Raw genomic sequence first — 55,881 nt, 5'->3', positions numbered from 1 at the left:
TGAGCCCGGTGCCGGATGCGGCCTCGCGGATGGACGGCGTTCATGCGGATTTGCAGCGTGCGGTGGAGCTCAACCAAATCACGGCTGAGCAAGCAGAAAAGTTTGAAGCGAAACTGGCTGGCCGGATCCTCGGAGAAGCCTGAAATACAGGCCATTCCGGCGTGTCAGCCCTCGATTAGATTCTTGGCCGGAAGTTCTGTAAGGTTGTCTCTGCCTTCGGTTACCGGATCGAAAAGAAACGGTCTCCGGAAGTGATCTTCTTTTGAAGTTCGGCAGATTACCCGAGCGGCCAAAGGGGGCTGACTGTAAATCAGCTGGCAACGCCTACGGGGGTTCGAATCCCTCATCTGCCACCCAAGGGAAATCCCCGGAACCATCAGGTTCCGGGGATTTTTTTTGCGCTACAGCTCTGTGCTCTTCCGAAGTTCTGCGCTCTTCCGAAGCTCCGCGATCTCACTCCTTAGCGCTGCAATTTCAGTGACAAGGTCTGCCAATTCAGCGCGGACCGGTTCTTCGGCGGCTGCCGCTTTGGTTTCCGCGGCCGCCGCGACATCCTCCGCGTTTTCCTCGATTCGTTGCACCAGCCACGAGGCAATGGAGGCCGTCACGATGCCCAGGACGGCAATCCCGCTCATCATGAGCGCTGCCGCCACGACCCTGCCGATGGGGGTGACAGGGTAGAGGTCTCCGTAGCCAACTGTGGTGATGGTGGTGATGGCCCACCATGCAGCGTCGCCGAACGTCAGGATCTTGGCGTCCGGGGCATTCTGCTCCACATCAAGCACTGCCAGGGCACCGATGAGCACCAACATGGCGGCCGAGCCGGCAACGTATGTGGCCACGCGTCCGCGCAGGGTTTCCCCTACTGTGCGTTGCAGTACGGATAGGAGCGTGACCAGCCGAAGGAGCCGGAGCGGCCGAAAGAAGGGGAGCACCACGATGAGGAGTTCATGCAGGTTCCAGATGAACCATCGCCTTCGATCCTCGGCCAGCCAAAGGTTGGCGAAGTAGTCCAGCGCGAAGATCCCCCAGGTAATCCAGAGGATTATTTCGAAGGGAAGGCCGGCCGCGCCGTCCACGCGTCCTATGACCTGCCAGGCATATGCGGCGAGGAAAATCAGTGCCGTCGCCATGAGGGGCCATTCGACGAGGTCCCGGTATCGCGCTTGAGTCATACGGGAATCCTAGCCACAGCACCAATGCGCGCCACTGGGAAACGGGTCAGACGGTGGGAGTCTCCAGCCAGTATCCGTCCATGTGGTGAACCAGTTGCCGGCCCAAACCGCCCTTGAGCTGCACCCAGAGTGTGCTGCGGTCATCGGTCATGCCGTCGATGGTTCCTTCGATGCGGTTGCCCCGGGCGTCCCGGAGTACCACGTCCTGGTGCCGTGCGAGGTCGGGCCAGACGTCCGCGTGCGGCTTGGTAGTCAGAGTGCTCAAAGGGATCTCCCTGGTGGGTTGGTGTTTCCGGGTTTCAGATATTGTGCACGGGATGGATGAACTGGCGGTAAACGTTTGTGCAATCGTTGGACATAAAGCGTTGGATGTACTAAAGCTTCATTGGGACTGTGTCCACCATGCGGCCGGCCTTCCCCCAGAAGTTACTCACGGGTAACATTGCTTGCATGCATTTGCTTCTTCGCACCCTCATGCTGCTGTTCACTTCATCCAGGCGTTCGCCCTTGGGTGCTTGGGAAACGTCCTCATTGCCTCTGCGTGTTTTGCCGACGGACATCGACATCGCGATGCACGTGAACAACGGTATGTATTTCTCCTTGATGGACCTTGGCCGTTTCGACCTCATGGTTCGGAGCGGTATTTGGAGAAAGATGCGCAGGCGCGGCTGGAGTCCCGTTGCAGCGGGAGAGACCATCGCTTTCCGCAAGTCATTGCAACTGTGGCAGCGCTACTCCATCGAAACGCGCATCATTGGACTGGACACCAAGGCCATCTACTTTGAGCAGCGCATGGTGGTGGACGGAGAGATCTACGCCCGCGCCCACATCGCAACCCGCCTGGTGAATAAAGGGAAGCCGGTGACGCAGGAAGAGATCATTGCTGAGTTCGGTGCGCCACCGGCTGATCTGGAATTGCCGGATTGGATCCATGAGTGGCGGGAAAACAATGCGCTCCCAGGGGCGCGCCGGCCAGCTCCGCATGTGTGGGCCTAGGGGAACTCAAACACCGACGTCCCGCCGCTGGAGTGCAACCGCGCCCAGGACGATAAGCGCCGCAGAGATGCCAAGCAAGCCTGCTGCGGCTCCCCAATCAGCGCCGTTCGTCACGGGTGAATTGCCGTACGCCCAGTGGTACGGCGAAAGGTTCAGCAGCCAGTCGACGTCGGGGCTTTGCCTGCCAACCGCGTTGAAGACATAACCGAGGACGGCGACGGCGGCACCCGCGGCAATCGCATAAACCTTCCGTCCCGTCAGCGCACCTACGCACAGCGCCGCTGTTCCGCTCAGCAATGCCAAAGCGGCAAACAGCACTACCGCGCCGAAGAGATGCCCGACGTCGATATCCAGTTTCGAGGGCCCGTTCAGGACCAGCACCAACAGGAAGACCACGGCCGAAAGTATCGCGACGCGCACCACGAGGGCCAGGGCGCGTTCAAGGACCACCTGGATCCGGGTCACGCTATGGGCCAAGGTCAATTCCAGCAGCCCCGACTCCTCGTCCGCGCCCACCGCAGCCGCGCCCCAGCCAACGGATGCCATGGACATCAGCAGGAAACCGATCAGACCGAACAGGGTGGCCTGTGTGTAGCCAGGTCCAGTGGCTATCTGGTCATAGTTCAGGGCCTTGGTCATCTCCTGGGGGAGTGCGTCGATCATTTGCTGCATTTGCGCGCTGCCCCCGATGGACGGATAGAGGGGCAGGTACAGCATGATCGCAGCCGTCAGTCCCAGGGCCCATGCGAGAGTGGACCGCCACGAATCAGTGAGGGCCTTGGTGAAGAGAGGGAGGAACTTAGGCATGGTGTGCTCCTTCCGTGTGGCTCACGGATTTGTGTCCGTTTCCGTTGCCGACGTAATGCCCCGTCCCCGCATAGTTCCCCGTGTAGAGAGTCAGCACGGCTTCCTCCAAATCCGGCTCCTCCAAAACGAGGTCTGTGAGGTTCAGCCGGGCCAGTTCCTGCACCAGTGGCTGGACCTGACCCGAAAGTGTCGCCGTTGCTTCGATCGCGGCTTCCGCTGCGCCGTCACCAGCAAGCTCCCGCAGCACAACATTGGCGACGCCCGGCACCCGCGCCAGCAGCGCGCCGACGTCGTTCTTTTCTGCGCCGGCCGCGTTGAACCGCAACTGCCGTACGGCCGCGTTCCTCAACGCCTCAACAGTGGAGATCGTCACGATCCCACCGTCACGGAGGATAGCTACGGCGTCGGCGGCCTGCTGGACCTCGCTCAGTACGTGTGAGCTGAGGAAGACCGTTGCGCCGTCGTCAACCACTTCGCGGACGAGTGCATGGAACTCCTGTTGGACCAGGGGATCCAGGCCGCTGGTTGGTTCATCGAGCACCAGGAGTTCGGGGCGGTGCATGAACGCCTGCAGGAGGCCGAGCTTCTGCTTGTTCCCTTTGGAGAGCTTTCGGGTTTGCCGGTCCAAATCCAGATCCAGCCGCTCTGCCAACTCGTTGACATATTTTGGCTCTACCGGGCCGCTGATGGCCGCGAAGTGTTCAAGCATGCGCCGGCCCGTGGTTCGGTTCTCCAAGTGGAGTTCCCCGGGGAGGTAACCGATCCTGCGGCGCAGCCCGGTTCCGGCGCGACGTGGATCCTGCCCCAACACTGAAATGGTTCCCGCGCTTGGCCGGATGATATCCAGAAGGCAGCGCATGGTGGTGGTCTTGCCCGCTCCATTCGGTCCAATAACGCCGAAGACCGTTCCCGGTTCAACGGCGAAATCGAGTCCGTGGAGGACCTCGCGCTGGCCGAATTTCTTGCGCAACCCTTCGACGACGATTGCCTGGGTCACGGGGCATGCTCCCTTCCTTGGTTGTTGGCGTCTTGCTGCAGGGCGTCGCGGGCCGCTTCCAGGAACCGCGAATCCGCATAGAAGCCGTTGGTGTAGATGTCCAGCGCCGGGATGGTCAGTTGCCGCAGCAGTTCCGGTCCTATGCCGTGCGGTTCTGTTACGTCCGCTCCCAGCGCCCGTGAGAGGTGCCTGCCGAGCATGAGCATCGCGAGGCTGTTGGATGCAATAACGACGGCGGTGGACCGGACGTCGTCGAATTCGCGGATGGTGCCGGCAGCGATGCCGGCCTCGATAATGTCCTGCGTCTGGCGCACCACGGCGTCGAAGAATGCGTCGCCGGCCTCGGATTCGTCGCCCAGGGAGCGCCGAATGTAGGCGATCTCATCCGCGTACTGGTCCGGGTGGTTGAGGTAGTCCTGGATCAATTGACGTGCCGTGGCAGGGTCGGTTTTCTCCTTGCCCTGGCTGGCGGTCTGCGCGAGGACGTGCTGGTCGCAGGCTTCGCGCAGGCCGGCCTTGCTGCCGAAGTGGTGGATCACCAAGCCGGGGCTGACACCCGCCGCAGAGGCCACCGCCCGGACGGTGGCAGGACCGAAACCATCGCGGCCGAACAGACCAATGGCGGCATCGCGAATGCGTGCCCGGGTGGTCACATCTTCTGCGGTTAAACGCATGTTTAATACACTAAACACCTGTTCAATCCGTATCAAGAGGCTGGGATTGAAAGGCTCGCGGCTGCCTGGAACATAACGATGTGACACCAAACGCTGCGTCGCCGCTGCCTCAACTGCCGCCGTCGAACATACTGGCTTGACTGTCTTCGTGGGGGAGCAGTGACGGCGCCTGGGCGCCCGAAGATGCAGGGGTAGAGAAGTGGGTTGTACAGGGTCGGCTTCATCGTCGAAGAGAAGCAAAATTGCCGGGTCATGTGCGGCGCTGCTGGTGACCCTGGGCCTGCTCGGAACCGCTCTACCCGTGCAAGCCGCGCCATCGGGGAGCATACAGGTTCAGGCCACCACGCCTCCCGTCACAGGCGCCATCGGCCAGCTTTACAGCACCAGCACCTGGGCCCGCAGCGTGCTGATCCGCCCCACGGCAGCGGAGGAATGCTCAAGCACAGGCTGCGTGCAACGGTTTGTCGGCGGCGATATCGCGTGGTCGCCCCGCACGGGGGCGCGCGTAGTGGTCGATGGACCAGTGCGCACCGCATGGTGGGAGGCCAACGGTCCTGCCGGCTATCACGGCTATCCCACAACAGACACTGCAAGCGGCTTGCGCAATGGAGGTTCCAAGCAAATCTTCGAACGCGGAGCGATCAGTTTCTCGCCGGCAACGGGCGCCCAACGCACAACGGGATCCATCCACTTGGCATGGGGGAGAGCGGGTTTTGAGGCTGGTTTCCTTGGGTACCCGGCCGGAAACGAACGCACCGGACTACCCGACGGCGGTGCCTACCAGGTCTTCGAACACGGCTTTGTTGTATGGTCGCCAGCGACGGGGGCACATCCCTCCATGGGTGCCATCCGTGAACGCTGGCGCCAATCCGGGCTGGAAAGCGGCGAGTTTGGCTACCCCATCACGGATGAAGCGACGGGACTGCGCAATGGTGGCTCGTCACAGCAGTACCAGCACGGAACCATCATCTGGTCGCCTTCGACCGGCGCGAGGGCCCTGACGGGAGCCATCAGGAGCTACTGGTCCGCGACTGGCGGCCAGAACGGTGCCCTGGGATATCCGGTCGGCGAGGAAAACCGGCAAAACGACTTCGTCTACCAACTCTTCCAGGGCGGCACGGTCTATTGGTCGGCGGCAACGGGTGCGCATTCCACCACGCACGGCGATGTCCACAACCGCTATGTGGCCCTGGGCGGAGCTGCCGGTCAATTAGGTTTGCCGCTCACGGACAAACTTCCGCGGGCCGGGGGCCTGGTGCAGCAGTTCGTCAACGGCTGGCTCGTCTGGGGGCCGGCCACTGGAGCGCGGATTGTGGGGCACTCCACATACAAAGTGTGGTCCATCAACCCGGGTGAGTTCGGTTGGCCGTTGCGTGACACCTGGACAGATGCAAGGGGCTCGCACGTCGCCTTCCAAAAGCTGGAAACCATCTGGAACGATTCCACGCAGGAGCTGTATTCAGCCGAAGCAGTCGATGCCTCCACTGTGGTGTTCCTTGGCGACTCGCAGTTGGACCTGGATTCATGGGGCGAACAGGGTGCCCGGGCCGCTGGCTATACCCGCCAGGTGGTCCGGAGCATCGGTGGGATGGGATACGTTTCGGGGAGCCCGGCGGTTGGTGGCAACTCAGCGACGGATGCCTTGGTCCTGGACCGGATCCTTTTGCCCCAAGGGAATCCAGGCCTGGTGGTGGTGACACTTGGCGGAAACGACGCCCGGATTCTTGCCACCGATGCCGCGATCCTGTCCCAGGCCAACCGGTTGTGGGATGAACTGCGCCGCAAATATCCCCGCAGTACGATCCTTGTCACCGGTGTGCTCTCCCGCTATGACGCCAGCCATTTCCAACGTCGATGGGTGGACGGGCTCTTGACCCGCGAAGCCGCTCTCCGGGGCTGGCCCCGCATCTCGATGTCCGGCACAGCAACTATCGCCGGGGCTACCTGGAACTACCTGGATGATGTGCACATGAACCAGACCGGGCACAACAAGGTGGCCCCGTTCTACGCGTCCGCGCTCAAATACGTCTTGGGCAAGTAGCCGTTTATTCCCGTTGACGCGGGAAGCGAACAACGCCCCTCTCCACGGGACTTAGCGGGCGGGGTCGCGTACCGTGGAAACATGGCTACAGTTGACATCACTGGAGAACAGTTCGCATCGACCATCGAAGGCAATGACATTGTCCTGGTGGATTTCTGGGCTGCCTGGTGCGGCCCGTGCCGCCAGTTTGCGCCCACTTACGGGGCAGCCTCGGAGAAACACCCCGATGTGTTCTTCGCGAAGGTGGACACCGAGGCTGAGCAGCAGCTCGCCGCCGAAGCCGGAATTACGTCGATCCCGACGCTCATGGCCTTCCGCGAGAAAGTGCTTGTCTTCTCCCAGCCGGGTGCCCTCAACGGCCAGCAGCTGGAGCAGGTCATCGAGGCCGTGAAGGGCCTGGACATGGAAGAAGTCCACGCGCACGTGGCCAAGGCACGTGCCGAGGCCCAGGAAAGCTAGACCAAACGCGGCGAAATCGCCGGAAACGCATCGAGGTCGCCGGGTAAATTCCGGCGACCTCGATGCGTTCGGGCGTTTCCGCGTTCTTCCAGCGGTTTCGCGACGTGTAGAGCCTAGAGCCGTTCGAGCTGGACCGGCTCGGCAAGCAGCGCACTGAGGGATTCGTTCAAGTCCTGGACGGCAATGCCCTTGGAGTGCTTCTCCAAGGCCTCCTCAGACTCCCAGCGCTCTGTGAGCACCAGCTTCTCCTCGGTGGCTTCGGTCAGTTCATAACGGATGCAGCCGGGCTCGTTGACGACCTCGTCGATCGCGATTTCCAAGGCGAGCTTCACGCGGAAGAACTCGCCGTCGTTGGGGATGAACGTGGCCTGCAGGTCGATGGGTGCACTCATGGATCCAACCCTACCGGGAGGACACGGAAGCGATTGTCCACTTTACGGTTCTGTTGCGCGGACTGTCTTGGTAGCGTTCGGTCATGTTGTCCTACACCGCCGGAGACACTGACGTCCCGCTGCTTGAAGAGACCATCGGTGCCAATTTTGAACGCATCGCAGCACAGTTCCCGCTCAGGGACGCCCTGATCGAAGCAGCTGCCACACCCGGCGGGGACGCCCGTCGCTGGAGCTACGAAAAGCTTAACGACGACGTCGATCACCTCGCCCGCGCGCTCCTCGCCCTGGGCCTTGAGAAGGGTGAGCGCATTGGCATCTGGAGTCCGAACTGTGCCGAGTGGACCATCATGCAGTACGCCACGGCAAAGATCGGGGCCGTGCTCGTCAACGTCAACCCGGCTTACCGCAGGCACGAGCTGGAGTTCGTGGTCAAGCAGAACGGCATGCGGATGCTCGTGGCTGCGCCCTCCGACAAGAACAGCGATTATGTGGGCATGGCCAGGGAGACCGCGGGTACGTGCCCTGAACTCAGGGAGATCGTTTTCCTCCCCGGAGACCCGGTTGTTGGCCTCTCAGCCGGTGTCCCGGAGGCCGGCCACGAACTGACGTACGCTCAACTCCTGACCCGGGCGGACGGCGTCGGGCCTTCTGCTCTACGGGACCGCATGGCCGAACTGGATCCGCACGATCCCATCAACCTTCAATACACATCGGGCACCACGGGCTTCCCGAAAGGTGCCACCCTAACGCACCACAACATCCTCAACAACGGCCACTCGATCGGCCGCCTCCTGGGATATACGGAACATGACCGCGTGGTGATTCCGGTCCCGTTCTACCACTGCTTCGGAATGGTGATCGGGAACCTGAATGCCCTGAGCTTCGGGGCGGCAACCATCATCCCAAGCAGGGGATTCAACCCATCCGCGGCGTTGGAAGCCGTGCAGGACTTTGGTGGCACGTCGCTTTATGGCGTTCCCACTATGTTCATTGCCGAACTTGCGCTGCCCGACTTCGCCACGTTCGATCTCTCCACGCTCAGGACGGGCGTCATGGCGGGGTCGCTGTGTCCCATCGAGGTGATGCGCCGGGTCATCGATGAAATGCACATGGTGGACGTGGCCATTTGCTACGGCATGACTGAGACTTCGCCGGTATCCACCATGACCCGGGCGGGGGACACTTTGGAGCATCGGACCAGCACAGTGGGCACGACCATGCCGCACCTTGAGAGCCGGATCGTGGATCCGGGTACGGGTGAAGTGGTGGAGCGCGGCGTCATCGGAGAGCTCTGCACCCGTGGATACGCGGTGATGCAGGGCTACTGGGGCCAGCCGGACAAGACGGCCGAAGCCATTGACGCTGAGGGCTGGATGCACACGGGCGACCTCGCTCGAATGGACGAGGACGGGTATCTGGTGATTGAAGGCCGGATCAAGGACATGGTGATCCGTGGTGGCGAGAACATCTATCCCCGGGAGATCGAGGAATTCCTGTATCTGCATCCGTCCATCCAGGATGTGCAGGTAATCGGTGTTCCGGACGCAAAATACGGGGAGGAGCTGATGGCTTGCATCATCCTCAAGCCCGGAGTCTCGACGCTCACGGAAGAGGACATCGCCGAGTACTGCCGTGGCAAACTGGCGCATTACAAGATCCCCCGGTATGTGGATGTCCGCGAGAGCTTCCCGATGACCGTCTCGGGCAAGGTCCGGAAGGTAGATATGCGCCAGGAAGCCGTGTCCCGCCTGCACCTCTAGATGCAACGCGGGGTCACTTACAGCCCATGTTGACGACCTTCATGGGCCGTAAGTGACCCCGCGTTGCTGTCATCGGTATCCGGGCTGTGGATAACTCCGTGCGGGCAGGGCCAAACCGACACACTGGAATGCATGGTCCGTATCAACCCTCTGCCCGACGAACTCCAGTACCGTGCTTTCACGACGTACGAGTCCCGCGAGCTCGGTATCCCAGCTAAAAGGCTCAGGGCAAAGGACATTTCCGACGGCGGACGGCTGATTCATCTGCCAACGGGACGTGAGATGGAACTGCTGGAACGGGCGCGGGTTCTGGCCGCCGCAACACCCGGGGCCTGGGTATCCCACGAAACTGCCGCACTTCTCACGGGTTTGGGGCTTCCCCCTTGGATGGGCGGGGGAGACGCCATCCACCTGAGCAAACCGCACATCCTCCCGAGGGTCCGCCGTGGCGGGGTGACGGGCCACAGAGTGCGCGTCCACCCCGGTGAAGTCATGGATTTCGAGGGAGTACCGGTTTCAGTTCGTCCTCGCACCTGGCTGGACTTGGCCAAGGACCTGCCGCTGAACTACGTGATCGCGATGGGCGATCAGCTGATCCGTCGCCCTCGACCAGCCTTCGAATCACGGTCCGAACCCTATGCTTACCCCTCTGGTCTGCGGCTGTTAATTCGACAACACCCCAACCTCCAAGGCGTGGAGAAAGCCCGCCTTGCGCTGGACGAAATGAGGGTGGGTGCGGACTCGTATCCAGAAACATTCCTTCGTTTGGCCATGCGGGATGCCGGCCTTCCGGAACCTGAACTCCAGCTGCAGTTGGACCTGCTGGATCCGATGTCACCGAGGGCCGACCTCGGGTACCGGCGGTTTCGAATCGCAGTGCAGTACGACGGCGCCCATCACCTGACACGTGAACAGCAGTCCCGGGACAACCGGCGCGACGAGGCATTTCTCAGAGCGGGGTGGTCCTACTTCAAAGTCAATGCAGACGACCTTGCCGAAGGCTTCGCCGGGGTGATCTCCAGGATCAAGAGGGTATGACCCAACGCGGGGTCATTTACGGCCCTTTGGAGGAGCAAACATGGGCCCTAAGTGACCCCGCGTTGCTTTAAAAGGTCAGTGGCTGCGGTGGTCCTGGACGGTCATCCGCGGGCCGAAGGTGGGCTTCCGGAAGCCGCTCAAGTACAGCATGCGGACCAGCCGCTGCCTTTGTCCGCGCCAAGGTTCCAGTAGCTCCAGCATGCCGGCGTCGTCGATCTTCCGTCCCAGCAACGCATAGCCCACGAACGACGCAAGATGGTAGTCGCCCACGGAGATAGAATCCGGGCAGCCGTGGGTCCGCTGGACCACTTCCGCGGCAGTCCAAACACCGATTCCGGGAATGGTCTGCAGTTTGGCTCCGGCACGGGCTGGGTCCAGGCCAGCCAAACGTTCAAGCGCGACGGCGGATTGCAGCGCCCGCATCACCGTCGCCGAGCGTTGTGGCCCAACTCCCGCCTTATGCCATTCCCAGGACGGAACGGCCAACCATTGCCGGGCAGTGGGAGGTACGAGGAGCCCGGGAGGAGCCGCACTGCCGGGGGCTTTGGTTCCGAAACGGTACATCAAGTACCGGTAGCCACGCCTTGCCTCCAAGGTGGTGACCTTTTGCTCCAGAATGGTGGGCACAAGGGAGTCAACCACCCGGCCCGTGGAGGGTAGCCGGAGAGCCAGGTTCCGGCGTCGTGCTTCAGTGACCAGGCGCGGGAGAGTTGCATGGAAGACGGGTTCGTCAAAAGCGGACCAGTCATCGTCCGCGCCGAGCAGCCGTGGTACGCCGGCAATGGCGTGCTCCGCGCCGGGCCCCCAGGCCTGCGCATCGACAAATGAATCAGGTCCCGGGCCGCCTGCGGAAAGCCGCACGGTGACAGCTCCTGAAGGAGTAGTGAAGGCCATCCAGAACCCGTTGGGATGGGCCGCGAAAGAGGGGTCGGCATTGCCCCGCATCAGGGGAAACATGGTTTGGTCGAGCCTGTAGGAGGCGCCGGGGTGCCATCGTACGGAAGCGTCTGCCGCAGCCGCAACAAGGGGCGGGGCGTCTGCAATGGTCATGTTTTCATCGTCCCACGGCTGGCTGACAATTCACTCCTGCAAGCCTCTTACGGCGGCCGCTTCCCGGGTCTAGACTCCCTGATGTGGCGCGGGTGGGCCGCGTCCGACCCCCAGAATCCAGGAGCGCAAACCATGGCCGGAATAGTGCATTTTGAGATTCCCACGGATGACAACGACAGGGCGAACACTTTTTACCAAAGTGCTTTCGGCTGGAATCTCAGCCCTATGCAGGAAATGGATTACACGATCGCCATCACTACTCCGTCCGATGAACAGACCGGCAGGCCCAAGGAACCCGGAGCCATCAATGGTGCCCTGTTCCCCCGAACGGACAACCTGAAAAATCCCATCCTCACCATAGACGTGGATGATGTGGATGCTGCCCTCGGCCAGGTGGAATCCGCGGGTGGCTCCATAGTTCAAGGTAAGGACGCCGTCCCCGGCATGGGCTGGTACGCCTACTTCAAAGACACCGAGGGCAACATCCTGGGCCTCTGGCAAACGGACTCCTCTGCCGGGAAGTGATGCTCCGCACGTGGGGCACGGCGGGGCGGACTACGGGCAGGCGGTAACTTTGTACCTATGAAGTACGCCCAGTCTGTGTTGGACCTCATCGGCAATACGCCGCTCATCAAGCTCAACCACGTAACGGACGGGATCAAAGCCACCGTCCTGGTCAAGCTCGAGTACGTCAATCCCGGCGGATCCATCAAGGACCGCATCGCCGTGAAGATGATCGAAGAAGCGGAAAAAGACGGGCGGCTGCAGCCGGGCGGAACCATCGTTGAGCCGACGTCGGGGAACACCGGAGTCGGCTTGGCGCTCGTAGCACAGCAAAAGGGCTACAAATGCGTCTTCGTGGTGCCTGACAAGGTGGGCGAGGACAAACGGGCGGTCCTGGCCGCGTACGGCGCGGAAGTCGTGGTGACGCCCACAGCTGTTGCCCCCGACAGCCCGCAAAGCTACTACGGTGTCTCAGACCGCCTGGTCAAGGAAATTCCCGGTGCCTTCAAGCCGGACCAGTTCTCCAATCCAGCAGCCCCGGACAGCCACTTCGAGTCAACAGGACCGGAGATCTGGCGCGATACCGACGGCAGGGTGACGCACGTCGTCATAGGCGCTGGAACGGGCGGCACCATCACCGGCACGGGCCGCTTCCTTAAGGAAGTCTCGGCAGACCGTCCCGGGTCCGACGGCGGCCGGGTCAAGGTCATCGGTGCGGACCCCGAGGGCTCTGTGTACTCGGGCGGCACAGGGCGCCCCTACTTCGTTGAAGGCGTTGGCGAGGACATGTGGCCAGCGAATTACGACAAAACCGTCCCGGACCAGGTCATCGCCGTTTCGGATGCCGATTCGTTCGCCATGACCCGCCGCCTGGCACGCGAGGAGGGCCTCCTGGTGGGTGGCTCCTCCGGCATGGCCGTGGTCGCTGCACTGGAGGCCGCCAAGGACCTGGACGAGTCCGCGGTGGTTGTGGTGATTCTCCCCGATTCGGGCCGCGGCTATCTTGCCAAGATCTTCAACGATCAATGGATGCGCTCCTACGGCTTCCTTTCCGGCGGCGAAGAGTCATCCGTGGGCGAGGTGCTGAAGTCCAAGACAGGAGAGATGCCGGACCTGGTCCACATCCACCCGAACGAGACTGTTCGGGACGTCATCAACATCATGAACGAGTTCGGCGTCTCACACATCCCGGTCCTCTCGCAGGAACCGCCCGTAGTGATGGGCGAGGTCCTGGGCGCCGTTGATGAGCGCAGCCTCACTACCAAACTGTTCCGTGGCGAAGCCAAACTCACGGACAAGATCTCGGAACACATGGGGGAGCGCCTGCCCGTTATCGGATCCCTTGAGACCATTTCCGCGGCACGCGAACTCTTGTCCGACGTCGATACTGTGATGGTCACGTTCGTTGGGGCGCCAGTGGGCATCCTGACTCGCCACGACCTTCTGGCTTACCTGAGCAACTGAGCGCCACGCGCCCACTTCCAACTGTTGAACACTGAAAGAGGAGCTTCCATGTCCGTCAACAACAACGCCGGGTTCAACACGAGGGCCGTCCACGCGGGCCAGGCCTTCGAACCCCGGACAGGCGCTGTGGTGCCGCCTCTGCATTTCAGCTCAACCTACGCCCAGGACGGGATCGGCGGCCTGCGGTCCGGCTACGAATATGGCCGCGGCGGCAACCCCACCCGCGACTCCCTCCAGGAACAGCTGGCGGCCCTCGAGGGTGGTTCCGCCGCGTTCTCGTTCAGCTCCGGCCTTGCTGCCGAAGACTCGCTGATCCGGGCTGCGGCCCGCCCCGGGGACCACATCGTCCTGGGCAACGACGCCTACGGTGGCACGTACCGCCTCATCGACCGTGTGCTCGGCGACTGGGGCATTGGCAACACTCCCGTTGACATGTCCGATCTCGATGCTGTGGCACGTGCTGTCGCAGCGAACAAGACGCGCATGGTGTGGGTGGAAACCCCGTCCAACCCCTTGATGAAGATCACCGATATTGCCGCGCTCGCCGCCGTCGCGCACGACGCCGGTGCCCTCCTGGTGGTCGACAACACCTTCGCGTCCCCCTACTTGCAGACCCCGCTGGACATGGGTGCCGACGTCGTGATCCATTCCACCACCAAGTACATCGGTGGCCACTCGGACGTGGTGGGCGGCGCGATCGTGGTCAACGATGCCGAGCTTGCCGGGAAGATCGGTTTCATCCAGTTCGCTGTTGGTGCCGTTTCGGGACCGATGGATGCTTTCCTCACCACGCGTGGCCTCAAGACCCTTGGCGTGCGCATGGACCGGCACAGCGAGAATGGACAGGCTGTAGCCGAATGGCTGCTGCAGCGTCCCGAAGTTGAAGCCGTGCTCTATCCGGGCCTCCCGGACCACCCCGGCCACGAACTCGCTGCCAAGCAGATGAAGAAGTTCGGCGGCATGGTCTCCGTCCAGTTCAAGGGCGGTGAGGCGGCAGCGCGTACGGTTGCCGAATCCACGTCGATTTTCACCCTGGCTGAATCGCTGGGCGGAATCGAATCCCTCATGAACTATCCCTCGGAGATGACGCACGCATCCGTCAAGGGAACCGAACTGGCCGTCCCCGTGAACCTCTTGCGCCTCTCTTGCGGCATCGAGGAGTCCGAGGATCTCATCGCGGACCTTGAGCAGGCCTTCGCCAAGATCAGCAACGGCTGACACGGTGGCTTCTTCTTCACCCACGGTTGTTTCGGCTGCCCAGCGAGGCTGGATCCTGACCGTCGCAGGCGTGCTTACCCTCGCCGTCGCCGTTTGGTTCCTCTACACGGACTACCAGCCGTTCCTGAACGACTTCGAGGTCTATTTCTACGGCGGCGGCAAGGTTCTCGAAGGCGGGGATCTCTACGCTGTGCGCGATGGCCTTCCGTTTACGTACCCGCCGTTTGCGGCCCTGCTCTTTGCCGGCCTCGCCGCAATGGGTTTCTTCGCCAGCAGCATGGTCTTCATCATCGCGGCGCTGGCTGGCGCCGCAGTGGTGGCGGCCTGGTTGGCACGGCACTACTTCGGCCTGAAGACGTGGCGTTCAGCATTCGCCGACTATCGCTTCAGGACCACGGCTTTGGTGGGAACGGGAGCCATCCTGCTTCTGGGCCCGTGGCGGGACACGTTCGTTTTCGGCCAGATCAACATCATCCTCATGGGCGTGATCCTGGCGGACTTCGCGCTCTACGGTAAGGCGCGGGCGGGCCTGATCCGGTGGCCTGCAGGACTGTTGATCGGCCTGGCCGCAGGCGTGAAGCTCACGCCGCTGGCATTCGGACTGTATTTCCTGGTCCGCCGGGACTTCAAGGCCCTTGGATGGATGGCCGCTGGATTCTTCGGGTCCATCACCATCGCGTGGGCCATCCTCCCGCAAGCATCCCTGGCATTCTGGACCCGGATCCTCCCCGATACCGGGCGCATCGGCGGTCCCGCCTACGTGGACAACCTGTCCGTCAAGGGGCTGCTCCTGCACTTCGGCATGCCGGATTCCACTCTCACCAGCGTGGTGTGGATGATTCTTTCCCTGGTCCTGGCGGCCCTTGCAGCAAAGGTCATTAAGTGGGCCGTGGATGTTGACGAGAACTTCATCGCGGTCTCGGCCACGGCCATCCTGATGCTCCTGATCAGTCCCGTCTCCTGGTCCCACCACTGGGTCTGGGTGGCAGTAGCCCTGCCGAGCATGGCCTTCGCGATGCATCGGGTGCCGTCCCGCAGCGGGCGCATGCGGACGGCAGGGTGGATCATCGTGGCCTGTTCCACGGTTGCTTTCTATATGACGCCGAAGAACCTTGCCGTCTGGGCCGGTGCTGCCGAGTGGGGCAAGGACCCCCAGACGCAGTGGCAATTGATGGTGTCCAGCCTCGGTGTGGTGTGCGGAATCGCGCTGCTGGTGTACTGGGCCCTGGCTTACCGGCCTTCGCGCACGGGCCTCGTTCCAGCCGGGATGCCCGCTGGGCGCGTGGCTTCCTGACCTTCTTTGCCGCGGAGAACTGCGCCGAGCATAGCTTTCTTTAGAAAAGTCATGTACTTTTGTCCACATGCCCTTACGATCCGACTGGTCCGCCCGCACGTGCAGCCTGGCCCGCGGCCTGGATGTCCTCGGTGATCCATGGGGGAGCTTGGTCCTGAGGGAGATCTTCTTCGGAAACGGCCGCTTCGACGCGATCAAGCAGCGCCTGGAAGTCGCGGACAACGTTCTCAGCAAACGTCTTGGATGGCTGCTCGAGGCGGGGCTGCTGGCGCAACGCCCCTACCAGGATGGTGCCCGAACCCGTCAGGAATATGTGCTGACACCCAAGGGCGAGGACGCTCTTCCCGTCCTCAACGCCATCATCATCTGGGCAGAGAAACACTTGGACGCCCCCAACGAGGTGTCCCATATGCGGGTGGTCCACACTGACTGCGGACAAGTCACCTCCTCTGCCGACACCTGCACCCACTGTGGCGTCCAGCTGACAGCTGCCAACACGAGCTGGCATAGCTTCACACGCAGCGACCATCCAATGCCCCTGGCCGTAGCACCCCTATCAACAACTTCCCCCGAAACGGAGATCTCCGCATGACCGCTCCTGATGTCACCGGAACTCCGGCAACCTCCGCAAGTGTCGCCACCGGCAAGCGCCCCACGGGCACCAAGCCTGGCCGTCGACCCAGCCGCAGGCTGCACCCTGCCTGGATCGTGGGCGCCGTAGCTTTCCTCGCCCTGGTTGGGGCGGCCGGCTTCAGGGCCGCGCCCGGAGTGCTGATGGTCCCGCTGCAGCAGGAATTCGGCTGGTCCACCACAGTGTTGTCCCTTGCGGTAAGCATCAACCTCGTCCTGTTCGGTCTGACGGCACCATTCGCCGCGGCCTTGATGGAACGCTTCGGCATACGCAAAGTCACCGCGCTAGCGCTTTGCCTGATTGGCCTGGGCTCAGCGCTAACTGTGTTGGTGAACCAGTCCTGGCAGATCCTGCTCACGTGGGGCGTGCTGATTGGCCTCGGAACGGGATCCATGGCCCTCGTCTTCGCAGCCACCATCGCGAACACCTGGTTCGCCAAGAGCCGTGGCCTGGTGATCGGCATCCTGACCGCCGGCAGCGCCGCTGGCCAGCTTGTCTTCCTGCCCTTCATCGCAGCCCTGGCGCAGAACCCGGGCTGGCGGGGCGCGTCGCTGCTCATCGCCGCCGGGGCGCTCGCTGTTGTGCCGCTGGTCCTGAGGTGGCTGCGGAACTCACCCGCCGACGTCGGGGTGTTGCCTTATGGTGCGGAAGCACCTGACGCCAGTCCCGCCGGTTCAAAGACCACGACGCCGGGTGTTGCAGTTGCGTCGACGGCTTCCGCAGCAGCCAAGCCGGATTCGGCGAACGCGGCTGTCCGGGCATTGCAGGTCCTTAAGCGTGCCAGCAAAGTCCGCACGTTCTGGGCATTGGCGGCGGGCTTCGCTATTTGTGGAGCGACAACCAACGGGCTCATCGGCACACACTTCATTCCCTCAGCTCACGATCACGGGATGCCCGAAACCACAGCGGCGGGCTTGTTGGCCGTCGTCGGGATCTTCGACATCGTGGGGACCATCGCATCCGGTTGGCTGACGGACCGTTTCAACCCCAAGGTCCTGTTGGCGGTGTACTACCAGTTCCGGGGGATCGGGCTTCTGGTGCTGCCGCTGCTGCTGGGCTCATCCGTGGAACCGAGCATGATCATCTTCGTCGTGGTCTACGGCTTGGACTGGGTGGCCACAGTGCCTCCGACCGCGGCCATCTGCCGCTCGGTGTTCGGCGCCGATGGCTCAGTGGTTTTCGGCTGGGTGTTCGCGGCGCATCAACTCGGAGCGGCTGCCGCCGCACTGGCTGCTGGTTTCATCCGCGATGCCACCGGCCACTACAACTACGCGTGGCTGGGCGCGGCTGCAATGTGCACGGTGGCTGCAGTGATCAGCGCAACCATCCGCAAGGATGCGGCACGTAAGCAACCCGTGGTCGTCGCCGACGCGCCTGCCGCCCCAACCAACTAGGTCGCAGCTGATGCCGTTTTGGGGCGCCAAAACGGCATCAGCTGCTACTCAGTTGGGTGCTCAGCCGCGGAAGGCGCCGATTCCCGTGATGTGCTGCCCAAGGATGAGGGTGTGAACCTCATCAGTGCCCTCATAGGTGCGCACTGATTCGAGGTTGTTGGCGTGCCGCAGCGGCGAATAATCCAGGGTGACTCCGTTGCCGCCCAGGATAGTGCGGGCCTCCCGGGCGATCTTGATGGCCTCCCGGACGTTGTTGAGCTTGCCCACGGAGATCTGATGGGGCTGAAGGTGTCCGGCGTCTTTCAGGCGGCCAAGGTGCAGGGCGAGCATGGTTCCCTTTTGGATCTCCAGGAGCATGTTCACCAGCTTCTCCTGCGTCAACTGGTATCCAGCGAGTGGTCGCCCGAACTGGAGCCGGCTGCCGGCATACTCCAAGGCGGCCTCATAGGAGTCGCGGGCTGCGCCCATCGCTCCCCACGCGATGCCGTACCGGGCCTCGTTCAGGCAGGAGAACGGTCCACGAAGTCCGACGGCACCCGGGAGGATTGCCTCCGGACCCAGCCTTACGCCGTCGAACTCTATGTCGCATTGGATTGATGCGCGCATTGAGAGTTTCGGTTCGATCGGCGTGGCCGTTACGCCCGGCGTGCCCGCGGGTACCAGGAAGCCGCGGATGCCGTCGTCTGTTTGGGCCCACACCACCATGACGTCGGCAATTGAGGCGAGTCCGATCCAGCGCTTGGCGCCGTTGAGGACCCAGCCGTCGGAGGTCTCCCGGGCGAAAGTGGCCATCGATGATGGATCCGAACCGGCCGTCGGCTCCGTCAACGCAAAGCAGCCGATCAGTTCACCGGCGGCCATCCGTGGCAGCCACTGTTCTTTCTGCTCCTCCGAGCCCCACTTGTGAATGGCCGTCATCGCGAGCGAGCCCTGCACTGAGACAAAGGTTCGGATCCCGGCATCGCCGGCCTCCAGTTCCATGGCTGCCAGGCCATATTCGACGGCGGTGCGTCCGGGGCAGCTGTAACCCTCCAGATGCATTCCCAGGACGCCGAGTTCGCCCAACTCCGGCACGATCTCCCGAGGAAAGACTGCGTCCTCATACCAGCGCGCGATGTTCGGCCGGATCCGCTGGGTGGTGTAATCCCGCACTGTCTCGCGGAGGGCCAGCTCTTCGCTGGTCAACAGGGAATCAAGGGCCAGCACATCCGAGGTGTTCGTCGTTGAATCGCTCATTCCAGCATCCTAAGTGGCTGGATGCACGCAGTGGACGGATGCACCGCGCCACCAGCCGGGTCGGGCCGCCGTCGGGCGTTTAAGTAGTATGTATTCCGGGAGCCACTGGGATCCCCACTGCACAAAGAAAATATTGGGGGACAAAGACATGGCACTGCCCGGCGTCGATTTACAGGCTAAGGCGGAAGCCGGGAAGTCTGCATCCACCGCTTCAAAGACACTCCGTTGGCTCCCGTGGGCGCTCTTGATCGGGCCCGTGTGGCTGATGCTTGCTGGCTGGAGTAAGGAGGGCCTGGACTTCAGTGTCTACTGGTTCGGCGGAAGCATCCTCAACGAGGCCGGTGCCTCGCCCTCGGACTTGTACGGCCCAAGTGTTGCCGCCGCCGGAGGACCGGATCTTCCCTTTACCTATCCGCCGTTCGCAGCGCTCATCTTTGGCTTGTTGGCACTCTGGCCGCAACCCGCCGCGCTGATGCTGTTCAACGTGGCCGGCGTAGCGATTGCCGGCTGGGTCGCCGCCACCATAGTGAAGTACTGGGCCTCCAAGCACGACTGGCGAACTGCATTGTCATCCGCCCGCGCCCGCTGGATTGCCGGGGCGCTGTTCCTGGCTGTCCTGTTCCTTGGTCCGTGGCGTGAAACGCTGGCGTTCGGCCAGATCAACATCCTGCTCATGGGCTTGATGGCTGTCGACTTGCTGGGCGCCTCCGGGCGCCGGGGGTTCCGTGGCAGCGGCTTCCTGGTGGGCATAGCGGCGGGTATCAAGCTCACGCCCCTTGTCTTTGGCCTGTACTTCCTGATGCGTAAGGACTGGCGTGGACTGGCCAACATGTCCATCGGTTTCGCCGGTACCGTCCTCCTGGCATGGGTGGTTCGGCCAGCCGAGTCGCTGCAGTTCTGGCTGGAGATACTCCCTGACACGTCCCGGATCGGCGGCGCCGGCTACGTGGACAACCTCTCGATAAAGGGCGCGTTGCTTCACTTCGGCGTGCCGCAGGATTCAGTGACGGTTCCCTGGCTAGCGCTCAGCCTTGGCACGGTGGTGCTCGCGGCCTTCCTGATCCGCGCGGCCAGCTTGCAGGGAGCCCGCGTCATTGCAATAGCGACGACGGCACTGACCATGCTGCTCATCAGCCCCGTCTCGTGGTCCCACCACTGGGTCTGGATGGCAATCGTTCTGCCGGCCTTCGCCTGGACCATCAAGGAAACCCCGGGCCGGTACAGGGCGCAGAGAATTCTGATGACCGCTGTGCTGGCCGTTTCCACGCTGGTCTTCTTTTATTCTCCAAAGACCATCGGCACGGCTCTGGGTGCCGCGGACCTCAACGTCCAGACGCCGGGGCTGTGGATCATGGCATCGAGCGCAGGGGTGTTCTGCGCCGTGGTGATCCTGGTCTGCTGGCTTGTGGCGCTGCGGCGGGATGCCGTCCTGCCGGATGGCGTGCCTGCCCGGCTCCGCCAGTGGGCCATGGCACGGCGCTGAACGCAGGCTACTCGCCGCGCACCAGCCCGACCTCGGTGTGTTCACCGGTGAAGAAGCCACGCGTGGCAGGTGCGAAACGGCACACGATGGCCAGCACCACACCCAGGAGCAGAAGCAGGACACCGCTGACAAAGGCTCCGCCGATCCCAAAGATCTGCGTATCACCGTATTCCGGATCCCACATTTGCACCGCTGAAATGAAGAACGCCACAGTCAGCGACACCGCTCCCAGGAAGGGCAGGATGCCGCGGAACCACAGGTTGCGGGCAGAATCCCGGAGCGTTGAGCGGAAGAACCACACGCACGCGAAACCGGTCAGGGCGTAGTAGAACGCGATGAACAGGCTGATGGCACTGATGGAGTCCGCAAGGAGGTCCTCGCTGAGGAAGCTCATGGCCACGTAGTACGCCACGGCAGCCACACCCATCACCTGGGTTGAGAAACCCGGTGTCTGGAACCTTGGGTGGACCTTGCCAAACCGCGCCGGAAGGGCACCGTGCACGCCCATGGACAGCGTTCCCCGGGCTGTGGGGAGGATGGTGGTCTGCGTTGAGGACAGGACGGATGCCAGCACAGCCACCACGATCAGCCAACCCCAGGGACCCAGCACTACGTCCTTCATGGCCAGGAACACGTCATCCTGGTTGGCTTCATTGCCCAGGCCAATGCCTTCGGTCCCGACACTCGCGTACATCATGACCAGCAGCGCCACGGAGACGTAGATTGCCACCAGGACGAACGCCGAAATAACGGCACCCCGGCCTGGAGTCTTCGCAGGGTTTTCCGTCTCTTCGTTCAGGGCCAGGCAGGTGTCCCAGCCCCAGTAGATGAACAGGGCCAGCAGAACCCCATGAACTACGGCGCTGGGATCGGCGAACGCACCCGCGGGGTTGAACCACTCAAGGTCGAAAGGCTGGACGGTGGGGCTGCTGTCGGCTGTTCCAGGCGCGCCACCGGCGATCCCAACAATAATGGCCACCGCAAAGATGCCCAGGGAGATGTACTGGATGTAAGTCAGGGTCCGCTGGACGTGCTCGCCAAGCCGTATCCCGCGGTGGTTCACGTAGGTCATGAAGGCGATGAACAACACCCCGGTGGCGGTCACCAACCACGTGTTCCCTGCCAGGGAACCGTCGCCGACCAGCAACCATAGGTACTTCCCGGCAATTTGGGCCAGGTTGGCGAGGACCACGATGCCGGCCAACGCCACGCCCCAGCCGCCCAGCCAGGCCGCCCACGGCCCGAAGGCTTTGCGGGCCCAGAAGAACGTGGTGCCACAGTCAGGGAGCGCACTGTTCAACTCGCGGAACGCGTATGCGATGAACAGCACCGGGATGAAGCCAAGGACCAGGATCAGGGGGGTGTAGTTGCCGTTGACGGCAACAATGAGCCCCAGCGTAGCGGCCAGCGAATACACCGGTGCCGTGGATGCCAAACCGAGCATGACGGAGTCGCCAAGGTCCAGGATCCCTGCATGGAGGCCTTTGGAAGGTACGACGACGGTACGGTCGCCGCCCGCTGAACCGCCGTCCGGCGTCGAAATTTCAGTGCTCAAAGTGCAGCTCCATAAGAAGTAGTGGTGGGCGCGGCAGGCGCCGGGGCATCAATGGTGTTGGGAACGAAGCGGCAGAAATAGTCCGTGATGGGGCCATCGGATTCACGGATGCCGCAGCCCACGGACTCGCCGTCCACCACCCACAGACCAAGCACCGGATGGTTTCCATCGAAGTCGGAGAGAGCGTGGTACTGCTGGAAGCACCACCCTTCGCGGCCATAGCCGCCGGGCTGCTGCAGCTCGATGCCGGTGGCATGGATACGGATGTTGTCGCCCTCGCGGCCGTGAAGGGGCTTGGCCACCCATTCCTTGAGCGGGCCAGGATCGCCAAGGTAGGCCGGCAGCAGGTTCCCGTGGCCGGGGTAGAGGTGCCACAGTGCAGCCAGCAGGGCTTTGTTGGAGAGCAGCATCTTCCACGCCGGCTCTACCCACCGGGGGTTGTGCGCCCGCGTCAGCAGCCGGTGCCCGAAAGGTTCCTTCATCATCAGTTCCCACGGGTACAGCTTGAACATGGTGCTGATCATGAAATTGTCCAGGTCCACAAAGCGGTTCAGGTTCGGGTCCCAACCGATATCCGACATATTGATGCCGATGGTCGTCCACCCACCCTGGCTCGCCACATCCCGCATGTAGGCGGCAGTCATCCAGTCCTCGCCGGACTCTTCGGCCTCCGAATGGGCCACATGCAGTGTGCTCATCCCGGTGCGGAACTGCAGTTTTTTCCATTGCCGGATCAGCGCCTCATGGATTCCGTTCCACTGGTCCTTTTCCGGGAACACATCCTGCAGCCAGAACCACTGCGCAACGGAGGCTTCAATAAGGCCTGTGGGCGTGTCGGCGTTGTACTCCAGCATCTTCGCCGGCCCACCCTTGCCGTCATAGATGAAGTCGAAGCGCCCATAGATATCCATGTCCCCCGCCTGCAACGACTCACCGGCAAGCTCCAGCGCCTGTTGGCCGATGCCAATATCTCCCATGGCCCCGGTGGCGAGGAACTTTGCCGCTTCCAGGCACATGAGGTGCATGTCCTCGGCAGTCTTCTCGAGGGTCTCCACCTCGTCCATGGTGAATTCGTAATACGCCGACTCGTTCCAGTACTCGATTTTGCGGCCATCGGGCATGGTGGTGGTCGAAAACACCAGGCCTTGTTCTTCGATCTTCTTTTTCCAGTCCGGCCTGGGCTCGGAGGGCAAACGCCGCACGCCTAGCCTCCCGAGCTTCCGCCGCTTTTGGAGCTGCTGCCAAAGCCGCCACGGCTGACTGTGCCGCCCTTGGTGCTGTAGCCCGTTGAAGTCTTGGCGCCTTGTGGAACTGTCTTCGTGTAGCTGGGGTAGGAGTTGCGGTTCTGTCCCACAGCGGGCACGCTGGCTCCCCGCGAGTAGAAGTACCAGGCGTAGATGGCGGAACCGCGGCCATCGGAGCTGCTGTTGTTGCACTGGGAATCGTCCACGCGCTCGCCGGTTTCATCGTTGAAACAGACCTGCGCGTAGTCGGCCTCTTGTTCGCTGCTGGCGACCACGGCCGTGATGGTTCCGGCCAGAAGGGCCGTCACGCCCAGACCCACGACGACGGTGCGGCGCCGGGAGCGCTTCTTCCGGGCCTCGGCTTGGGCTGCTTCGCGTTCACGTTCCTTGGCGAACGGGTCAAGGATGGGGAGCGGATGGCCGGGCGCGGGCTTGGAAGGGCCGGGCTGGGATGCGCCGGGCTGGGAAGAGCCTGGCTGGGATGTGCCGGGCTGGGATGCGCCAGGAGCTTTGTCCGTGTCGTCATCGGCAGGAGGGATCAGCTCCGGATGGAGCTCGGGTTTGGGCACCAGCCACGGCGGTGGCTTGGGCGGATTCTTGCCCGCGTCCGGACCTTGGCCACCACCTGCAGCACCGCTGCCTGACGCGCCGCTGCCCGACGCGCCGTTTCCTGAAGCGCCGCTGCCTGCGGCGCCTTCGTTCGGGTCCATGTATATCCCCCTGGATAGACCGTTGGATTGTCCGGTGCCATGCCGGACCAGATGCTGAAAGCAAGCCTAGTCCTTGAGCGGGGCGCGGGCACTGCTGTCAACCGAAGGTGGGCAGAACTGCCCATCTTGCCAACCGTGGAAGGATGTAGCCATGCCAGCTCCTGAAGCACAAAGCAGCGACTCCGACGCCGTTCTGCTGCGCCTTCCCGCTGTTCGGGGCATCGGCCGTGGACGCGTTGTGACGGGCCTTGTCCTTGCCCTGCTGTTGCCGCCGGGCGTCGAAGTCATGGTCACCGTTTTGGGCTTCCGAAACTTCGCCATGATCATGCTCCTTCAGCTGGCGGCGGCCGTGGCCGTTGCCGCAATCGGAGGCCTGTGGCCCGCCGTGGTCGCGGCGGTCCTGGGTAGTTTCCTGCTGAACTATTTTTCCGCCGAACCCGTGGGCTCCCTGTCCATCGCTGATCCAACCACCCTGTTTACCCTGGTGGTTTTCCTGGCCGTGGCTTGCGGCGTGGCGCTCGCGGTGGGACTGGCAAGCCGCAGGGCCCAGGAGGCTGCGAGGTCCGAGGCCGAGGCGACTGCCCTGAGCGAGTTGGCCCTGCGCATCCTCAGTTCCGACGGCAGCCTTGAATCCTTCCTTGAGAAAGTCCGCGGAAATCTCGGCATGGAGGCTGTGACGCTCTTGGGATCGCCGGGACCGGACAGCGTCGCAGTGCCGGGAGCACCGCCGCAGTGGCGGATTCTTGCGAGCGCCGGCCCCAATCCGCCGGTGACCCATGCTGCCGCGGACCATGCCGCCGTCGTCGATCCCCACTACACGCTGTTGTTGCGCGGTGGTGCGCTGTCCTCCCAACACCAGCGTCTGCTGGCGGCCTTCGGAGCGTTTGTGGTGGCTGTGCGTGAGCGGCAGCAGCTGGTCAAGAGCAGGCGGGACAACCTTCGCCTGGCCGAGGGAAACAAGATGCGGACGTCTATCCTTCGCGCCGTTTCCCATGATTTGAGGACGCCGTTGGCCGGAATCAAACTGGCTGTGAGCAGCTTGCGGCAGGAAGAGGTCCAGTTCCCTCCGGACGTGGAGAAGGAGTTGTTGGAGACGATCGAGAATTATGCGGACCGCCTTGACCATTTGGTGGACAACCTGCTGGATATGTCCCGGATTACCGCCGATGCCGTGAACCCTTTGCTCGCGGGCACCACCTGGACCGAAATATTGCCCGAGGCACTTCGAGGGATCCCGAAGGATCGGATACGCAGCGAGTTGCAACCCAACCTGCCGCCCGTAACAGCCGACGCCGGCATGTTGGAGAGCGTCGTGGCGAACATCGTTGAAAACGCGGTGAAGTACGCACCTGGTTCGGACGTTGTCCTGACTGCGCGTGCGGGTGCCGGGATAACGGTGGGGGACAAGCCTGCCAGCGAACTGAGGATCGTGGACCATGGCAGCGGGGTGGGACACAACGAGGTGCTTGAGATGTTCCAGCCCTTCCAGCGGCTTGGCGATTCGCCCGCCCCGGTAGGCGGCGCGGGCGGCGGAATCGGGTTGGGACTTGCGGTGGCCAAAGGCTTCACGGAAGCCATGGGCGGCACGCTCATGGCGGAGCCGACGCCAGGTGGCGGCTTGACCATGGTGGTTACGTTGCCGCTGTGGACCGGTCATGGGGGAGGCAGGGCATGACCCGTGTGCTGATCGTTGAGGACGAAGCCCAGATCGCACGGGCCATGCAGGTCACCCTGCAGGCCCACGGGTACCAGGCAATGACCGTTGGAAACGGCGCCGATGCCTTGAACGCCGTGGCGAGACAAAGCGTGAACATTGTTGTGCTGGATCTTGGATTGCCGGACATGGACGGGGTGGAGATCATCCGCCGCATCCGTGGGTGGAGCAGCATGCCCATCATCGTGCTGTCCGCCCGGCATGCCTCGGAGGACAAAGTTGAAGCGCTCGACGCCGGTGCGGACGACTACGTGACCAAGCCCTTCGGACTGGATGAGCTGCTTGCGCGGCTTCGGGTTGCCTCGCGCCGGGTCCTTACCGATCGGGAGGAACCTACCTTGGCGACGTCGGACTTCATGGTGGACCTGGCGGGCAAGAAGATCGTGAAGGACGGGTCAGAGGTGAGGCTGACGCCCACCGAGTGGAACATCCTGGAGTTGTTGGTGCGGAACAAGGGGAAGCTGGTGAGCCAGCAGCAGATCCTGACCCAGGTCTGGGGTCAGGCCTATGCCAAGGAGACGCAATATCTGCGGGTGTATATTGCCCAGTTGCGGCGAAAGCTGGAGCGGGACCCGGCCGCGCCGCGGCACCTGCACACTGAAGCGGGAATGGGTTACCGGTTTGATCCTTAAATCCGGTTCCCCGTCCGTAAACTGTTGTCCATGAACACCGCATCCCTCCTCGCTGTCTGCCGTGTCCACCAGTTGTTGCCGGACCCGGAAGGAAGCGTTGGCGTCACGGCGATAGATAAGCGTCCTGTGGAAGGCCCCGTGAAGATCCACAAGCTCGGCGTACACGGCGACGTCCAGGCCAACAGGTTCGATCACGGCGGTGAAGACCAGGCTCTGTATGCCTATTCCCAGGCGGATGCCGATTACTGGTCGGCCGCACTGGATCGTGAGCTTCCAGCCGGCGTCTTCGGGGAGAACCTGCGCGTGGAGGGAATCGCGACCACGGGAGCCGTCATTGGTGAACGTTGGAAGATCGGGCTGGATGTGGAGGTGGAGGTAACGTCACCGCGCGTCCCGTGCGCCACCTTCCAGCGCTTGCTGGACGAGCCGCAATGGGTGAAGCGCTTCACGCAGGCCGGGCGGGTTGGAACCTACCTGCGTGTGATCAAGACGGGGACGGTGTCCGCGGGAGACCACATTCACCAGCTATTCGTACCGAAGCACGGCATTACTGTTGGCCAGTGGTTCAGCGAGCCCACACCGGACATGGTGCAAACCCTGCTCGATGCCGAGGCAGACGGGGAGATCCGGCTTCAGGACGAATACCACGGGAAGTTCGAGAAAGTCCTTCGGCGAAACGGGTTCTAAGCCTTCTTGAACGGGCTGCGCGGCTTGTTGGGGTGCTGTATGGAGGCTGCCTGGAGTAGCCGAGAGTCCGGGTGTGCTCAAGCTCACCTTGTCTCCATCAGCACTCAACTCGCGGTGATGGCACTCTGTGCCCTACACTTGAAATATCCCCCACTCCGGAAATCCCTTTATCCTGCCCAATTCTTGAGGCAGGACTGGTAAGTGTTGGGGCCCGCAAATGTGTGCGGGCATTTTCATAGGGAGAGCCGGCTAAAGAAAACGCTGTACAGACTGCTGGGATAGCAGCCAAGAGATGCAGCGGGAAGTCCTGCCATGGGATTGCGATAGCGCCGGACTTCTTGCGAAAGCAGGGCACCTTTGCCTGGCTCTTCGCGACGAGTAATGCGGCCAAGCCCAACCGGGCCGCGCCGACTGCCCTATGGATGAGGAATTTCCCCCTATGACCGAAAATCTCAACGAAAACTTCGACGCCCCCAACGCTGAGTCTGCTGACGTAGCAGAGACCGCCGCTGAAGGCACCGCAGTAGAAGCACCGGCCGCCGCCGCTGCCCCCGTCGAGAACGCTGCACCCGAGTCTGCAGCCCCCACCTTCACCGAAGCTTCTGCCCCCAAGGTAGAAGACGAGGAAGAAGAAGGCGTCCGCTTCGTCGATCTTGGCATCGATGGCCGCGTTCTGGCCGCACTGCAGGATGTCGGGTATGAAAAGCCGTCCCCCATCCAGGCAGCCACCATCCCGCTGCTCCTCGAAGGCCGCGACGTCGTCGGCCTGGCCCAGACCGGTACCGGCAAGACCGCAGCCTTCGCTGTCCCTGCCCTGTCCCGCCTGGCGGAGCTGCACGACCTCAACGGCCCGTCCCGCAAGACCCAGGCATTGGTCCTGGCGCCGACGCGTGAACTCGCCCTCCAGGTTGCCGAAGCGTTCACTTCCTACGCCAAGCACATTGACGACTTCACCGTGCTTCCGGTTTACGGTGGTTCCGCTTACGGTCCCCAGCTGGCCGGCCTTCGCCGCGGTGCACAGGTTGTTGTCGGTACCCCCGGCCGTGTGATCGACCACATTGCCAAGGGCTCCCTGGACCTCTCCGAACTCCAGTACCTGGTGCTGGATGAAGCTGACGAGATGCTGCGCATGGGCTTCGCCGACGACGTAGAGCAGATCTTCCAGCAGACTCCGGAAACCCGCCAGGTTGCACTGTTCTCTGCCACCATGCCGGGCCAGATCCGCCGCATGTCCAAGCAGTACCTGAACAACCCTGCTGAAATCTCGGTGAAGTCCAAGACCACCACCGGTGCCAACACCAAGCAGCGTTACCTCCAGGTCATGGGCCCGCACAAGCTGGATGCCCTGACCCGCATCCTCGAGGTTGAAGACTTCGACGGCGTCATCGCCTTCGTGCGCACCAAAATGGCAACCGAGGACCTCGCCGACAAGCTGAAGGCCCGTGGTTTCCAGGCTGCCGCCATCAACGGCGACATCCCGCAGCAGCAGCGCGAACGCACTGTTGACGCGCTGAAGGAAGGCCGCATCGACATCCTGGTTGCTACCGACGTCGCAGCCCGTGGCCTTGACGTTGAGCGCATCAGCCACGTCATCAACTACGACATCCCCCACGACACCGAGTCCTACGTCCACCGCATCGGCCGTACCGGCCGTGCAGGCCGTTCCGGTGACGCCATCCTGTTCATGACGCCGCGGGAGAAGTACCTGCTGCGTTCCATTGAGAAGGCTACGCGCCAGCCGGTGGAGCAGATGCACCTGCCCACGGCCGAGACCGTGAACACGCTGCGCCTGGGCAAGTTTGCTGAACGCATCACCGAGACCCTCGAGTCCGAGGATGTTGCAGCATTCCGCGACCTCATCTCCTCCTACGAGGAAGAGCACAACGTACCGGCCTCGGAGATCGCCGCTGCACTGGCCGTCATGGCACAGGGCGGACAGCCGCTGCTGGTCAAGGAACTGCCTGCAGCTCCTGAGTACCAGAAGCGCGAGCGCTCCAAGGACGGCTTCGGCTCCCGTGGCCCGACCCGTGCACTCACCGAGGGCAACGCCACCTACCGGATCGCCGTCGGACGCCGTCAGCGCGTCATGCCGGGGTCCATCGTGGGCGCCATTGCCAACGAAGGTGGCATCTCCTCCGCACAAATCGGTGGCATCGACATCCGCTCGGACCACTCCCTGGTGGAGCTCCCGGCAGACCTCAGCCCCGAGCAGTTGCGCGCACTGTCCCGCACCCGCATTGGTGGCGAACTGATCCACCTTGAGCTGGACAACGGACGCAGGCCCAACAGCGACCGTGGCAGCTACGCCGGTGGTGGCGCCGGTGGCCGTGGTGGCTACGGCGACCGCGAAAACCGTGGTGGCGGCAACTTCAAGGGCAGCGGTGGGTTCAAGAAGGACTTCCGCAAGTCCGAAGGTGGCGAGCGTTCCTCTGCCGACCGCGGCGGCCGCACGTACAGCGACCGCTCCGAGCGCACTGCAGGCAGCTTCGGCGATCGTGACCGCGGCCAGGCCAGCGGCTCCCGCTTCGGCGGACACGGCGACGGCGCCCGCAAGCCCCGCAGCGGTGGCGAAGGCGGACACCGCGACTTCAACCGCAAGGGCAAGTGGTAAACACTAAGTAGTTCCCGTCAGGGGGTCGGCTTTCGGGCCGGCCCCCTGTGGCGTTTAACCCGTCAATTCCGGGCCTTGTTCGATATACGGGGCCTTGAACGACGGGTATTTCGAACAAGACCGGGATTTCTGCGGAGGTCCTGGAAGCCTTGGAACGGCCGGAGTGCCGCCGTACGATCGAGGTGCTACGAGTGGCGTAGCTGCGAAGAGCCTGAGGGTCGCAAGCTGAATGTAGGAGGGTTCCGATGGGATTGCTCGACAACTTGAAGAAGAACCTGGGCCGTGGTGAGAAACATCACCTAAGCCCGGATGCCAGTGTCCCGGATGCCAGCGTGGTGGATGCCGGTGAAAAGGGTCACAGGAACCAGGGTGTGGCCACCGGCTCGGACACCTCAGTTGATCCTGCCGACCAACCCGCTGCCGCCCCCTCCGCTGCCGCCCCCTCCGCTGTGGACCAGGCGGCAGAGGATGCTGCCGCCGTCGATGCTTCTGCTTCGAGCAAGGCGGCCGCGGAAGCTGCCGCAGCCCAGGCCGCCGAACAGCAGGCGGCAGCCAACGCTGCAGGCGCTGGGATCGCCGAACAGGCCGGCTTGGATCCGGAAGCCCCGGAGATCCAGCCAGTGACCCGCCAGGCAGCCTCTGAGGCCGCTGCCGAGGCAGGACAACGTGGTCCAGTCGCCCCGCGCGTCACGGAGGTTGTGGTTGAGCCCGGCGACACGATGAGCGGCATCGCTGCGCAGTTCGGGGTGGACCTCGGAGCCCTGATCGCAACGAATGCTGACACAGTGCCCAACCCGGATCTCATCTACCCCGGACAGGTGCTCCGGCTACCCTGATTTGGGCGTTATCTGGATCAGGAAAACGGCGTCTGCGCAAATTGTGTCGGCGCCGTTTTTCCCCGGATTTTCGCCGATTTGTAGCTTCTGAAAACGTCCGGTAGAGTATTTACTCGTTGCCCCCCTAGCTCAGTGGTAGAGCGCGTTCTTGGTAAGAACGAGGTCACCGGATCGATTCCGGTGGGGGGCTCTGAATGAGGGCCTGTGTCAAGGCGGTTTTGACCGGCTTGACACAGGTTTTTCTCATTCGTGGCGGTGTAGCTCAGTTGGTTAGAGCGCACGACTCATAATCGTGAGGTCGGGAGATCGAGCCTCCCCACCGCTACAGAGCAAGACCCCGCAGGTGTCATCTGCGGGGTCTTTTCATTTGCCCGACCGCGCCACCTTTCCATCTGGGACAGAATGGGTGCATGAGCCGAATCGCAATCATTGGCGGCCACGGCAAAGTGGCCCTTCATCTATCCCGGATTCTTAGTGGCGAAGGTCACGATGTCACGTCGTTCGTTCGGAATCCCGATCATGTGGCAGATGTCACGGAGACGGGAGCCACTGCGCAAGTGCTGGACGTGGAAAACTCGACGACGGCGGAACTCGCCCAGGCGCTCAAGGGCCACGATGCCGTGGTCTGGTCGGCGGGGGCCGGTGGGGGTAACCCGGCCAGGACCTATGCCGTGGACCGGGACGCCGCCATCCGATCCATGGACGCAGCCAAGGAAGCCGGCGTTAAGCGTTACGTGATGGTGTCCTACATCGGCAGTGCCAAGGATCACGGCATTCCCAAGGACCACCCTTTCTTCCCTTATGCAGAGTCCAAAGCAGTGGCCGATGACTACCTGCGCAGTAGCGGCCTGGACTGGACAGTGCTGGGACCGGGAACCTTGACCGAGGAGCCGGCGTCCGGGTTGATCGAAGTCAACCCGGCCAACCCTGGCAACGGCACCGGGACGTCCCGTGCCAACGTTGCTTTGGTGGCCGCTGCCGTCCTGGAACTTCCCGGCACTATCCACCGGACCATCACTTTCAAGGATGGAACCGTTGACGTGGTGGATGCCCTGACCACGGATTGACGTGGCAAGGGATCTATGGACCCCGGGATAGGTTGGTAGGTAGCTTCCGTGGGCCAGGCCTGCCGGAAGCTCGTACAACTTCTGGGGAAGCGGGAACATGGATCAGCTGGCACTCATTATCGGATTGCTGCTTGCCACTGTGCTGGCCGTCGGCCTGGGGGACAGGCTTCGGCTTCCTTATCCGGTCCTGATGCTGCTCCTGGCTGTTGCGCTGACGTTCATTCCCGGCTTTCCTGAGTTTGAGATTTCGCCGGAGCTGATCCTGCCGATCTTCCTCCCGCCGTTGCTCTTTGCCACTGCGCAGAAGAGTTCCTGGGCCGTTTTCCGCGTCCGGTGGCGGACGCTGCTACTCATGGCTGTCGCTTTGGTGGTGGTTTCCACCGCGGTGGTGGCTGGTGCTGCGTGGCTCATGATTCCTGGTATCGGGATCCCGGCAGCGATTGCTTTGGGAGCCATGGTGGCGCCGCCGGATCCGGTTGCCGTGGAGTCAGTGGCTGGCCGCGTTCACATGCCCAGGCGGCTCATTACTGTTCTGCAGAGCGAGGGCCTTTTCAATGACGCCGCCGCAATCGTGATCTTCCAGGCAGCAGTCGCTGCCACGGTGTCCGGTAGCGAAGTGGGCCCCAATGTCATCCTGCAGTTTGTGGTGGGTGCTGCCTTGGCAGTGGTCATTGGCATTGCCATGGGCTGGCTGACCAAGTTCATCACGAAGCTTGTGACGTCCATGGTGGCACGCAGCGCGGTCACGCTTGTGGTTCCGTTTGCTGCGTACATCCTGGCGGAAGAGCTGCACGCATCAGGTGTGGTGGCCGTCGTCGTGACTGCCCTGGAGCTGCAACGCCACGCGCGGCCGCAGGACGCTGCTGAGCGCATTACCCGGACAGCCTTCTGGGACGTGGTGGAGCTGCTGGCCACCGGACTGGCCTTCGGCCTGGTGGGCTTGGAGATCCGTCACGTCATCCGTGACGAGGGGACGGCGATTTTCGGGATGATTGGCGTTGCCGTGGTGATTTGTATCCTGGTGTTCGTTGTCCGCTACCTGTGGCTCGGGCTGCTTGCGCTCACGGCCCACCGGCGGCGGAATCTGCTGCAGCCAACCTCGCCCAAGGAAGTACTCATCCTGACATGGTGTGGAATGCGTGGGCTGGCCACCCTGGCCCTCGCTTTGGCGCTTCCCGTGACCCTGCCTGATGGGAGTGACTTTCCCGCACGGCACGAAATCCTCGTCATCGCCTGCGCTGTGCTTCTGGCCACGTTGGTTCTGCCGGGCCTGACACTTCCCTGGCTGATGCGGGTCCTGAAAGCCACGGAGGACGGTTCCCATGAAAAGGACGCGGCACGCGTTCTGGCCAAACGTGCCCAGTCGGCAGCGGTCTCGGCGCTGAAGGACCATGAGCTCATGAAGGAACTCCCGGCGGACAAAGTGGCACTGGTCAAGGAAAAGATGCGCCGGCTCCACGCAGAGCTGCTGGATGGGACGTTGCGCAACGAGTCAGCGGCGGAGAAACGCAAGCGGGGCCGTGAACTTGCCATTGCCGTGCAGACGATCGCGCTGGATGCCGCCCGTCAGGAAGTGGTGGAGGCGCGTAATGAGCCCGGGACTGATCCTGAAGTGGCAGATCGTGTCCTGAGGCAGCTGGATTTGCGCACCATGTCAATGCCGGAATAGCACCGCGCAGGCCCGGGTTGCAGTCGGGCGCTGGACACGATCAGGAGGCGTCCGCGCGCTTCGGCAATGACGAGGGGGAGAGGTCCAGCGCGTGCTCCTCGACGTAGTCCAGGGCGTGGCGGATCGCGCCGAGGGACACAATGCGGTCACCGAGGGTGGAGGTTGCCAGCCGCGGGGGAGTGAAGGTGAAGTCCGGCAACTGCTTTTCAATGGCTGGGATCAGTGCATGGGCAGAGGCGGCGACGGCTCCCGCAATAACCACCAGCTCAGGGTTGACCAAGGTACTGATCGAGCCGATGACGCGGGCCATGCGGTGCGCCACACGGTCCAGGGCCTGACGGGCGGCGTGGTCGCCTTCCGCGGCTGCCTTGAAGACCATCTCCGCTGTTAACGCTGCAGGATCATCCCCGCAAAGTTCCCGCAGCTTCGTGGTCGGGGTATCGTCAAGCGCTTCCCGCCCCCACAGCACGGCGTAGTGGGCGATGCCGTACGTGTCGCCCACGCCGTCGACGGTGTCCAGGTATCCCAGTTCCCCAAAGCCGCCAAGCTGCCCGTGGAGCAAACGGCCGGATTCGAGGATTCCGGAACCCAGACGGTCGCCGGCGAGCATGACCACGAGGTTGTCGGCTCCCTGCGCGGTGCCCTGCCAGCGTTCCGCGAGGGCTGCGAGGTTGGCATCGTTTTCCACGAGTACCTGCCAGCCATGCCGCTCTGCAACAATCCCGCGGACATCGAAGGATTTCCAGAATTCCTGGACGGTGAGGACCTCGCCGTCGCGGCTTACCGGGGCAGCAACTCCCACAGACACTGCAAGGATCGAGTCTGCAGGTACGCCGGCCTTTTTCAGGACGTCTGCTGCGATCCGGTCCAGCACATCTGCGCGCTCATTGGCGGAGACGTTGTACGTGCGGAAGGGCATCGTGACCTGGGATAAAGGTGTTCCGGCCATGTCGGCAACTATGGCGGTGATCTTATTGGCGCCGATGTCGATTCCGAGCACGCTGGCCGCGTTGTCGTCGAAAACAAAGCGGCGTGCCGGCCTGCCCTTGATGTAGTCTCCGGCCCCCCGCTGGTTTTCGAGTTCCTGGAGCCAGCCGAGCCGGACAAGTTCGTCGCAGATGGAAATGACGGTGGCGCGGGAGAGCCCGGTGGAAGCCATGAGTTCTGTGCCTGTTACCACACCGGCACCACGCATGGCCTTGAGCATCGCGCTGGCATTGACCCTGCGAACCAGCTGTGTTGACGGCGCAATCCCGATCAGCATTCGGCGCTCCCACCTTTTCAGCCGCCTACCGGAGTGATAGAGCGGTCTCTCTAAATTTAGTACATAAATTTAGATGACGACGTATTTCCCCCAAAGCTTGACCATGTGGCGCTCCTCACTAAATACTAGCGATAGGTCATAAATTTACCTCCTATCAAAACTCCGGTGGAGGTCGAATACGACCACCTCCCCCGACGGCATAGCGGCCACTGGGGGTCCGCAAGACGAAAGGACTATGGAGTCTGTGAAAGCTACGCGCAAGAAACGCATGGCAGCGATGGGCCTGGGCCTGGCTCTTCTGGCCGGCCTTCTCTCGGGCTGCACCGGGGAACCGGGCAAAGAGACCATCCGCTTCACCTTCAGCAAGCGGGAGGCAATCGGATTCATGACCAAGCTGGTTGCCGACTACAACGCTTCCCAGAACGAAACCGAGGTAGTCCTGGACACCTCGGGCGTCGACGTCGTGTCCGCGAGTTTCGTCCGCGGCAATCCACCGGACATCGCGCTTGCAAACTACAACATGGAGACGTCCCGCTTCGTCCAGCGCGGAGCGTTGAGCGACTTGTCCGGCACCCAGGCCGCCTCCCGCGTCCGCGAAGACCTCCAGCCGCTGATGGACCAGTACGGTTCCTACCCGGAGCGCACCAGTGCCCTGCCCTACTCAGTCATGGCGTCCTCGGTGATTTACAACAAGGAGATCTTCGCTGCGCACAACATCGCCGTGCCGAAGACCTGGAGTGAGATGATCGCGGCGTGTGAAGCGCTGAAAGCCGCTGGCGTGACGCCGTTCTACGCCACATGGAAGGACGACTGGACGATCGCCCAGGGGTGGTTTGACTACTCCGTAGGCGGGCAGGTGGACACCATTGACTTCTTCAGGAAGCTTGCTGCCGAGGGCACGAAGGTTGGGCCGGAATCCCCGGTGTCATTCCAGAAGGACTTCAACCAGCCAGTTGAGAAGATGCTGACGCTCGCGAAGAACTACGTCAACAAGGATGCTGCAAGCCGCGCCTACGGTGACGGTAATCTTGCTTTCTCGCAGGGCAAAGCGGCCATGTATCTGCAGGGGCCCTGGGCATTCAGCGAGATCGCCAAGACCGCCCCGGACCTCAAGCTCGGAACCTTTCCCCTCCCGATGACCGAGGACCCCAAGGATCTGCGCGTCCGGGTCAACGTGGACCTCGCGGCCTGGATTCCCGAGGCGTCCAAGCACAAGGACGCTGCCCGCACCTTCCTCGAGTACCTGTACCGTCCAGAGGTGATCGATGCCTACAACAAGTCGCAGTTGGGCTTCACACCCACCAAGGATTCTGCAAATGTTCCGGATCCCCGGATCGAGGGAATGGTGGAGTACTACGAGAAATCGCAGGTTTACCAGGGCCCCTCGGTACTCGTTCCGCGCACCATACCGATCATGAACTACACGCAGGCAATCGTGTTCGGCGCGTCCCCTGCATCCACCCTCCGCACACTCGACGCAGATTGGGCGCGCCTGGCCTTCCGCCAGTAGTGCAGAACACAGGAAGTCAGAATCATGTCCAGCATCAGCACCTCAACCACATCCGGGCAGAGCCGCCAAGGGCAGCGCAGCAGGCGGCGTGTGGAACCGATCTTCTACTTTTTCCTCGTGCCCAGCCTCATCCTGTTCACGCTAGCCATCACGATTCCGGGCATCATCGGTATCTTCTTCAGCTTCACGGACTCCATCGGAATTGGTGATTGGGAGTTCATCGGCCTGACAAACTACATAGCGATCTTCAGCGACCCCGCTATCCTGCAGAGCTACCTGTTCACCTTCGGTTTCTCCATCGTTACAGTGATCGCCGTCAACGTGATCGCCTTCCTCCTTGCAGTCGGCCTTACCGCGCGCATCCGGATGAAGTCGGCACTGCGGACCATTTTCGTCATCCCGATGGTGGTTTCCGGCATCATCATCGCCTACGTGTTCAATTTCCTGTTCTCGAACTCCCTGCCTGCCGCGGGGACTGCGGCGGGGATCCCCTGGTTGGAGACCAGCCTCCTGGCAAACCCGGACCTCGCGTGGATTGCGATTGTGGTTGTCACAGCATGGCAGGCGGTACCCGGGGCACTGCTCATCTACATTGCGGGACTTGTTGCAGTGCCCGGAGACGTCTATGAGGCCGCGGAAATCGACGGCGCGGGCAAGTTCCAGCAGCTGCTGAAGATCACCCTTCCGTTGGTGGCCGGTTACGTGGTCATCAACATCATTCTCGGGTTCAAGGGCTTCCTGAATGCTTACGACATCATCGTCGGGCTGACGAACGGTGGCCCCGGGACCTCCACCCGGAGCATTGCGATGACTGTCATTGCCGGCTTCAATGGCGGCGACTACGCCTACCAGATGGCCAACGCGACGATCTTCTTCGTGGTCGCCATCCTTATCTCACTCCTGCAGCTTTCGCTGACTCGCGGACGGAATGCACTCTGATGACCAAACAAACCACCCTCGCAATCGAGGACTTCTCCCACGTTGAAACCATCACCGCTCCAACCAGGCGACGGCGGTCGGCTCCGGCGATCGAGCGGGTCAACTGGCCGGCAACCACAGTGCTCGTCCTGTGCGCAGTGACCGTGCTGCTTCCCCTGTATGTCACGGTGTCCATGGCCTTCAAGACCCAGGGGCAGGCTGTGGATGGCAACGCCTTCTCATTTCCCGCTCCCTTCAGCCTCGACGGTTTCATCCAGGCCTGGACCCTGACGAACTTTCCCGTGGGTGCCGCGATGTCATTGCTGGTGACTGCAGGGACTGTCCTCGCCACCATCGTCCTTGCTGCATTCGCCTCCTATGCGATTGTGCGCAACTGGGAACGCCGGTTGTTCAGGTACTCGTTCTTCTACCTTCTCGGAGCGATGTTCATTCCGTTCCCGGTGGTTGCATTGCCGCAGATCCAGCTCACCGGTCGTCTTGGGCTGGACAACCCGTTCGGCGTTATCCTCCTGGCCACCATGTTCCAACTGAGTTTCAGCGTGCTGCTCTTCACCGCATTCCTGCGTTCCATACCCATGGAACTGGAAGAGAGTGCCCGGATCGATGGCGCTACGACTTGGCAGACATTCTGGAAGCTGATTTTCCCGCTGTTGGCGCCGATGAGCGCCACCGTGGGTATCTTCGCCTTCCTCTATGCCTGGAATGACTTCATGATGCCGTCGTTGATCATTTCCGATCCGGCGCTGCAGACCCTGCCGGTACGGCAAAACCTTTTTCAAACGCAGTTCAGCAACAACTACCACGTATCTTTCGCCTCCTACCTGATGGCGATGGCGCCCGCGATCGTCGCGTACCTCTTTACGCAGAGGTGGGTCATGGCTGGCGTGACACAAGGTGCCGTTAAGGGCTAGTGGATGTTGACCTTCCGTGCCCAGCGTTTCATACTGGTCCGGGATATAAATTTAGATTCTAAATCAAAGGAGTTTCGTGAGCACTTCCGCCACTCAGGCACACCGTACCGACGCAGAGCGAATGGCTGATCCGAACTGGTGGCGCCAGGCGGCTGTTTACCAGATCTACCCGCGCAGCTTCTCCGATTCCAACGGCGACGGCATCGGTGACCTCAAGGGCATCACCGCCAAGGTCCCGTACCTGAAGGAACTGGGGATCGACGCCGTTTGGCTGAGCCCGTTCTACCCGTCGGCGCTTGCGGACGGTGGCTACGACGTCGATGACTACCGCAACGTGGACCCCAAGCTGGGGACGCTTGAAGATTTCGATGAGATGGCAGCAGCACTGCATGCCGCCGGCATCAAGCTGGTGGCCGATATCGTGCCCAACCACTCTTCGGACCGCCATGAATGGTTCAAGGAGGCCTTGGCATCGCCCAAGGGCTCTGCAGCGCGGGAACGCTACATCTTCCGTGACGGCAAGGGGAAAAACGGCGAGCTTCCGCCCTCGGATTGGGACTCCGTGTTTGGCGGACCGGTCTGGGAACGCATCACCGAGCCCGATGGCACTCCCGGACAGTGGTACATGCACATCTTCGCCAAGGAGCAGCCCGACTTCAATTGGGACAACCCCGAGGTTCGCGAGGACTTCCTGAAGACCCTGCGGTTCTGGTCCGACCGCGGCGTGGACGGCTTCCGCATCGACGTCGCACACGGCATGGCCAAGGATCTCTCCGAGCCGTTGCCGATGAAGGCGGACCTCGAGGCCCGGGCCCACGGCACGGACGGTTTCGTAGACGGGTCACACCCGTTCTGGGACCGTGACGAAGTCCACCAGGTCTACGCGGAGTGGCGCAAGCTCTTCAACGAGTACAACCCGCCGCGCACTGCAGTAGCCGAGGCCTGGGTCCACGAATCGCGTCGCGCCCGCTATGCCAGCCCTGAGGGACTGGGCCAAGCCTTCAACTTCGACCTCCTGCAGGCCGACTTCGATGCGCCTTCCTTCCGGACCATCATCACGGAAAACCTGATCGCGGCCAAGGAAACCGGGGCGTCCTCCACCTGGGTGTTCTCCAACCACGACGTCGTTCGGCACGCCACCCGCTATGGACTGCCCAAGGGCGGTTCAGTTGCCAAGGGAACCAACGCTGCCCAGGATGTCTCGGCCGGCAAGCCAAAGGGCCAGGATGGCAAGGGCTGGCTGCTGGCCGGCGCGCCGGCGGAAGAGCTCGACGTCGAACTCGGCTTGCGTCGTGCCCGCGCCGCCACGCTGCTGCTCCTCGCGCTACCCGGCTCCGCCTACCTTTACCAAGGCGAAGAGCTTGGCCTGCAGGAAGTAACCGAAATTCCGGACTCCGAGCGGCAGGACCCGTCCTTCTACCGCAACCCAGGCGTGGAGATCGGCCGCGATGGTTGCCGCGTTCCGCTGCCGTGGACCGCAGAAGGACCCTCCTTTGGCTTCGGAGAAGGCAAGGCACACCTGCCGCAGCCGGAATGGTTCGCCAAGTACGCGGTGTCCGAGCAGGAAGGACGTGAAGGCTCAACGCTGGAGCTCTACCGCAAAGCACTGCGCCTGCGCAGGGAACTGCAGACCGACGAGGAACTCGAATGGGTCGAGACCGGAAACCAGGACGTTCTGCACTTCAGCCGTCCGGGCGGTTGGGAAACGGTAACCAACTTCGGAAGCGAGCCCTTCGCGCTTCCGGCGGGCACCGTCGTCGTGAGCAGCGGACCGCTGGAAGGCGGCATGCTCCCGGCCGACACCACAGCCTGGGTGGTCCGCGACGCGTAAGCGCCGGGCAGCCAACTGATTGAATACATGGATGAATAATGCGAACGGGCGCGGGCGCCTGATCTACGGCTGCATGGGTCTTGGCGGTCCCTGGGACGGAACGTCCTATGGTGCCGCGGAGATTGAACAGGCTGCCGCAGTCATCGAGGCAGCACAAGGTATCGGCATTGAATTGTTCGATCATGCTGACATCTACCGCAGCGGCAAGTCCGAAGCCGTCTTCGGGGAAGTCCTCGCCCGTTCGCAGGGCCTGCGCGGGAAGATCCTGCTGCAAACCAAATGCGGGATCAGGCTGGGGGAGCGCGGGCTGGACACGCACTACGACCTCAGCCGGGAAGCCATCCTTGAACGGGTCAATGAAAGCCTGAAGCGCCTTCAAACGGATTACGTAGACGTCCTTCTCCTGCACCGCCCGGATCCCTTGATGGATCCCCGCGAGGTGGCGGACGCCGTCGGGCAGCTTGTTACGGAAGGCAAGGTGCGGCAGCTGGGTGTGTCCAACATGTCCGGCGCGCAGATCGAGTTCCTGCAGGACTCCCTTGAGATGCCCATCATCGCCAACCAACTGGAGATGAGCCTGCTGCGGCGGGACTGGCTGGAAAGCACCGTACTGGTCAACCATGCGGACGGGCTGGGCTTCAACTTTCCGCATGGGACCCTGGAGCTATGCATGGCCAAGGGGATTGAGCTCCAGGCCTACGGCTCCCTGGCTCAAGGGCGCTACACAGGGGCGCCGTCCGGGGAAATGTCGCCGGCCGAGTCCGCTACGGCTGAAATGCTTCAGCGGCTCGCGCGGGAGAAAGGCACTACGCCTGAATCGGTACTGCTGGGGTGGCTGATGCGGCATCCGGCGCGGATCTCTCCCGTGCTGGGAACCACCAACCCCGGGCGGATCGCTGCCTGCTCTGATGCCGCCTCTGTGGCTGCCGCCATGTCCAGGGAGGAGTGGTACGGCCTGTGGCTGGCGGCCCGGGGAAGCAACATCCCCTAAAGCGCGTTTTACCCAACTGAGTCGCAGTTGTGCGCGTTATGACGTCTCAAAACGCGCTTAACTGCGACTCAGATGGGCTACAACAGCAACACATACGGGCCCCTACGAAACGCGAGCGACCGGGGCCACCACCGAGTAGGTGCTTGAATCACCCTGGATGGCCTGGCTTGCCTTGCCGTCGATGCTCACGGGAATGTCGCCGGCAATGGTGACGCGATTGAGCTTGCGCGGCTGTCCGTCGTAGTTGTCCGGGGCGTAGTGCTGGGTGATCCGGTTGTCGAACAAGACAACCTGGTTGGGCTCCCAATTCACCCGGACCACGTTCTCCGGGCGCGTCACATAAGCCTGCAGGAGCCTGATGATGTCCCGGGATTCTGTGTTGGACAAGCCCACGATCCGAAGCCGCTGCGCGAAGCCCCCAATGAACAATCCGCGCTCGCCGGTCAACGGGTGGACCCGCACCACGGGGTGGGCGGTTTCGAACTTCAGGCGGGTGAACTCCTTGCGGCGCTCCTCGGCATTCTGGTGCTCAAGGTTCTTGGGCACGGAGTAGTCGTAATCGTTGGTGTGGATGGCCCAGAGGGTGTCCGCGAAGTTGCGCAGTTCCTCCGGCAGGTCCTGGTAAGCGCCAGCGGAGGAAGCGATGAGCGTCTCCCCGCCATAGGCAGGCAGGTCGATGCTCCGCAGTGTGGAGGCCTGCGGCGGATTGACCACGAAAGTAACGTCCGTGTGCCAGTTATTCGCGGAGCCGTTCTCACTGTCCACCGGCAAGACGTTTTCTTCACCTTCCACGGACGCAACCGTGGGATGTGCCTTGGTAAGCGGTCCGAAATGGCTGGCGAACTTCACCTGGGCTTCGTCGGTGAGGATGTTGGCCTCCCGGAATACCAGGGCCTTGTGCTCGTTCAACGCGCCCCGGATCTGGGCGATCGTGTCCTCGCTGAGGTCTCCACTGATATCGAGTCCCCGGATTTCCGCGCCGATGCGGGAGCCCAGCTTGGCAAATTCAAGCTTGGTTTCGGTAATGAGGGTCATTGTTCTTTCCTTACTTTGTGATGGGTTGTGGCGGGTGCCACGGGGGTGGTTTTCAGGGGGCGTCCGCGCCTACTGCCGTCCGCCAGCGGGAGAAGTGGCGTTCCAGGGCGACCAGCAGGAAGTTCACGCCAAGGCCCAGCAGCGAGACTGTCAGGATGCCCGCGTACATATCAGGGATCAGGAAGCTGCTCTGCGCGTTCACGATCAAGTAGCCAAGTCCGGCCTTGGCGCCGACCATTTCGGCGGCAATCAGCACCAGGATTGACGCAGTGCCGGCCATCCGGATACCAGTGAAGATCGTGGGTACGGCGGATGGCAGGATGACTTTCTGGAAGAGTCGGAAACTGTTCAGTCCCAGCGATCGCGCAGCCCGTATGAGCAACGGATCCACGGTTTTCACTCCGGCGATCGTGTTCAGTAGCACCGGGAAGAAGGCCGCGTAAGCCACGATGCTGATCTTGGATTCCTCGCCGATTCCCAGCAGCAGAGTGAACACAGGCAGCAGGGCCAATGCCGCCGTGTTGCGGAAGAGCTCCAGCAAGGGGTTGAGGACTGCGTTGAGCCGTCCGTACCAGGCGATCAGGAGTCCCAGCAACACGCCTCCAACGAGGGCCGCGCCGAAACCGGTGACAGACCTGGTGAGGCTGGCCGCGATGTGGCCTTGGATGGTGCCGGCTTCAAAGAGCTTGCCCCATGCCAACAGAACGTCGTGCAACGGTGGCAGGAATACCCTGGTGGACGGGCTGGCCAGATACGTCGGGCCAAATTCCCACAGCGCCAGGAAGGCAAGGATGCCGGCGGACTTCCACACGCCTGAACCGGCTGCTGCCGTAACCCTGCGCACGGTGGCGAGGACCGGCGTCGAACGTTGCGCGATACCGTCCCGGGCGGGTGCGGCCGCAGTACCGGAAGGTCCGACGGCGTTGCCCGACTCGGTGGTGATGCTTGCCTTGCGCGCTGCCGCCGCGGTTTCTGTCTGCGTCAATGTGGTGCTCATCAGGCCGCAGTCCTTTCATTGGTGGCGGTTCCCTCTTTGGTCAGGGTTGACGGTTCATCCGGTGCGCTTCCGTCCGGGAGGATCTTCCGGTGCCCGGCATCCTGCGCGCGACGGACCTCATCGTGCAGGAGCGTCCATACCTCGTGCCGGTGCTCGACGAACGCCGGGTGGGAGCGGATGTCGTCCTCCCCGTCGCGATCGGGGATGTTGATGTCCACAATTTCCTTCAGCCGGCCGGGACGGGCGCTCAGAACTGCCACGCGCCCGCCGAGGTAGACGGCCTCGTCAATGCCGTGCGTGATGAACACGATGGTCTTGCCGGTGGCCTTCCAGATGCGCAGCAGTTCGTCCTGCAACTGCTCGCGGGTTTGGGCGTCCAATGCCGCGAAAGGCTCGTCCATCAGCAGGACGTCGGGCTCGTAAGCCAGGCTGCGGGCAATCGCGACCCGTTGCTTCATGCCCCCGGAGAGCTCATGGGGATAGCGGTCCTCGAACCCGGCCAGCCCGACGAGTGACAAGTACTCCCTGGCCTTGGCTGCCCGTTCGCGCCGGTTCAATTTCCTGCCGTCCGGCCCTGGTCCTTCCAGGCCGATGGACACGTTGGCCGAAGCTGTCCGCCAAGGGAACAGTGCGTACTGCTGGAACACCACAGCGCGGTCCTTGCCGGGACCCGTCACGGGCTTGCCGTCAACGAGAACCTCCCCGGACGTGGGCGTTGAGAGACCCGCGAGCAAGTCCAGCAGCGTGGTCTTACCGGAACCGCTTGGCCCAACCAAGGTGAGGAACTCACCGTCGCGCACGTCCAGGCTCAGCGAATCGATGGCCGTGAGCGTCGTTGCGGCAGTGGACTTCGTAGCCCGGACCGTGAATTGCTTGGTCACGTTGCGGAGGCTGATTTTGGCTGTCATGGCTATCCCTTCCTGGCTGCGTCAGTCTTGGCTGCGTCAGTAGCTGTGCCGTTCGTGGCACCGGCGAGATCGTTGAATTCGTTGGTGTAGTACTTGGACGGCGTGAGCTTGTCCTTCACGATCCCGGCAGAGTTCAGCCACGCCTCCCAGCGGGTAAAGTCCTCGTCCTTGATCACACCGCTGTCCGGAACCCCAGGGCTCTTCCAGAACTTCAGGTTGGCCGTGCTCTCATTGCGTCCGCGGTTTTCGATGATCTTGGTGAAGCGGGCAATGACTTCGTCGCGCGGTGTTTCCGCTGCCCATTTGATGGCTTTGGCAACGCCGGTAGTGAACGTGCGGGTGGTGTTTGGGTTCTTTTCGATGAAGTCGTTCCGGAGCACGATCTGGCCGCCTGCAAAGTTGCCGAACAACTGCACATCGCTGAACAGTGAACGTAGTCCGCCGGCCTCAACGGCCCTGTCCTGCAGCACTCCGCCAAGGGTGCCCGCGTCCACCTGGCCTCGGCGGATGGCTTCCTCCGTATCGTTCGGCGCCAAGGGGACGAGCTGGACCTGCTTGATCTCGTCCGGGCTGAGACCGTTCTGCGTCAGGTACGTATTGATGACCGCCTCGTGGTGTGCGCCCAGTGTGTTGACTGCGATCTTCTTGCCAATCAGGTCACGGGGTCCCTTGATGGAGCTGTCCGCCTTCACGTAATAGCCGTTGAAGGTCTTCTCGTCCGAGCCGTAGTAATTGACCACGGCCTTCACGGGGGCGCCCGCTTCGATGAGCTTCACCACGGCTCCGGAGAATGCGCCCCCGAAGTCCGTCTGGTTGGTAGCCGCGGACTGGATGTCCTGCGGGCCGCTGGTGGTGTTGCCCACCCAGTTCAGCTTCAGATCGCCCAGGTATCCGAGGTCTGCAGCAAGCTCAGGGAAGGTCACGTTGTTGGCCGAGCCTTGGTAGCGGAGTTCCTTGACCTCGTTGCCGGGTTGGTTGGCTTGTCCGGCTTCGGCTGCACCGCCGCAGCCGGACACCGTCAGCGCTAGTACGACGGCGGCCGCGACGCTCAGCAGGGGCAAGTGCAGTTTCATGGGAGCTACTTTCGAGTGATTGTGTTTCGGTTGGGGAGCCGTATGTTCACCGGCTTGGGAACGATGTAAGCCCATCCGTGTGGCCCGTGGAAAGCGGGGTGTTCATAGTGGGAAACCGCGGGAAACCGCGGGAAACGCTCTGAAACAGCGGGCAACCGGGCGCAACGCGAAGCCATGAAATGCAATCGACGGACACAAAGTCGCAGCGTTGAGCCGGATGAAGAGTGTGCTGAGCCGGATGAAGTGCTTGTTGAGCCGAATGACGACACTGCTGAGCCCAATGACGACGCTCTTGAGTTCAATGACCCACCGCGTGAGTTCAATGACCCACCGCGCGGGTGCGCTGGAAACGAAAGCCGCGTGCCGCCGTCGGACAGTCATACTGGGGGAGGGCACAGTCATAAGGGCTTTAGTTCGTATTGATCCTCACAACCGGGCAGATTTCTTCGCCCTCCGGGCCGCTTGCCGGATACGGTAGATACATGACGTCTAGCATCGCCGCCGAATCCATTCGGCCTACCCGCAATATTCCCGCCGATATCGCCCGCTCCTGGCTCCTTGTGAACGCCATGAAGACGGAACTTTTTGACGAATCCGCGGGTTCACGGGCAGACGCCATCATCCTGGACATCGAAGACGCTGTTGACCCATCCCAGAAGGACACGGCCCGCGAGAATGTCGTGAACTGGCTGAGGTCCGGCGGTCAGGCCTGGGTTCGCATCAATGACGCCACCAGCCCCTTTTGGGCAGACGACCTCGCCGGCCTCCGCGGCACCCCGGGCCTGCTCGGAGTGATGCTCGCCAAGACCGAGTCCGCGGACCAGGTTACGGAGTCCTACCACCGCATGGACGGCAAGACCCCCGTGATTGCACTGGTTGAGTCCGCCCTCGGCATCGAGGAAGCCAACCACATTGCCCGCGCCCAGGGCGCGTTCCGCCTGGCGTTCGGTTCAGGTGACTTCCGCCGCGACACCGGCATGGCCGCCACCCCCGAGGCCATGGCCTACCCGCGCGCCAAGCTCGTCGTTGCCAGCCGTGTCGGCAACCTGCCCGGCCCCATTGATGGCCCCACGGTCGGCACCAACCACCCCATCCTGCGCGAGCAGACCGGCATCACTGTGACCATGGGCATGACCGGCAAGCTGTGCCTGGCAATCGACCAGACCACCGTGATCAACGAGGTCATCAGCCCCACTCCGTCGGACGTTGCCTGGGCTACCGACTTCATGAGCGACTTCGAGGCCAACGGCAGGGTGATCCGGGACGGTTCGGACCTTCCACGCCTTGGCCGGGCCGAGAAGATCATGAAGCTCGCAGTTGCCTTCGGGGTTCAGCCCTCCCTGTAGCCATGCTGGTCCACGGCATAGCTTGGGACTCTTCCTCACCGGCTTTGAGGTTATTGCAGCCCGACGGGGAGTTCGCCGACGTTGCGCTGGCCCCGGGTTCAACCCTGGGCCTGCGCGTCATGCCAGGGATGTGGTGCCTTGGCCATACCAAGGTCCACGGGCCGGGCAACCGCACGCATGTTCCTTGCCGCAGCGGTTCCCCAGCCGAGCGTGGGAAGCAGTGCGGGGCCTGCTTTGCCCGGGACGATTCCCGGCTCATGCATGATTTCCACCGAGGCAGCTCTGTGCCCGCCGGTCTTCGCGCTTATCTCATGCAGCCACACTGGCTGTACGTTGCAACGTTCGCCAATGGGGCAACCAAGATCGGGACTGCCTCAGCCCCGCGCAAGTGGAACCGGTTGGCCGAGCAGGGTGCCGTGCAGGCTGCCTATGTTGCCCTTGCCGAGGACGGCCGGGTTGTTCGAGTGCTTGAGGATCTCGTGACCCGCGAGCTTGGACTCGTCCAGCAGGTCCGTTCCGCTGCCAAGGCGGCGTCGCTTGTTGAGCCGCGTCCCGACGTCGAGCTTGTTGCCATCAATCGCCGGCATGCCGCGCAGGTGCGCGCCTTGCTGGGCGGACTTGCCATGACCGGCTTCGCCGTTGTGGAGGAAGAGTGGGAGCGGCCGGCATTGGCTGACCGGCTCTGCACCGTTCGTGCCGCCGGTTCGTCGCGCCACCCCTACCCGGCAGCGTTCGACGGCGGCGGGCATGGTTTTCGGATCCACTCACTTTCCGGTGCCATAGCCTTGGCCGGTCTGCCTGATGCTTCCGGGAACCTGGTTCAGGGAAGTTTCGTGGCAGACCTGGGTGCCTTGAAGGGACGCAAGATCGAGTTCGGCCCCCACATCACGGAAATCCCCGCGCTGCAGGATTCTTTGTTCTAACCCCTTGTGGGGCCTGGTCTGCGTGTTATTTGTGGGTTTTGGGGCGCAGAGCTGGCCTCGCAACGGGCACCGGTAGACTTGGACGGTGCTGAACGAATTCTGGGCCACCTCGTCCACCGCCTACAAAACGCTGGTTTTCAGCGCCATGGGGCTCATCGCCGTCGGACTCATCCTTTCCATTGCCGGGAACACGACCGGCAACCAGGGACTGGCCATTGCATCACTGCCCGTGATCGGTGTCGGGCTGCTGCTCCACGTCACAGGGCTCGTAGTCCGCGGCCAGAAGATCCGCAAGAGCTACAAGAAGTAGTCGTAACACCACCCGGGGGTCCGCGGCCCGATAGGGTTGGACCATGAGTATCAATCCGGACCTGCAGGGCCGAAGCTACCCTGCCGCAGAAGTTTATGACGTCGGCCGCGAGAAGATCCGCGAATTTGCGAAGGCCGTGAAGGCCAGCAATCCTGCGCACTTTGACGTTGAGACTGCACGGGCCATGGGGCACAGCGATCTTGTAGCCCCGCCCACGTTTGCCATCATTGTTGCCCAGCGCGCCGACGCCCAGCTTGTGGAGGACCCCGAGTCCGGCATCGACTTCTCCCGCGTGGTCCACGCGGACCAGCGCTTTACGCATCACCGCGCCATTGTGGCCGGGGACCGCCTCGTGGCTGAACTGCATGTTGATGGAGTGCGTGCCATGGGCGGCGGCGCGATGATCACAACGCGTTCTGAGATTTTCGCCCTCGGCGGCAACGATGACCGTGAAAAAGTAGCCACCACCACCTCGTCCATCCTGGTACGCGGAGAGGGACAGTAACCATGAGCCCAAAATTTGAAGAACTGACGGTCGGCCAGGAAATTGGCACACGCAGCATTGAGGTCACCCGCCAGGACCTGGTCAAGTACGCCGGCGCTTCGGGGGACTTTAACCCGATCCACTGGAACGAAGCATTTGCCACCTCCGTTGAGCTGCCCGGCGTGATAGCCCACGGCATGTTCACCATGGGCTCGGCTGTGCAGCTTGTCAGCGACTGGGCCGGGGACCCCGCCGCCGTCGTTGATTACCAGACGCGCTTCACCAAGCCCGTCCTGGTGGCTGACACCACCGGAACGGACGAGGCCGGTGCAGTTATCGATGTCACCGGGGTAGTGGGAGCCCTCGACGCCGAGGCAGGCACCGTGCGCATCGACCTCACCGTTGTAGCCGCCGGACAGAAGGTCCTCATGAAGTCCCAAGCAGTGGTGAAGGTCTCTTAAATCATGTGAGCACTTCAATCCCCGTTAGGCTTGATGGGTGACCCAGACGCTGCTTTCCGACCTGACCACGGCTGCCGTCGGCGGCCCGGCAGGAAACTATGTAGAGGCCCGCACTGAGGCTGAAATCATCGACGCCGTGCGGTCGGCTGACGCTGCGGGGGAGAAACTCCTCATCATTGGCGGGGGTTCCAACCTGCTGATCTCGGACGAAGGCTACCCGGGCACGGTCCTGAAGATAGCGTCCGAGGGCTTCACCGTGGACTCGGAAGACAGCTGCGGCGGTGTGTCCGTGGTGGTTCAGGCCGGCCATAATTGGGACGCGTTGGTGGAGTACTCGGTCCTGCATGCTTGGTCCGGCCTTGAGGCCCTGTCCGGCATCCCGGGGGCCACAGGTGCCACGCCGGTACAGAACGTTGGCGCGTATGGGGCGGATGTCTCACAAACCATCGCCGCCGTGCGGACCTGGGACCGGGAACGCAACGCAGTTCAGACGTTCACCAACTCAGAACTCAAGTTTGGTTACCGCGATTCCATCCTGAAGCAGACCACGGTGGAAGGTTCGCCGCGCTACGTGGTGCTGACTGTTGAATTCCAATTGGCGCTGGGGCGAATGAGCGCCCCCATCCGGTACGGTGAACTCGCCCGTGTGCTGGGCGTGGAAGCCGGCAAACGTGCCTACTCCAACGATGTCCGCCGGGAAGTCCTCCGGCTCCGCGCGTCCAAAGGCATGGTCTTGGACGCCGCAGACCGGGACACTTACTCCACGGGCTCGTTCTTCACCAACCCGATCATCCCTGCCGAACGCGCCGCCGGGTTGCCGGAAAACGCGCCGAAGTACCCGGCAGGTGAAGACGGACTGGTAAAACTTTCCGCTGCCTGGCTCATCGATCACGCGGGATTCGGCAAGGGTTTCGGACTCGATGCAACCAGCGTGTCCGGTGGCAGGGCATCCCTGTCCACCAAGCACACCTTGGCGATCACCAACCGCGGCTCGGCCTCGGCGTCGGACATGGTGGCTATCGCGCGCGAAGTGCGTGCCGGCGTCGTGAATCGCTTCGGCATTGAGCTGCACCCTGAACCGTTGCTGATTGGGGTTTCGCTCTAGCCCGACACAGCAGTCCGCGGCGGGCTTAGCGTGTGCGTCGTGCGGCGATGGGCAGGACTTTGTTGAGCAGCAGGAAGGTCAGCCCGCAACTCACCGATCCCAGCAAGAAGATCTGGCTGAAGGCAATGCTTTGGGGTGAGGGGCCGCTAGGCATGAAGAGCCCTGCCATGGCGAAGCCCACCAGGCCCAGGAGCATCACGATGGCACCCAGCAGGAAGCTGCGTACTTGTGCTGCGGCCGCGGGGTAGAACCAGGGTTCCGGGGTGTCGTCCCCGGGGTCGGTAACAGGTTGGATGGCGGCTGCGGTGCCGATGAGCAGCGCGGCAGTGGCAGTCGCCACCAGCCCCGCCATCTGGATGACCTGCATGGCAGGCGTGAGGCTGACTCCTGTACCAACGGCCACAACGAGGCCCGTTCCAAGCCCGACGACGGTGCAGCACCAGCCAGCCGCCGCCAACCACCGGCTGAGCGGCCGCACAAGCGGAGCAAGATCACCAAAGAGCATGCAGCCAGCCTAGGAAACTGTGCTGGAAGGCTGCTGGGAGGTCCTGCAAGGTTCCCTGTACCGGGTGGGCGCTTTTAGGATGGAGCATGCCTGCACCCCAAGCGCGCCCTGCCACTATCACTTCGCGAATCATGGGCCGCCTGCGGCTGGCTGGCCAGGGACTCCTGAATGGTGGTTTTGCCTCAGTGCCGGAAGCGGTCCGGTGGATGACAGCCATGCAGGCGCAGGATCTCGGGTCCGCGCTCTGGGCGGTGGGGCAGCGTGTCCCGGGATCTGCCGCTTCCGACGTCCGCGCAGCCCTTGACTCCGGAACCATAGTCCGGTCGTGGCCAATGCGGGGAACACTGCATCTCCTGGCACCGGAGGATCTCCGCTGGATCCTGCGAATCACCAGCCCACGACTCATGAACATGGTGGCAGGGCGGCACCGGGAGCTTGGCATCACCGCCGAGGACATCAGCCATTGCCGGGACATCGCACTGAAGACGTTGGAGTCCCTCAGGACGGCCGACGGCGGACGCGGGGCCACGCGCGAGCAACTCTTCGACGCCTTCGAGGAAGCAGGCCAGATCACCAAGGCCCAGCGTGGCATCCATCTGCTTGGAAGCCTGTGCCAGCGTGCGTGGCTCGTTCAAGGCCCCATGGCTGGTTCACGCGGCAAAGTGGGCGTCCAACAATTGTTTGTGCCCTTCGACGAGTGGATCAAGGACTCCAGGGACCTTGATCGCGAGGAAGGCATAGCCGAGCTTCTATTCCGTTACATCCGCAGCCACGGGCCTGCGACGGTGAAGGACTTCGCCTGGTGGAGCCAAGTGCCCCTCACGGAAGCGCGCAAGGCCCTTGCCTCGGTTCAGGATCGATTGGTGGAGCTGCCGTTTGGCGGTACCAGCTATTGGCTTTCGCCTGAAACAGCAGCACTGCTCGACGACGGCGTCCCCGGCTCGCGCGCGTTGCTGGCTCTTCCTGGCTTCGATGAATTCCTGCTCGGTTACCAGGACCGAAGCCTGGTCCTTGCACCAGAGCATGCTGAATTGGTGGTGCCGGGCAGGAACGGAGTGTTCAAACGAATCATCGTGGCCGGGGGAGAAGTGGTGGGCACGTGGGCCAGGACCGGCAACGGCAAGGCGCCCGGCGTAGTGCCTGAGCCCTTCGAAGGACAGCTGGGCCCGGCCGCGGAGCGTTCGTTCCAGGCGCAGGGGCGGGCATACCTGAAGTTCATGGCGGGCTGAGGCCCGGCTTGCCCTGCCCTTACACTGCCTAGCCCGTGGGTTGCCCGCTTCCCCGTGGTTTGCCCGCTCCCGCGTGGTTGGCCAACAACGGGTTAGCGGGTCCACGACGTTGTTGGCATCAGGTCCTTATGGCCGGGCAGGGCAGGTCTGAGGGCTGCGGCTGGGAAACCCGTCGCTTGCCCGCAATCTGGTGGCTTGCCCGCTCCCGCGTGGTTGGCCAACAACGGGTTAGCGGGTCCACGACTGGGCATGGAGATCCAGCGACGTGGGGCATTGGAGTATCCATTGCCGACGGGCCGTAGTTGTCCACATACGGCCCTGAAAGGCTGTCCGGGAGGCCCACGCCAGACGCACGATGGACCCCATGAAGCCACAAAAACTTGACGCCCTGATCGCCGGCAACTGGCCGGATAACATGATCGCTGTGACAGCGGACCTCGCCGAGAATGGTCTCGGCGACCGCGTGCTTACGGCGGGTGTGCGATCGGGAAAGCTGATCAGGCTAAGACGTGGCGTGTACGCCCGTTCTGTGGACTGGCGCCGGCGAAGTCCTTGGGAGCAGGACATGCTGAGGATCCAAGCGCATCAGAGCGGATCACGTGTCGCCAACATCTACAGCCATCTGAGTGCCGCGCGACTTCATGGATGCTCACCGTGGGATGGTGGCCCACTGGTGCATGTCACCACGCCGTTCTGGCCAGCACAGGCGAGCTCCGGGGAAGATGTATCGGCGCACGGTGGTCCACTGGAGTCCGCGGAGATCGTTGAGCTGCAGGCGGCGTGGCGACGACCCGTCAAAGTCACGAGCCTTGAGCGCACGGTGGTGGACTGTGCACGGACCCTGGCTTTTGAACGGGCATTGGTGATCGCAGACCAAGCTGTACGCAGGGGCGCTGATCCGCTTTTGATGCAGGGCTATGTGGATACTGGCAAAATCACAAGAGGTGCACGACGCTTGCGTCGGGTTCTCGACGCAATGGATGCCCGTTCGGAATCCGTGGGGGAGACCCGCACACGAGTGCTTCTGGACAAGTTGGGGATCCACGGAGCGGTGCTTCAGCTCGAAGTCGATACACCCATAGGCCGGTACCGGGGAGACTTCGGCTGGCCGGAAAACAAGGTGATTCTGGAGTTTGACGGCCGTGCCAAATACTTCGATTACGCACCCACGGAGGAAGTGGTCTTTCAGGAGCGACGCCGGGAGAAGGCACTCCAAGCCCAAGGGTGGAAAGTGGTCCGCATCGAATGGGACGATCTCAGCAGGCCATGGGACGTCGACCGCAAGCTCAGGGAGGCGTTGGGCGGATCGCGGGTAGAACGCGGAAAACCCGCTGTTCCGTTGCTGGGCAGCAACGGAACAGCGGGTTGACGACGAAAAAGCGCGGACGGGGCCTAGAGCTTGCCTGTCACGATGTTCAGCATGCGGCGCAGCGGCTCAGCTGCACCCCACAGGAGCTGGTCGCCCACGGTAAAGGCGCTGATGTACTCCGGGCCCATTTCGAGCTTGCGGATACGGCCAACGGGAATGTCCAGGGTGCCGGAAGCAGCCACAGGAGTCAGGTCCGCCATGGAGGCTTCCTTGGTGTTCGGAACAACCTTGGCCCACTCGTTGTCCTTGGCCAGGAGGTTCTCGATCTCCGTGACGGACAGGTCTTCGCGCAGCTTGAGCGTGAGGGCCTGGGAGTGGGAGCGCATGGCGCCGATGCGAATGCATAGGCCGTCCATGGCGATGTGGTCCTTGCCCGCGGTGCCCTTGCCCGTTCCGAGGATCTTGTTGGTCTCGACCCCGGCCTTCCACTCTTCCTTGGACTGGCCGTTGCCGAGGTCGGCATCGATCCAGGGAATGAGCGAACCGGCCAGCGGAACGCCGAACTGGGTGGCGTCAACGCCAGTGCGCTGAGCGGCGAGAACCTTGTGGTCGATTTCCAGGATTGCCGAGGCCGGATCCTGAAGTTCGCTGCTTACCTCGTTGTTGAGGGTGCCGAACTGGTTCAGGAGCTCGCGCATGTGGCGGGCGCCGCCACCGGAGGCAGCCTGGTACGTCATGGAGGTGCCCCATTCGACCAGGTTGTTCTTGAACAGTCCGCCAAGGCCCATGAGCATGCAGGAAACGGTACAGTTGCCGCCGATGTAGTCCTTCACGCCGCCGGACAGGCCGGCGTCGATGACGTCGCGGTTGATGGGGTCCAGAACGATGATCGAGTCGTCGTTCATGCGCAGGGTGGAGGCAGCATCGATCCAGAGGCCATCCCAGCCACGGCTGCGGAGTTCGCCGTGAACCTGCTTGGTGTAGTCGCCACCCTGGGCGGTAACAATAATCGGCAGCTTGGCAAGCGTCTCAATATCGAACGCGTCCTCGAGCTTGCCAGCCCCGTCAGCAAAGGAAGGGGCGGCACCTCCTGCGTTCGAGGTGGAGAAAAATACCGGGTTGATGTTGGCGAAGTCGTTCTCGTCCTGCATGCGCTGCATCAGGACGGAGCCGACCATGCCACGCCAACCGACCAGTCCAACGGACGGATTAGCTGCTGTAGTCATTTACCCAGTCTAAACTTTTGCGGCGAAGAGCCGCTGTTGGTTACGTCACGCACGCAACGCACGACGCCGGCACTCGCCCCAGCGGCAGGCAGGCCGACCGCCGCGGCTAGTTCCCGGCGTCGGGCCCTTGCAGCAGCACGGCTTTGCGCTTGCGCAAGGCAAAGAACGCACCGAACGTGAAGACCTGTGTGACCACGATCAACACGATGATGCCGACGATGCGGTTGCCGCCAAGAATCATGGTCAGTCCAACAATGGCTGAGATCAGCGCGAAAAGCGGCAGCAGCATGTATCCCAGTACGAACAATGTTTCGGGTTTCTTCAGCATTCGGAGCATGTCCTGGTTTCTAGGTTTCCGTCCGGCGCCACGTGGTGAACCGGTATTGTGTGCCGTTCTTGGCCGTCAGCCAGCCTTCGTCCGGCGCGGCAGTATCAAAAGTCCAGTCGTCGCCGAGTTCAGGCGCGAAGGTATCGCCGTCGAGGTCTGCATCGATGATGGTGATGACGGCAACATTGGCAATTCCCATCGACTGTTCAAAAATCTGGCCGCCGCCGATGATCCAAACCTTTTGGCCACCGGGCGCGAACTGGGATTCCAGCAGGGCTGCATCCAGGGAGGAAACCACGACGGCGCCCTCGGCCTCAGGCGTGGAAGCCCACCCCGGGTTGCGGGTCACCACAATGTTGGTGCGCCCGGGCAGGGGACGGTACTTGTCCGGGAACGATTCCCAGGTCTTGCGGCCCATGATGACGGGGTGTCCCGTGGTCAGCTGGCTGAAGTGCTTGAGGTCCTCGGGGAGGTGCCACGGCATGGAGCCGTCATTGCCAATGACACCGGCTTTGGTCTGGGCCCAGATCATGCCGATACCGGTCATTTTGGCTGCGGTTTCCTGGGTGAAGATGACGCCCGGAAGCTGGGAAGGATTCTCGGATGAGGGAGTGCTCATACGGCGATCGGCGCCTTGATGGTGGGGTGGTGCCGGTAGCCCACAACCTCGAAGTCGTCCAGGGTGTAGTCGAAGATCGAGTCCGGCTTGCGGAGGATTTTCAGTTGTGGATACTCGTACGGTTCACGGGTGAGCTGCTCGGTGACTTGTTCCACGTGGTTGTCGTAAATGTGGACGTCACCGCCTGTCCAGACGAACTCGCCCGGCTCCAGGCCCAACTGCTGGGCGACCATGCACGTCAGCAGGGCGTAGGAGGCAATGTTGAAGGGAACGCCCAGGAACGTGTCCGCGGAGCGTTGGTACAGCTGGCAGGACAACTTTCCGTCCGCCACGTAGAACTGGAAGAACGCATGGCAGGGCGGGAGCGCCATGTCCTTGAGCTCGGCGACGTTCCACGCGGAAACGATGTGTCGCCGGGAATCCGGATTGGCAGCCAGGTTGGCCATGAGCTCGGAGATTTGGTCGATATGCCCACCGTCGGGTGTGGGCCAGCTGCGCCACTGCACACCGTACACGGGGCCGAGTTCGCCGTCGGCGTCCGCCCATTCGTCCCAAATGGAAACGCCTTGGTCCTGCATCCACTTCACGTTCGAATCGCCGCGAAGGAACCACAGGAGCTCCACTGCTACGGATTTGAAGTGGACCCGCTTGGTGGTGATGAGCGGGAAGCTTTCGGCGAGGTCGAAGCGCAATTGACGCCCGAAGACGCTGCGCGTTCCGGTTCCGGTGCGGTCCGACTTATGCGTGCCATTGGCCATGACGTCGCGCAGGAGGTCTTCATACGGGGTGGGGATGCTCACGAGTCCAGCTTACTGGTTTGGACCATGCCAGCCCTCAGTGGATCGATGAGTGTCTCATCACCGACGCCGCAGACCGAAACCCTTGTAGGCGCGCGCGGCGGCAACCCCGGGATTTGCCGCCAGGCTGCGGCGTGGCTAGTCGTCGAAAGGCTTGACCTGTTCCACCGACACAATCTTCCGCTCGGAACCACGGGCAACCTGGCAGACGATGACCTCGCCCGGAGAAAGGAACGGATCGGACGTTGGCAGCAACCCCCGCAAGGCGGCTGACATGTGCTGGCCCAGTTGGTTCAGGACGGTGGGCAACGCCGGGCGATGGGTGCACACGGCGATTGGCACCTGCTTATCGAACAGGGCCTCCACTGTGGCGGCCGTTTTCTTGGGTGACCGGTTGTGGTTGTGCTCGGTAAGGGCTTCAGCCAGCTTTACCTTCGCTCCG

56 protein-coding genes and 3 tRNA genes (2 of these 59 running past the window's edge) are annotated in these 55,881 nt (G+C 62.6%); 36 read left to right on the top strand and 23 right to left on the bottom strand.

The features are described from left to right. Window positions 1-143 carry the 3' portion of a hypothetical protein gene (locus LDN82_RS16500; protein ID WP_216925007.1) on the top strand. The gene continues 124 nt to the left of window position 1, outside the view, so 143 of the gene's 267 nt are visible here — the last part of the coding sequence; its start codon lies off the left edge, out of view; the stop codon is at window positions 141-143. 128 nt (window positions 144-271) lie between these two features. Further along, window positions 272-353: transfer RNA gene (locus tag LDN82_RS16495), tRNA-Tyr, on the top strand. A gap of 48 nt (window positions 354-401) precedes the next feature. Here the strand turns inward: LDN82_RS16495 and LDN82_RS16490 are convergent. Then, window positions 402-1,175: a potassium channel family protein gene (locus LDN82_RS16490; RefSeq protein ID WP_224165056.1), complete on the bottom strand. Its 774-nt coding sequence runs from the start codon at window positions 1,173-1,175 to the stop codon at window positions 402-404. 46 nt (window positions 1,176-1,221) lie between these two features. Continuing rightward, the gene (locus LDN82_RS16485) at window positions 1,222-1,440 is read right to left on the bottom strand and encodes a hypothetical protein (RefSeq protein WP_224088422.1); all 219 of its coding nucleotides are present in this window, start codon (window positions 1,438-1,440) and stop codon (window positions 1,222-1,224) included. A 185-nt stretch (window positions 1,441-1,625) separates the two neighbouring features. Between LDN82_RS16485 and LDN82_RS16480 the strand changes: the two genes are divergently transcribed. Beyond that, window positions 1,626-2,171, top strand: coding sequence for an acyl-CoA thioesterase (locus LDN82_RS16480; protein ID WP_224165055.1), 546 nt, complete (start codon window positions 1,626-1,628; stop codon window positions 2,169-2,171). A 6-nt stretch (window positions 2,172-2,177) separates the two neighbouring features. Here LDN82_RS16480 and LDN82_RS16475 read toward each other — a convergent pair whose 3' ends face one another. The 3 genes from LDN82_RS16475 to LDN82_RS16465 are packed head-to-tail and all read right to left on the bottom strand — an operon-like array spanning window position 2,178 to window position 4,649. Then, the gene (locus LDN82_RS16475; protein WP_224088420.1) at window positions 2,178-2,978 is read right to left on the bottom strand and encodes an ABC transporter permease subunit; all 801 of its coding nucleotides are present in this window, start codon (window positions 2,976-2,978) and stop codon (window positions 2,178-2,180) included. Beyond that, window positions 2,971-3,975 carry an ABC transporter ATP-binding protein gene (locus LDN82_RS16470; RefSeq protein WP_224088419.1) on the bottom strand — a complete coding sequence of 335 codons (1,005 nt, stop codon included), beginning with the start codon at window positions 3,973-3,975 and terminating at the stop codon, window positions 2,971-2,973. Before LDN82_RS16470 ends, LDN82_RS16475 begins: the two co-directional genes overlap by 8 nt. Next, window positions 3,972-4,649 (bottom strand): TetR family transcriptional regulator, encoded by a 678-nt coding sequence (locus LDN82_RS16465; protein ID WP_224165054.1) that lies wholly within the window; start codon window positions 4,647-4,649, stop codon window positions 3,972-3,974. Before LDN82_RS16465 ends, LDN82_RS16470 begins: the two co-directional genes overlap by 4 nt. A gap of 268 nt (window positions 4,650-4,917) precedes the next feature. Between LDN82_RS16465 and LDN82_RS16460 the strand changes: the two genes are divergently transcribed. Next, entirely contained in the window at window positions 4,918-6,690 is a 1,773-nt protein-coding gene (locus LDN82_RS16460) for a GDSL-type esterase/lipase family protein (RefSeq protein ID WP_224165053.1), read from the top strand. An 81-nt stretch (window positions 6,691-6,771) separates the two neighbouring features. Continuing rightward, complete coding sequence (locus LDN82_RS16455; protein WP_224088415.1) at window positions 6,772-7,149, top strand: thioredoxin family protein; 378 nt, start codon at window positions 6,772-6,774, stop codon at window positions 7,147-7,149. Window positions 7,150-7,262: 113 nt separating this feature from the next. Here the strand turns inward: LDN82_RS16455 and LDN82_RS16450 are convergent, their stop codons facing one another. Next, window positions 7,263-7,541, bottom strand: a complete 279-nt coding sequence (locus LDN82_RS16450; protein WP_224088414.1) for an antibiotic biosynthesis monooxygenase — start codon at window positions 7,539-7,541, stop codon at window positions 7,263-7,265. 83 nt (window positions 7,542-7,624) lie between these two features. Between LDN82_RS16450 and LDN82_RS16445 the strand changes: the two genes are divergently transcribed. Together LDN82_RS16445 and LDN82_RS16440 are read left to right on the top strand one after the other, a co-directional pair. Beyond that, complete coding sequence (locus tag LDN82_RS16445) at window positions 7,625-9,301, top strand: AMP-binding protein (RefSeq protein ID WP_224165052.1); 1,677 nt, start codon at window positions 7,625-7,627, stop codon at window positions 9,299-9,301. A gap of 132 nt (window positions 9,302-9,433) precedes the next feature. Beyond that, window positions 9,434-10,339, top strand: coding sequence for a hypothetical protein (locus LDN82_RS16440; RefSeq protein ID WP_224165051.1), 906 nt, complete (start codon window positions 9,434-9,436; stop codon window positions 10,337-10,339). A gap of 75 nt (window positions 10,340-10,414) precedes the next feature. Here the strand turns inward: LDN82_RS16440 and LDN82_RS16435 are convergent, their stop codons facing one another. Further along, the gene (locus tag LDN82_RS16435) at window positions 10,415-11,389 is read right to left on the bottom strand and encodes a 3-methyladenine DNA glycosylase (RefSeq protein ID WP_224165050.1); all 975 of its coding nucleotides are present in this window, start codon (window positions 11,387-11,389) and stop codon (window positions 10,415-10,417) included. 132 nt (window positions 11,390-11,521) lie between these two features. Here LDN82_RS16435 and LDN82_RS16430 point away from each other — a divergent pair, with 132 nt between their 5' ends. The 6 genes from LDN82_RS16430 (at window position 11,522) to LDN82_RS16405 (ending at window position 17,894) form a co-directional block, all read left to right on the top strand. After that, window positions 11,522-11,914, top strand: a complete 393-nt coding sequence (locus LDN82_RS16430) for a VOC family protein (protein ID WP_224088406.1) — start codon at window positions 11,522-11,524, stop codon at window positions 11,912-11,914. A 57-nt stretch (window positions 11,915-11,971) separates the two neighbouring features. Further along, on the top strand, window positions 11,972-13,357 hold the full coding sequence (locus LDN82_RS16425) for a cystathionine beta-synthase (protein ID WP_224165049.1): 1,386 nt from the start codon (window positions 11,972-11,974) through the stop codon (window positions 13,355-13,357). A 48-nt stretch (window positions 13,358-13,405) separates the two neighbouring features. Continuing rightward, complete coding sequence (locus LDN82_RS16420) at window positions 13,406-14,575, top strand: cystathionine gamma-synthase (RefSeq protein ID WP_224165048.1); 1,170 nt, start codon at window positions 13,406-13,408, stop codon at window positions 14,573-14,575. A 4-nt stretch (window positions 14,576-14,579) separates the two neighbouring features. After that, window positions 14,580-15,869, top strand: a complete 1,290-nt coding sequence (locus LDN82_RS16415) for a glycosyltransferase 87 family protein (protein WP_224165047.1) — start codon at window positions 14,580-14,582, stop codon at window positions 15,867-15,869. A gap of 67 nt (window positions 15,870-15,936) precedes the next feature. Continuing rightward, the gene (locus LDN82_RS16410; RefSeq protein ID WP_224165046.1) at window positions 15,937-16,461 is read left to right on the top strand and encodes a helix-turn-helix domain-containing protein; all 525 of its coding nucleotides are present in this window, start codon (window positions 15,937-15,939) and stop codon (window positions 16,459-16,461) included. After that, the gene (locus tag LDN82_RS16405) at window positions 16,458-17,894 is read left to right on the top strand and encodes an MFS transporter (RefSeq protein ID WP_224165045.1); all 1,437 of its coding nucleotides are present in this window, start codon (window positions 16,458-16,460) and stop codon (window positions 17,892-17,894) included. Before LDN82_RS16410 ends, LDN82_RS16405 begins: the two co-directional genes overlap by 4 nt. Before the next feature lie 60 nt (window positions 17,895-17,954). On the opposite strand, the gene LDN82_RS16400 is transcribed toward LDN82_RS16405, so the two are convergent. After that, window positions 17,955-19,130 carry an acyl-CoA dehydrogenase family protein gene (locus LDN82_RS16400; protein ID WP_224165044.1) on the bottom strand — a complete coding sequence of 392 codons (1,176 nt, stop codon included), beginning with the start codon at window positions 19,128-19,130 and terminating at the stop codon, window positions 17,955-17,957. Window positions 19,131-19,263: 133 nt separating this feature from the next. On the opposite strand from LDN82_RS16400, the gene LDN82_RS16395 reads away from it, so the two are divergent. Then, entirely contained in the window at window positions 19,264-20,613 is a 1,350-nt protein-coding gene (locus LDN82_RS16395; RefSeq protein WP_224165043.1) for a glycosyltransferase 87 family protein, read from the top strand. A 7-nt stretch (window positions 20,614-20,620) separates the two neighbouring features. Here the strand turns inward: LDN82_RS16395 and LDN82_RS16390 are convergent, their stop codons facing one another. Genes LDN82_RS16390 through LDN82_RS16380 form a run of 3 tightly spaced genes read right to left on the bottom strand, consistent with a single transcriptional unit; the run spans window position 20,621 to window position 24,122 of the window. Beyond that, entirely contained in the window at window positions 20,621-22,168 is a 1,548-nt protein-coding gene (locus LDN82_RS16390) for an APC family permease (RefSeq protein WP_224088397.1), read from the bottom strand. Continuing rightward, window positions 22,165-23,370: a glutathionylspermidine synthase family protein gene (locus LDN82_RS16385; protein WP_224165042.1), complete on the bottom strand. Its 1,206-nt coding sequence runs from the start codon at window positions 23,368-23,370 to the stop codon at window positions 22,165-22,167. Before LDN82_RS16385 ends, LDN82_RS16390 begins: the two co-directional genes overlap by 4 nt. A 2-nt stretch (window positions 23,371-23,372) precedes the next feature. Then, window positions 23,373-24,122, bottom strand: coding sequence for a Tat pathway signal protein (locus tag LDN82_RS16380; protein WP_224165041.1), 750 nt, complete (start codon window positions 24,120-24,122; stop codon window positions 23,373-23,375). A 151-nt stretch (window positions 24,123-24,273) separates the two neighbouring features. Between LDN82_RS16380 and LDN82_RS16375 the strand changes: the two genes are divergently transcribed. The 9 genes from LDN82_RS16375 to LDN82_RS16335 all read left to right on the top strand — a co-directional run bounded on the left by LDN82_RS16375 (window position 24,274) and on the right by LDN82_RS16335 (window position 33,338). Further along, complete coding sequence (locus LDN82_RS16375; RefSeq protein WP_224165040.1) at window positions 24,274-25,797, top strand: DUF4118 domain-containing protein; 1,524 nt, start codon at window positions 24,274-24,276, stop codon at window positions 25,795-25,797. Then, window positions 25,794-26,468, top strand: a complete 675-nt coding sequence (locus LDN82_RS16370; protein WP_224165039.1) for a response regulator — start codon at window positions 25,794-25,796, stop codon at window positions 26,466-26,468. The genes LDN82_RS16375 and LDN82_RS16370 overlap by 4 nt, the downstream gene beginning before the upstream one ends. Before the next feature lie 30 nt (window positions 26,469-26,498). Continuing rightward, a complete protein-coding gene (locus LDN82_RS16365) occupies window positions 26,499-27,155 on the top strand; it encodes an MOSC domain-containing protein (RefSeq protein WP_224165038.1) in 657 nt (218 codons plus the stop codon). A 439-nt stretch (window positions 27,156-27,594) separates the two neighbouring features. After that, window positions 27,595-29,766, top strand: coding sequence for a DEAD/DEAH box helicase (locus tag LDN82_RS16360; RefSeq protein ID WP_224165037.1), 2,172 nt, complete (start codon window positions 27,595-27,597; stop codon window positions 29,764-29,766). Between the two features lie 245 nt (window positions 29,767-30,011). Beyond that, complete coding sequence (locus LDN82_RS16355) at window positions 30,012-30,602, top strand: LysM domain-containing protein (RefSeq protein WP_224165036.1); 591 nt, start codon at window positions 30,012-30,014, stop codon at window positions 30,600-30,602. Between the two features lie 118 nt (window positions 30,603-30,720). Beyond that, window positions 30,721-30,792: transfer RNA gene (locus LDN82_RS16350), tRNA-Thr, on the top strand. Between the two features lie 61 nt (window positions 30,793-30,853). Then, a tRNA-Met gene (locus LDN82_RS16345) sits at window positions 30,854-30,927 on the top strand. Window positions 30,928-31,012: 85 nt separating this feature from the next. After that, entirely contained in the window at window positions 31,013-31,669 is a 657-nt protein-coding gene (locus tag LDN82_RS16340) for an SDR family oxidoreductase (protein ID WP_224165035.1), read from the top strand. A gap of 97 nt (window positions 31,670-31,766) precedes the next feature. Continuing rightward, window positions 31,767-33,338, top strand: coding sequence for a Na+/H+ antiporter (locus LDN82_RS16335; RefSeq protein ID WP_224165034.1), 1,572 nt, complete (start codon window positions 31,767-31,769; stop codon window positions 33,336-33,338). Between the two features lie 40 nt (window positions 33,339-33,378). On the opposite strand, the gene LDN82_RS16330 is transcribed toward LDN82_RS16335, so the two are convergent. Next, window positions 33,379-34,602, bottom strand: a complete 1,224-nt coding sequence (locus LDN82_RS16330) for an ROK family protein (RefSeq protein WP_224165033.1) — start codon at window positions 34,600-34,602, stop codon at window positions 33,379-33,381. A 235-nt stretch (window positions 34,603-34,837) separates the two neighbouring features. On the opposite strand from LDN82_RS16330, the gene LDN82_RS16325 reads away from it, so the two are divergent. From LDN82_RS16325 to LDN82_RS16305, 5 genes are all read left to right on the top strand, one after another. Beyond that, window positions 34,838-36,112 (top strand): extracellular solute-binding protein, encoded by a 1,275-nt coding sequence (locus LDN82_RS16325; protein ID WP_224165032.1) that lies wholly within the window; start codon window positions 34,838-34,840, stop codon window positions 36,110-36,112. A 24-nt stretch (window positions 36,113-36,136) separates the two neighbouring features. Beyond that, window positions 36,137-37,051 (top strand): sugar ABC transporter permease, encoded by a 915-nt coding sequence (locus LDN82_RS16320; RefSeq protein WP_224165031.1) that lies wholly within the window; start codon window positions 36,137-36,139, stop codon window positions 37,049-37,051. Then, entirely contained in the window at window positions 37,051-37,962 is a 912-nt protein-coding gene (locus LDN82_RS16315; RefSeq protein WP_224165030.1) for a carbohydrate ABC transporter permease, read from the top strand. Before LDN82_RS16320 ends, LDN82_RS16315 begins: the two co-directional genes overlap by 1 nt. 76 nt (window positions 37,963-38,038) lie before the next feature. Then, complete coding sequence (locus tag LDN82_RS16310; protein WP_224165029.1) at window positions 38,039-39,793, top strand: alpha-amylase family glycosyl hydrolase; 1,755 nt, start codon at window positions 38,039-38,041, stop codon at window positions 39,791-39,793. 31 nt (window positions 39,794-39,824) lie between these two features. Then, window positions 39,825-40,784 (top strand): aldo/keto reductase, encoded by a 960-nt coding sequence (locus LDN82_RS16305; RefSeq protein ID WP_224165028.1) that lies wholly within the window; start codon window positions 39,825-39,827, stop codon window positions 40,782-40,784. Window positions 40,785-40,886: 102 nt separating this feature from the next. Here LDN82_RS16305 and LDN82_RS16300 read toward each other — a convergent pair whose 3' ends face one another. The 4 genes from LDN82_RS16300 to LDN82_RS16285 are packed head-to-tail and all read right to left on the bottom strand — an operon-like array spanning window position 40,887 to window position 44,797. Next, a complete protein-coding gene (locus tag LDN82_RS16300; RefSeq protein ID WP_224088380.1) occupies window positions 40,887-41,819 on the bottom strand; it encodes a TauD/TfdA family dioxygenase in 933 nt (310 codons plus the stop codon). Window positions 41,820-41,871: 52 nt separating this feature from the next. Further along, window positions 41,872-42,816, bottom strand: a complete 945-nt coding sequence (locus LDN82_RS16295) for an ABC transporter permease (RefSeq protein ID WP_224165027.1) — start codon at window positions 42,814-42,816, stop codon at window positions 41,872-41,874. Next, window positions 42,816-43,724 (bottom strand): ABC transporter ATP-binding protein, encoded by a 909-nt coding sequence (locus LDN82_RS16290; RefSeq protein ID WP_224165026.1) that lies wholly within the window; start codon window positions 43,722-43,724, stop codon window positions 42,816-42,818. Before LDN82_RS16290 ends, LDN82_RS16295 begins: the two co-directional genes overlap by 1 nt. 2 nt (window positions 43,725-43,726) lie before the next feature. Further along, window positions 43,727-44,797: an ABC transporter substrate-binding protein gene (locus LDN82_RS16285; protein ID WP_224088374.1), complete on the bottom strand. Its 1,071-nt coding sequence runs from the start codon at window positions 44,795-44,797 to the stop codon at window positions 43,727-43,729. 482 nt (window positions 44,798-45,279) lie between these two features. Between LDN82_RS16285 and LDN82_RS16280 the strand changes: the two genes are divergently transcribed. After that, window positions 45,280-46,143, top strand: a complete 864-nt coding sequence (locus LDN82_RS16280; protein ID WP_224088372.1) for a CoA ester lyase — start codon at window positions 45,280-45,282, stop codon at window positions 46,141-46,143. A gap of 98 nt (window positions 46,144-46,241) precedes the next feature. Here the strand turns inward: LDN82_RS16280 and LDN82_RS16275 are convergent, their stop codons facing one another. Continuing rightward, window positions 46,242-46,406 (bottom strand): hypothetical protein, encoded by a 165-nt coding sequence (locus tag LDN82_RS16275; RefSeq protein ID WP_224165025.1) that lies wholly within the window; start codon window positions 46,404-46,406, stop codon window positions 46,242-46,244. Between LDN82_RS16275 and LDN82_RS16270 the strand changes: the two genes are divergently transcribed. The 5 genes from LDN82_RS16270 to LDN82_RS16250 all read left to right on the top strand — a co-directional run bounded on the left by LDN82_RS16270 (window position 46,401) and on the right by LDN82_RS16250 (window position 49,426). After that, window positions 46,401-47,066, top strand: a complete 666-nt coding sequence (locus tag LDN82_RS16270) for a DUF2797 domain-containing protein (protein ID WP_224165024.1) — start codon at window positions 46,401-46,403, stop codon at window positions 47,064-47,066. The genes LDN82_RS16275 and LDN82_RS16270 overlap by 6 nt on opposite strands. An 85-nt stretch (window positions 47,067-47,151) precedes the next feature. Next, on the top strand, window positions 47,152-47,376 hold the full coding sequence (locus tag LDN82_RS16265; protein WP_216925047.1) for a DUF3188 domain-containing protein: 225 nt from the start codon (window positions 47,152-47,154) through the stop codon (window positions 47,374-47,376). Window positions 47,377-47,419: 43 nt separating this feature from the next. Beyond that, entirely contained in the window at window positions 47,420-47,881 is a 462-nt protein-coding gene (locus LDN82_RS16260) for a MaoC family dehydratase N-terminal domain-containing protein (RefSeq protein ID WP_224165023.1), read from the top strand. 2 nt (window positions 47,882-47,883) lie between these two features. Beyond that, the gene (locus tag LDN82_RS16255; protein WP_216925049.1) at window positions 47,884-48,321 is read left to right on the top strand and encodes a MaoC family dehydratase; all 438 of its coding nucleotides are present in this window, start codon (window positions 47,884-47,886) and stop codon (window positions 48,319-48,321) included. Between the two features lie 37 nt (window positions 48,322-48,358). Further along, a complete protein-coding gene (locus LDN82_RS16250; protein WP_224165022.1) occupies window positions 48,359-49,426 on the top strand; it encodes a UDP-N-acetylmuramate dehydrogenase in 1,068 nt (355 codons plus the stop codon). Between the two features lie 25 nt (window positions 49,427-49,451). On the opposite strand, the gene LDN82_RS16245 is transcribed toward LDN82_RS16250, so the two are convergent. Further along, window positions 49,452-49,931 carry a hypothetical protein gene (locus LDN82_RS16245; RefSeq protein ID WP_224165021.1) on the bottom strand — a complete coding sequence of 160 codons (480 nt, stop codon included), beginning with the start codon at window positions 49,929-49,931 and terminating at the stop codon, window positions 49,452-49,454. A gap of 86 nt (window positions 49,932-50,017) precedes the next feature. Here LDN82_RS16245 and LDN82_RS16240 point away from each other — a divergent pair, with 86 nt between their 5' ends. Together LDN82_RS16240 and LDN82_RS16235 are read left to right on the top strand one after the other, a co-directional pair. Further along, window positions 50,018-51,160: a winged helix DNA-binding domain-containing protein gene (locus LDN82_RS16240; RefSeq protein ID WP_224165020.1), complete on the top strand. Its 1,143-nt coding sequence runs from the start codon at window positions 50,018-50,020 to the stop codon at window positions 51,158-51,160. Window positions 51,161-51,524: 364 nt separating this feature from the next. Continuing rightward, window positions 51,525-52,529, top strand: a complete 1,005-nt coding sequence (locus LDN82_RS16235) for a DUF559 domain-containing protein (protein WP_224165019.1) — start codon at window positions 51,525-51,527, stop codon at window positions 52,527-52,529. Between the two features lie 23 nt (window positions 52,530-52,552). Here LDN82_RS16235 and asd read toward each other — a convergent pair whose 3' ends face one another. From asd to LDN82_RS16210, 5 genes are all read right to left on the bottom strand, one after another. Continuing rightward, a complete protein-coding gene (gene asd, locus LDN82_RS16230) occupies window positions 52,553-53,695 on the bottom strand; it encodes an aspartate-semialdehyde dehydrogenase (protein WP_224165018.1) in 1,143 nt (380 codons plus the stop codon). A gap of 106 nt (window positions 53,696-53,801) precedes the next feature. Beyond that, the gene (locus LDN82_RS16225; RefSeq protein WP_224165017.1) at window positions 53,802-54,023 is read right to left on the bottom strand and encodes an NF038396 family protein; all 222 of its coding nucleotides are present in this window, start codon (window positions 54,021-54,023) and stop codon (window positions 53,802-53,804) included. Between the two features lie 19 nt (window positions 54,024-54,042). Then, window positions 54,043-54,642, bottom strand: a complete 600-nt coding sequence (locus LDN82_RS16220; protein WP_224165016.1) for a dihydrofolate reductase — start codon at window positions 54,640-54,642, stop codon at window positions 54,043-54,045. After that, window positions 54,639-55,442: a thymidylate synthase gene (locus LDN82_RS16215; protein WP_224165015.1), complete on the bottom strand. Its 804-nt coding sequence runs from the start codon at window positions 55,440-55,442 to the stop codon at window positions 54,639-54,641. Before LDN82_RS16215 ends, LDN82_RS16220 begins: the two co-directional genes overlap by 4 nt. Window positions 55,443-55,577: 135 nt before the next feature. Beyond that, on the bottom strand, window positions 55,578-55,881 hold the final stretch of the coding sequence (locus tag LDN82_RS16210) for an NUDIX hydrolase (protein WP_224165014.1). It continues 665 nt past the right edge of the window; only the last 304 of its 969 coding nucleotides appear in the window; its start codon lies off the right edge, out of view — the gene reads right to left on this strand; the stop codon is at window positions 55,578-55,580.

This window comes from Arthrobacter sp. StoSoilA2 (assembly GCF_019977195.1).
Taxonomy (GTDB): domain Bacteria; phylum Actinomycetota; class Actinomycetes; order Actinomycetales; family Micrococcaceae; genus Arthrobacter.
This window is presented reverse-complemented; position numbering and strand designations above follow the sequence as displayed.

Bases quoted from the DNA above. Each gene is read 5' to 3' on its own strand.
- LDN82_RS16490 (WP_224165056.1), bottom strand. From the start codon at position 1,175: ATGACTCAAGCGCGATACCGGGACCTCGTCGAATGGCCCCTCATGGCG.
- LDN82_RS16480 (WP_224165055.1), top strand. From the start codon at position 1,626: ATGCATTTGCTTCTTCGCACCCTCATGCTGCTGTTCACTTCATCCAGG.
- LDN82_RS16475 (WP_224088420.1), bottom strand. From the start codon at position 2,978: ATGCCTAAGTTCCTCCCTCTCTTCACCAAGGCCCTCACTGATTCGTGG.
- LDN82_RS16465 (WP_224165054.1), bottom strand. From the start codon at position 4,649: ATGCGTTTAACCGCAGAAGATGTGACCACCCGGGCACGCATTCGCGAT.
- LDN82_RS16455 (WP_224088415.1), top strand. From the start codon at position 6,772: ATGGCTACAGTTGACATCACTGGAGAACAGTTCGCATCGACCATCGAA.
- LDN82_RS16450 (WP_224088414.1), bottom strand. From the start codon at position 7,541: ATGAGTGCACCCATCGACCTGCAGGCCACGTTCATCCCCAACGACGGC.
- LDN82_RS16445 (WP_224165052.1), top strand. From the start codon at position 7,625: ATGTTGTCCTACACCGCCGGAGACACTGACGTCCCGCTGCTTGAAGAG.
- LDN82_RS16440 (WP_224165051.1), top strand. From the start codon at position 9,434: ATGGTCCGTATCAACCCTCTGCCCGACGAACTCCAGTACCGTGCTTTC.
- LDN82_RS16435 (WP_224165050.1), bottom strand. From the start codon at position 11,389: ATGACCATTGCAGACGCCCCGCCCCTTGTTGCGGCTGCGGCAGACGCT.
- LDN82_RS16430 (WP_224088406.1), top strand. From the start codon at position 11,522: ATGGCCGGAATAGTGCATTTTGAGATTCCCACGGATGACAACGACAGG.
- LDN82_RS16425 (WP_224165049.1), top strand. From the start codon at position 11,972: ATGAAGTACGCCCAGTCTGTGTTGGACCTCATCGGCAATACGCCGCTC.
- LDN82_RS16420 (WP_224165048.1), top strand. From the start codon at position 13,406: ATGTCCGTCAACAACAACGCCGGGTTCAACACGAGGGCCGTCCACGCG.
- LDN82_RS16410 (WP_224165046.1), top strand. From the start codon at position 15,937: ATGCCCTTACGATCCGACTGGTCCGCCCGCACGTGCAGCCTGGCCCGC.
- LDN82_RS16405 (WP_224165045.1), top strand. From the start codon at position 16,458: ATGACCGCTCCTGATGTCACCGGAACTCCGGCAACCTCCGCAAGTGTC.
- LDN82_RS16400 (WP_224165044.1), bottom strand. From the start codon at position 19,130: ATGAGCGATTCAACGACGAACACCTCGGATGTGCTGGCCCTTGATTCC.
- LDN82_RS16380 (WP_224165041.1), bottom strand. From the start codon at position 24,122: ATGGACCCGAACGAAGGCGCCGCAGGCAGCGGCGCTTCAGGAAACGGC.
- LDN82_RS16375 (WP_224165040.1), top strand. From the start codon at position 24,274: ATGCCAGCTCCTGAAGCACAAAGCAGCGACTCCGACGCCGTTCTGCTG.
- LDN82_RS16370 (WP_224165039.1), top strand. From the start codon at position 25,794: ATGACCCGTGTGCTGATCGTTGAGGACGAAGCCCAGATCGCACGGGCC.
- LDN82_RS16365 (WP_224165038.1), top strand. From the start codon at position 26,499: ATGAACACCGCATCCCTCCTCGCTGTCTGCCGTGTCCACCAGTTGTTG.
- LDN82_RS16360 (WP_224165037.1), top strand. From the start codon at position 27,595: ATGACCGAAAATCTCAACGAAAACTTCGACGCCCCCAACGCTGAGTCT.
- LDN82_RS16355 (WP_224165036.1), top strand. From the start codon at position 30,012: ATGGGATTGCTCGACAACTTGAAGAAGAACCTGGGCCGTGGTGAGAAA.
- LDN82_RS16340 (WP_224165035.1), top strand. From the start codon at position 31,013: ATGAGCCGAATCGCAATCATTGGCGGCCACGGCAAAGTGGCCCTTCAT.
- LDN82_RS16335 (WP_224165034.1), top strand. From the start codon at position 31,767: ATGGATCAGCTGGCACTCATTATCGGATTGCTGCTTGCCACTGTGCTG.
- LDN82_RS16330 (WP_224165033.1), bottom strand. From the start codon at position 34,602: ATGCTGATCGGGATTGCGCCGTCAACACAGCTGGTTCGCAGGGTCAAT.
- LDN82_RS16325 (WP_224165032.1), top strand. From the start codon at position 34,838: ATGGAGTCTGTGAAAGCTACGCGCAAGAAACGCATGGCAGCGATGGGC.
- LDN82_RS16320 (WP_224165031.1), top strand. From the start codon at position 36,137: ATGTCCAGCATCAGCACCTCAACCACATCCGGGCAGAGCCGCCAAGGG.
- LDN82_RS16315 (WP_224165030.1), top strand. From the start codon at position 37,051: ATGACCAAACAAACCACCCTCGCAATCGAGGACTTCTCCCACGTTGAA.
- LDN82_RS16305 (WP_224165028.1), top strand. From the start codon at position 39,825: ATGAATAATGCGAACGGGCGCGGGCGCCTGATCTACGGCTGCATGGGT.
- LDN82_RS16300 (WP_224088380.1), bottom strand. From the start codon at position 41,819: ATGACCCTCATTACCGAAACCAAGCTTGAATTTGCCAAGCTGGGCTCC.
- LDN82_RS16295 (WP_224165027.1), bottom strand. From the start codon at position 42,816: ATGAGCACCACATTGACGCAGACAGAAACCGCGGCGGCAGCGCGCAAG.
- LDN82_RS16290 (WP_224165026.1), bottom strand. From the start codon at position 43,724: ATGACAGCCAAAATCAGCCTCCGCAACGTGACCAAGCAATTCACGGTC.
- LDN82_RS16285 (WP_224088374.1), bottom strand. From the start codon at position 44,797: ATGAAACTGCACTTGCCCCTGCTGAGCGTCGCGGCCGCCGTCGTACTA.
- LDN82_RS16280 (WP_224088372.1), top strand. From the start codon at position 45,280: ATGACGTCTAGCATCGCCGCCGAATCCATTCGGCCTACCCGCAATATT.
- LDN82_RS16270 (WP_224165024.1), top strand. From the start codon at position 46,401: ATGCATGATTTCCACCGAGGCAGCTCTGTGCCCGCCGGTCTTCGCGCT.
- LDN82_RS16275 (WP_224165025.1), bottom strand. From the start codon at position 46,406: ATGCATGAGCCGGGAATCGTCCCGGGCAAAGCAGGCCCCGCACTGCTT.
- LDN82_RS16260 (WP_224165023.1), top strand. From the start codon at position 47,420: ATGAGTATCAATCCGGACCTGCAGGGCCGAAGCTACCCTGCCGCAGAA.
- LDN82_RS16255 (WP_216925049.1), top strand. From the start codon at position 47,884: ATGAGCCCAAAATTTGAAGAACTGACGGTCGGCCAGGAAATTGGCACA.
- LDN82_RS16245 (WP_224165021.1), bottom strand. From the start codon at position 49,931: ATGCTCTTTGGTGATCTTGCTCCGCTTGTGCGGCCGCTCAGCCGGTGG.
- LDN82_RS16240 (WP_224165020.1), top strand. From the start codon at position 50,018: ATGCCTGCACCCCAAGCGCGCCCTGCCACTATCACTTCGCGAATCATG.
- LDN82_RS16235 (WP_224165019.1), top strand. From the start codon at position 51,525: ATGAAGCCACAAAAACTTGACGCCCTGATCGCCGGCAACTGGCCGGAT.
- asd (WP_224165018.1), bottom strand. From the start codon at position 53,695: ATGACTACAGCAGCTAATCCGTCCGTTGGACTGGTCGGTTGGCGTGGC.
- LDN82_RS16225 (WP_224165017.1), bottom strand. From the start codon at position 54,023: ATGCTGAAGAAACCCGAAACATTGTTCGTACTGGGATACATGCTGCTG.
- LDN82_RS16220 (WP_224165016.1), bottom strand. From the start codon at position 54,642: ATGAGCACTCCCTCATCCGAGAATCCTTCCCAGCTTCCGGGCGTCATC.